The organism is Pseudomonas sp. GW821-FHT10C09, assembly GCF_059415465.1.
Genome location: NZ_JBWKNG010000033.1, coordinates 1 through 57,671, shown reverse-complemented (window position 1 = coordinate 57,671; position 57,671 = coordinate 1). Strand labels below are relative to the sequence as shown.

45 protein-coding genes and 1 pseudogene (1 of these 46 running past the window's edge) are annotated in these 57,671 nt (G+C 59.3%); 27 read left to right on the top strand and 19 right to left on the bottom strand.

Annotated elements, in window-relative coordinates; translation table 11 throughout:
- The 5 genes from recB to yfiB all read left to right on the top strand — a co-directional run.
- On the top strand, positions 1-242 hold the final stretch of the coding sequence (recB, locus tag AC07N8_RS26925; protein WP_493146683.1) for an exodeoxyribonuclease V subunit beta. It extends 3,448 nt beyond the left edge of the window; 242 of the gene's 3,690 nt are visible here — the last part of the coding sequence; its start codon lies off the left edge, out of view; it ends in the stop codon at positions 240-242.
- Positions 239-2,347, top strand: coding sequence for an exodeoxyribonuclease V subunit alpha (gene recD, locus AC07N8_RS26920; protein WP_493146681.1), 2,109 nt, complete (start codon positions 239-241; stop codon positions 2,345-2,347). The genes recB and recD overlap by 4 nt, the downstream gene beginning before the upstream one ends.
- Before the next feature lie 119 nt (positions 2,348-2,466).
- Positions 2,467-3,042: a regulatory sequestration protein YfiR gene (gene yfiR / locus AC07N8_RS26915; protein ID WP_483844103.1), complete on the top strand. Its 576-nt coding sequence runs from the start codon at positions 2,467-2,469 to the stop codon at positions 3,040-3,042.
- The gene (gene dgcN, locus AC07N8_RS26910; protein ID WP_483844104.1) at positions 3,039-4,307 is read left to right on the top strand and encodes a diguanylate cyclase DgcN/YfiN; all 1,269 of its coding nucleotides are present in this window, start codon (positions 3,039-3,041) and stop codon (positions 4,305-4,307) included. Before yfiR ends, dgcN begins: the two co-directional genes overlap by 4 nt.
- Positions 4,308-4,321: 14 nt before the next feature.
- Positions 4,322-4,816, top strand: a complete 495-nt coding sequence (gene yfiB / locus AC07N8_RS26905) for an outer membrane lipoprotein YfiB (RefSeq protein WP_493146686.1) — start codon at positions 4,322-4,324, stop codon at positions 4,814-4,816.
- Here the strand turns inward: yfiB and AC07N8_RS26900 are convergent.
- Positions 4,813-5,760: a LysR family transcriptional regulator gene (locus AC07N8_RS26900; RefSeq protein ID WP_483844105.1), complete on the bottom strand. Its 948-nt coding sequence runs from the start codon at positions 5,758-5,760 to the stop codon at positions 4,813-4,815. The two genes, yfiB and AC07N8_RS26900, sit on opposite strands and share 4 nt — an antisense overlap.
- 163 nt (positions 5,761-5,923) lie before the next feature.
- Between AC07N8_RS26900 and AC07N8_RS26895 the strand changes: the two genes are divergently transcribed.
- Positions 5,924-7,450 (top strand): CoA-acylating methylmalonate-semialdehyde dehydrogenase, encoded by a 1,527-nt coding sequence (locus AC07N8_RS26895; RefSeq protein ID WP_483844106.1) that lies wholly within the window; start codon positions 5,924-5,926, stop codon positions 7,448-7,450.
- 10 nt (positions 7,451-7,460) lie between these two features.
- Positions 7,461-8,348, top strand: a complete 888-nt coding sequence (gene mmsB, locus AC07N8_RS26890; protein WP_483844107.1) for a 3-hydroxyisobutyrate dehydrogenase — start codon at positions 7,461-7,463, stop codon at positions 8,346-8,348.
- Positions 8,349-8,586: 238 nt separating this feature from the next.
- On the opposite strand, the gene AC07N8_RS26885 is transcribed toward mmsB, so the two are convergent.
- The 4 genes from AC07N8_RS26885 to AC07N8_RS26870 form a co-directional block, all read right to left on the bottom strand.
- Positions 8,587-8,931 carry a cupin domain-containing protein gene (locus tag AC07N8_RS26885; protein WP_007946320.1) on the bottom strand — a complete coding sequence of 115 codons (345 nt, stop codon included), beginning with the start codon at positions 8,929-8,931 and terminating at the stop codon, positions 8,587-8,589.
- A 107-nt stretch (positions 8,932-9,038) separates the two neighbouring features.
- Positions 9,039-9,410, bottom strand: coding sequence for a MerR family transcriptional regulator (locus AC07N8_RS26880; protein ID WP_483844108.1), 372 nt, complete (start codon positions 9,408-9,410; stop codon positions 9,039-9,041).
- A gap of 48 nt (positions 9,411-9,458) precedes the next feature.
- The gene (locus AC07N8_RS26875) at positions 9,459-10,034 is read right to left on the bottom strand and encodes an NAD(P)H-dependent oxidoreductase (RefSeq protein ID WP_483844109.1); all 576 of its coding nucleotides are present in this window, start codon (positions 10,032-10,034) and stop codon (positions 9,459-9,461) included.
- A gap of 45 nt (positions 10,035-10,079) precedes the next feature.
- Entirely contained in the window at positions 10,080-10,964 is an 885-nt protein-coding gene (locus tag AC07N8_RS26870) for a LysR substrate-binding domain-containing protein (RefSeq protein ID WP_493146677.1), read from the bottom strand.
- 223 nt (positions 10,965-11,187) lie between these two features.
- On the opposite strand from AC07N8_RS26870, the gene AC07N8_RS26865 reads away from it, so the two are divergent.
- Entirely contained in the window at positions 11,188-11,952 is a 765-nt protein-coding gene (locus AC07N8_RS26865) for a sulfite exporter TauE/SafE family protein (protein ID WP_493146676.1), read from the top strand.
- On the opposite strand, the gene AC07N8_RS26860 is transcribed toward AC07N8_RS26865, so the two are convergent.
- The gene (locus AC07N8_RS26860; RefSeq protein WP_483844112.1) at positions 11,942-12,256 is read right to left on the bottom strand and encodes a putative quinol monooxygenase; all 315 of its coding nucleotides are present in this window, start codon (positions 12,254-12,256) and stop codon (positions 11,942-11,944) included. The genes AC07N8_RS26865 and AC07N8_RS26860 overlap by 11 nt on opposite strands.
- 161 nt (positions 12,257-12,417) lie before the next feature.
- Here AC07N8_RS26860 and mdaB point away from each other — a divergent pair, with 161 nt between their 5' ends.
- The 8 genes from mdaB (at position 12,418) to AC07N8_RS26820 (ending at position 20,991) form a co-directional block, all read left to right on the top strand.
- The gene (gene mdaB / locus AC07N8_RS26855; protein WP_493146674.1) at positions 12,418-13,008 is read left to right on the top strand and encodes an NADPH:quinone oxidoreductase MdaB; all 591 of its coding nucleotides are present in this window, start codon (positions 12,418-12,420) and stop codon (positions 13,006-13,008) included.
- Positions 13,009-13,065: 57 nt separating this feature from the next.
- Positions 13,066-13,977 (top strand): LysR substrate-binding domain-containing protein, encoded by a 912-nt coding sequence (locus AC07N8_RS26850; RefSeq protein ID WP_483844114.1) that lies wholly within the window; start codon positions 13,066-13,068, stop codon positions 13,975-13,977.
- A gap of 103 nt (positions 13,978-14,080) precedes the next feature.
- Positions 14,081-14,974, top strand: coding sequence for an NAD-dependent epimerase/dehydratase family protein (locus AC07N8_RS26845; protein ID WP_493146672.1), 894 nt, complete (start codon positions 14,081-14,083; stop codon positions 14,972-14,974).
- Positions 14,975-15,186: 212 nt separating this feature from the next.
- Positions 15,187-16,632, top strand: a complete 1,446-nt coding sequence (locus AC07N8_RS26840) for a SulP family inorganic anion transporter (protein WP_493146670.1) — start codon at positions 15,187-15,189, stop codon at positions 16,630-16,632.
- A gap of 185 nt (positions 16,633-16,817) precedes the next feature.
- The gene (locus tag AC07N8_RS26835; protein WP_493146668.1) at positions 16,818-18,167 is read left to right on the top strand and encodes a GntT/GntP/DsdX family permease; all 1,350 of its coding nucleotides are present in this window, start codon (positions 16,818-16,820) and stop codon (positions 18,165-18,167) included.
- Positions 18,168-18,182: 15 nt separating this feature from the next.
- Positions 18,183-19,043 (top strand): MurR/RpiR family transcriptional regulator, encoded by an 861-nt coding sequence (locus AC07N8_RS26830; protein WP_027924401.1) that lies wholly within the window; start codon positions 18,183-18,185, stop codon positions 19,041-19,043.
- A 1-nt stretch (position 19,044) separates the two neighbouring features.
- Positions 19,045-20,502 (top strand): N-acyl-D-amino-acid deacylase family protein, encoded by a 1,458-nt coding sequence (locus AC07N8_RS26825; protein ID WP_493146666.1) that lies wholly within the window; start codon positions 19,045-19,047, stop codon positions 20,500-20,502.
- A gap of 120 nt (positions 20,503-20,622) precedes the next feature.
- Positions 20,623-20,991 (top strand): glyoxalase superfamily protein, encoded by a 369-nt coding sequence (locus AC07N8_RS26820; protein WP_483844017.1) that lies wholly within the window; start codon positions 20,623-20,625, stop codon positions 20,989-20,991.
- A gap of 56 nt (positions 20,992-21,047) precedes the next feature.
- On the opposite strand, the gene AC07N8_RS26815 is transcribed toward AC07N8_RS26820, so the two are convergent.
- The 5 genes from AC07N8_RS26815 to gliR all read right to left on the bottom strand — a co-directional run bounded on the left by AC07N8_RS26815 (position 21,048) and on the right by gliR (position 36,862).
- Positions 21,048-23,891: an RHS repeat domain-containing protein gene (locus AC07N8_RS26815; protein WP_493146664.1), complete on the bottom strand. Its 2,844-nt coding sequence runs from the start codon at positions 23,889-23,891 to the stop codon at positions 21,048-21,050.
- Positions 23,888-28,528, bottom strand: coding sequence for a SpvB/TcaC N-terminal domain-containing protein (locus tag AC07N8_RS26810; RefSeq protein WP_493146662.1), 4,641 nt, complete (start codon positions 28,526-28,528; stop codon positions 23,888-23,890). The genes AC07N8_RS26815 and AC07N8_RS26810 overlap by 4 nt, the downstream gene beginning before the upstream one ends.
- Positions 28,417-32,253, bottom strand: a complete 3,837-nt coding sequence (locus AC07N8_RS26805; RefSeq protein ID WP_493146660.1) for a Tc toxin subunit A-related protein — start codon at positions 32,251-32,253, stop codon at positions 28,417-28,419. Before AC07N8_RS26805 ends, AC07N8_RS26810 begins: the two co-directional genes overlap by 112 nt.
- Positions 32,254-32,279: 26 nt before the next feature.
- Positions 32,280-35,657: a Tc toxin subunit A gene (locus tag AC07N8_RS26800; protein WP_493146658.1), complete on the bottom strand. Its 3,378-nt coding sequence runs from the start codon at positions 35,655-35,657 to the stop codon at positions 32,280-32,282.
- A gap of 176 nt (positions 35,658-35,833) precedes the next feature.
- Positions 35,834-36,862, bottom strand: a complete 1,029-nt coding sequence (gliR, locus tag AC07N8_RS26795) for an AraC family transcriptional regulator GliR (protein WP_483844022.1) — start codon at positions 36,860-36,862, stop codon at positions 35,834-35,836.
- A 210-nt stretch (positions 36,863-37,072) separates the two neighbouring features.
- Here gliR and AC07N8_RS26790 point away from each other — a divergent pair, with 210 nt between their 5' ends.
- The 8 genes from AC07N8_RS26790 to AC07N8_RS26755 all read left to right on the top strand — a co-directional run bounded on the left by AC07N8_RS26790 (position 37,073) and on the right by AC07N8_RS26755 (position 47,707).
- The gene (locus AC07N8_RS26790; RefSeq protein ID WP_483844023.1) at positions 37,073-38,668 is read left to right on the top strand and encodes an FAD-binding oxidoreductase; all 1,596 of its coding nucleotides are present in this window, start codon (positions 37,073-37,075) and stop codon (positions 38,666-38,668) included.
- 5 nt (positions 38,669-38,673) lie between these two features.
- Positions 38,674-40,269, top strand: coding sequence for a glycerol-3-phosphate dehydrogenase/oxidase (locus AC07N8_RS26785; RefSeq protein ID WP_493146656.1), 1,596 nt, complete (start codon positions 38,674-38,676; stop codon positions 40,267-40,269).
- Positions 40,270-40,289: 20 nt separating this feature from the next.
- Positions 40,290-41,858, top strand: a complete 1,569-nt coding sequence (locus AC07N8_RS26780) for an FGGY-family carbohydrate kinase (RefSeq protein WP_493146654.1) — start codon at positions 40,290-40,292, stop codon at positions 41,856-41,858.
- Positions 41,859-42,098: 240 nt separating this feature from the next.
- Positions 42,099-43,394, top strand: coding sequence for a phospholipase (locus AC07N8_RS26775; protein WP_493146651.1), 1,296 nt, complete (start codon positions 42,099-42,101; stop codon positions 43,392-43,394).
- A 70-nt stretch (positions 43,395-43,464) separates the two neighbouring features.
- Entirely contained in the window at positions 43,465-45,420 is a 1,956-nt protein-coding gene (locus tag AC07N8_RS26770) for a DUF1302 domain-containing protein (RefSeq protein WP_493146649.1), read from the top strand.
- A 157-nt stretch (positions 45,421-45,577) separates the two neighbouring features.
- Positions 45,578-46,951, top strand: a complete 1,374-nt coding sequence (locus tag AC07N8_RS26765) for a DUF1329 domain-containing protein (RefSeq protein ID WP_493146647.1) — start codon at positions 45,578-45,580, stop codon at positions 46,949-46,951.
- A gap of 94 nt (positions 46,952-47,045) precedes the next feature.
- Complete coding sequence (locus tag AC07N8_RS26760; protein ID WP_483844029.1) at positions 47,046-47,291, top strand: FitA-like ribbon-helix-helix domain-containing protein; 246 nt, start codon at positions 47,046-47,048, stop codon at positions 47,289-47,291.
- A complete protein-coding gene (locus AC07N8_RS26755; protein ID WP_493146643.1) occupies positions 47,288-47,707 on the top strand; it encodes a type II toxin-antitoxin system VapC family toxin in 420 nt (139 codons plus the stop codon). Before AC07N8_RS26760 ends, AC07N8_RS26755 begins: the two co-directional genes overlap by 4 nt.
- A 146-nt stretch (positions 47,708-47,853) precedes the next feature.
- On the opposite strand, the gene AC07N8_RS26750 is transcribed toward AC07N8_RS26755, so the two are convergent.
- Both AC07N8_RS26750 and AC07N8_RS26745 read right to left on the bottom strand, forming a co-directional pair.
- Positions 47,854-48,567, bottom strand: coding sequence for a methyl-accepting chemotaxis protein (locus AC07N8_RS26750; RefSeq protein WP_405046815.1), 714 nt, complete (start codon positions 48,565-48,567; stop codon positions 47,854-47,856).
- Between the two features lie 144 nt (positions 48,568-48,711).
- Positions 48,712-49,638, bottom strand: a pseudogene (locus AC07N8_RS26745) (methyl-accepting chemotaxis protein); the annotation flags it as partial.
- A 394-nt stretch (positions 49,639-50,032) separates the two neighbouring features.
- Here AC07N8_RS26745 and pmrG point away from each other — a divergent pair.
- Together pmrG and AC07N8_RS26735 are read left to right on the top strand one after the other, a co-directional pair.
- Positions 50,033-50,704: a lipopolysaccharide core heptose(II)-phosphate phosphatase PmrG gene (pmrG, locus tag AC07N8_RS26740; protein ID WP_483844031.1), complete on the top strand. Its 672-nt coding sequence runs from the start codon at positions 50,033-50,035 to the stop codon at positions 50,702-50,704.
- A 25-nt stretch (positions 50,705-50,729) separates the two neighbouring features.
- The gene (locus tag AC07N8_RS26735; protein WP_493146638.1) at positions 50,730-51,593 is read left to right on the top strand and encodes a phosphatase PAP2 family protein; all 864 of its coding nucleotides are present in this window, start codon (positions 50,730-50,732) and stop codon (positions 51,591-51,593) included.
- Here the strand turns inward: AC07N8_RS26735 and AC07N8_RS26730 are convergent.
- Both AC07N8_RS26730 and AC07N8_RS26725 read right to left on the bottom strand, forming a co-directional pair.
- On the bottom strand, positions 51,544-52,983 hold the full coding sequence (locus AC07N8_RS26730; protein WP_493146635.1) for an ArnT family glycosyltransferase: 1,440 nt from the start codon (positions 52,981-52,983) through the stop codon (positions 51,544-51,546). The genes AC07N8_RS26735 and AC07N8_RS26730 overlap by 50 nt on opposite strands.
- Positions 52,984-53,235: 252 nt before the next feature.
- On the bottom strand, positions 53,236-54,642 hold the full coding sequence (locus tag AC07N8_RS26725) for a DUF2252 domain-containing protein (RefSeq protein WP_493146632.1): 1,407 nt from the start codon (positions 54,640-54,642) through the stop codon (positions 53,236-53,238).
- Positions 54,643-54,844: 202 nt separating this feature from the next.
- On the opposite strand from AC07N8_RS26725, the gene AC07N8_RS26720 reads away from it, so the two are divergent.
- Positions 54,845-55,096, top strand: coding sequence for a helix-turn-helix transcriptional regulator (locus AC07N8_RS26720; RefSeq protein WP_493146630.1), 252 nt, complete (start codon positions 54,845-54,847; stop codon positions 55,094-55,096).
- 29 nt (positions 55,097-55,125) lie between these two features.
- On the opposite strand, the gene AC07N8_RS26715 is transcribed toward AC07N8_RS26720, so the two are convergent.
- From AC07N8_RS26715 to AC07N8_RS26700, 4 genes are all read right to left on the bottom strand, one after another.
- Positions 55,126-55,533: a PIN-like domain-containing protein gene (locus AC07N8_RS26715; protein ID WP_493146628.1), complete on the bottom strand. Its 408-nt coding sequence runs from the start codon at positions 55,531-55,533 to the stop codon at positions 55,126-55,128.
- Positions 55,530-56,222 (bottom strand): DUF433 domain-containing protein, encoded by a 693-nt coding sequence (locus AC07N8_RS26710; RefSeq protein ID WP_493146624.1) that lies wholly within the window; start codon positions 56,220-56,222, stop codon positions 55,530-55,532. Before AC07N8_RS26710 ends, AC07N8_RS26715 begins: the two co-directional genes overlap by 4 nt.
- A gap of 276 nt (positions 56,223-56,498) precedes the next feature.
- On the bottom strand, positions 56,499-56,756 hold the full coding sequence (locus tag AC07N8_RS26705; RefSeq protein WP_493146622.1) for a hypothetical protein: 258 nt from the start codon (positions 56,754-56,756) through the stop codon (positions 56,499-56,501).
- Positions 56,757-56,792: 36 nt separating this feature from the next.
- The gene (locus tag AC07N8_RS26700; RefSeq protein ID WP_493146620.1) at positions 56,793-57,173 is read right to left on the bottom strand and encodes a DUF6124 family protein; all 381 of its coding nucleotides are present in this window, start codon (positions 57,171-57,173) and stop codon (positions 56,793-56,795) included.
- Positions 57,174-57,671: the final 498 nt, after the last annotated feature.

Genomic DNA, 57,671 nt, shown 5'->3' with positions numbered 1-57,671 from the left:
TGCAATACGTGCTGTACCTGTTGGCCTTGCATCGACAGCTCAAGGCGCGGCTGGTCGATTACGATTACGACCGGCATGTCGGCGGTGCGCTGTACCTGTTTCTGCGCGGTACGCGTGCTGCCAGCCAAGGCGTGTACTTCGCCCGTCCACCCAAAGAACTGATCGAGCGACTGGACCGAATGTTCCAGGGCAAGCCAGAACCCAAGGCCGAACCCGCGTGGGAACAGGGAGTACTGCTATGAGCCGCACTTTTGCCGATTTGCTGCCGACCCCCTTGGCGGCGGAAAGCCTGGCGGATCTCGAGCCATTGAACCGTGCCGATGACTTGCTGCTGTTGCTGACGCGCTGGGTTGAACGGGGCTGGTTGCGTGCGCTGGACAAGGCCTTCGTTGCCTTCCTCCACGAACTCGCGCCTGACGATGATCCGTTGGTGCTGCTCGCGGCCGCGTTGACCAGTCACCAACTGGGCCACGGCCATGTGTGTCTGGACCTGTTCGAGACCCTGAAAGAACCGGATTTCGCCCTGTCGCTGCCCCCTGAAGGTGATGTCCACAGTGGCGCGATGTTATTGCCGTCGCAATTGCTTGAAGCACTGGACGGTGCTCATTGGTGCAAAGTTTTGGCCTCGAGCAGTCTGGTGGCGCTGGCTGCGGACGGGCGAGAAACGGCACAATCACGGCCCTTGGTTTTATCCGGCAAACGCCTGTACCTGCGTCGCTACTGGGCTTACGAACGACGCATCGACGATGCCCTGCGCCTGCGCTTGGCAGAACACGAATCGACGCCGGATGATTTATCCCAACGCCTGACCGGGTTGTTCGGTCCCGCCAAGACCGGTGAAGTAATCGACTGGCAGAAACTCGCCTGTGCCCTGGCGACCCGCAGTGCCTTCAGCATCGTCACCGGCGGCCCGGGCACCGGCAAGACCACCACGGTCGTGCGCTTGCTGGCATTGCTCCAGGCGCCTGCAGTCGAAGCCGGCAAACCGCTGCGCATCCGACTGGCCGCACCCACCGGCAAAGCGGCGGCCCGGCTCACGGAGTCGATCAGCCAACAAGTCCGCACCCTGCAAGTCGCCGAATCAGTTCGCGGCCAAATCCCGTCGGACGTCACCACCGTTCACCGCTTGCTGGGCAGTCGGCCCGGTACGCGACACTTCCGTCATCACGCCGGCAATCGCTTGCCGCTGGATGTGCTGGTGGTGGACGAAGCGTCGATGATCGACCTGGAAATGATGGCCAATCTGCTGGATGCAATGCCGGCCCACGCGCGACTGGTGTTGTTGGGGGACAAGGATCAACTGGCCTCGGTGGAGGCTGGTGCCGTGCTGGGCGATCTGTGTCGGGATGCCGAGGCGGGTTGGTACAGCCCGCAGACTCGCCAGTGGCTGGAAGCGGTCAGTGGTGAAAACCTCGAGGACAGTGGTTTGCAGGCCGACACCCAAGGCACTCATCCGCTAGCCCAACAAGTGGTGATGCTGCGCCACTCGCGCCGGTTCGGCGAGGGCAGCGGCATTGGTCAACTGGCGCGTTGGGTCAATCAGCAACACCCCGAACACGCCCGCAAACTGTTGGCCGCACGAAGTCACGACGATGTGTTTTCCCTGCCGCTAAAAGGGGAGCAGGACCGAGCTCTGGAGCGATTGTTGCTTGAAGGGCATGGCGAAGGACCGCAAGGCTATCGCCACTATTTGAGTCTTCTGCGCAGTCAGCGGCCAGCGCTCGACAGCCCGCTCGACGATCCACGCTGGACCGAATGGGCGCGTCAGGTGTTGCAAGCCTTCGACGCTTTCCAATTGTTGTGCGCCGTGCGCAAGGGACCCTGGGGTGTTGAAGGTTTGAACCAGCGAGTGACCGCCGCTTTGCTCAAGGCCCGATTGATCGACAGCGATCAGCAGTGGTACGAAGGTCGACCGGTGTTGATGACCCGTAACGACTATGGCCTGGGGTTGATGAACGGTGACATCGGCATCGCCCTCAAACTGCCGGAGTGTGATGGACCCGATGCAGGCAAGCAGGTGCTGCGCGTGGCGTTTCCACGAAATGATGGTCAGGGCGGCGTGCGGTTCGTGCTGCCGAGCCGGCTCAATGATGTCGAGACTGTCTACGCCATGACCGTGCACAAATCCCAAGGCTCGGAATTTGCCCATACCGCGCTGATCCTGCCGGACGCCCTCAACCCTGTGCTCACCAAGGAACTGATCTACACCGGGATCACTCGGGCCAAGCATTGGTTCACCTTGATCGAGCCTCGCGCCGGTGTATTTGAAGAAGCCGTGCGGCGCAAGGTCAAGCGCTTGAGCGGGTTGATGCTGGAGCTGGAAGAAAGGGTTACACCGAGCGATTGAGGCGCGAGTTTCCGGCGCCAAAAAACCGTCCGAAGCGCCGTAGTACGCGGCCTCGCGGGTGTTTCATCGCTATGCTATCGTGGCGAAATTATTTCGCTACGATCGAAGAGAATCACTGCATGAAGGTGGCTGCCTGGACGACAGGACGCGTCATTGGCGGCAAGCAAGTGTTGCTCGCTGGCGTGCTCTGCTGGCTGTCCGGCAGCGTTTTTGCGCAGTCGCAAACGCCGGCGAGCATGGCTGACCAGCGTGCCCAATCGGTCACTCAAGTGGTGCTCGGCATTCTCAGTTACGCCCGCTGGCCGGTTGAGCCCGCGCAACTGCGTTTGTGCGTGGTCGGCCCCACTGAATACACCGACGATCTGGTCAAAGGCACCACCCAGGCCACCGGCCGGCCTGTCACTGTACGGCGCCTGCTGGCTGACAACCCGTCGATTGTCGGTGAATGCGATGCGGTGTACATCGGCAAACTGACCGGTGATGAACGCAGTCGACTGTTCGCCTCATTGATGGGACGCCCGGTGCTGAGCATCAGTGAAAGCGATGATCAATGCACCGTCGGCAGCCTGTTCTGCCTGCGGGTCGGCGATGAGCAGGTATCCTTCGAGGTCAACCTCGACTCCGTCGCCCGCAGTGGCGTGCGCATTCACCCCAGTGTGTTGCAGTTGTCCCGCCGCAAGCCGGCGGCCTCATGAGTCTGTTCAAAACTGGTACTCGGCCGACCTTGCGGTCAGTTATCGGTCGTGGGCATCTGATCGTCGCGCTGGTCGCCGTGGCCATGGCCAGCGTGTCACTGACCTTGCTTGGCGTCCTCGCGTTGCGGGTCTACGCCGACCACAACCTGCACCTGATTGCGCGCTCGATCGATTACACCGTCGAAGCGGCGGTGGTGTTCAACGACAAAGCCGCCGCCACTGAAGCGCTGGCCATGATCGCGTCCACCGAGGAAGTCGCCGACGCCCAGGTGCTGGACGCCAAAGGGCGGTTACTGGCGCGCTGGCAGCGTTCGGAAAACGGTTTGTTCTCCGATCTTGAATTGCAGATCGCCAAGATCTTTCTGGAAAAACCCATCGACATGCCGATTGTTCATCAGGGCCAGGAGATCGGCAGCATTCAGCTCACCGGACACGGCGGCAGCCTGATGCGCTTTCTGCTTAGCGGTCTGGCGGGCATTATCCTGTGTACCGCGATCAGTGCTTGGGTCGCGCTCTATCTGGCGCGGCGCCAACTTCGCGGGATCACCGGTCCGCTGCAGAGCCTCGCCGCCGTGGCTCACGCCGCTCGCAGCGAGCGTGCGTTCGACCGTCGCGTGCCGCCCGCCGACATCGCCGAACTGGACAATCTGGGCAACGACTTCAATGCCTTGCTCGATGAGCTCGAATCCTGGCAGACCCACCTGCAAAGCGAAAACGAAACCCTGGCGCACCAGGCCAGCCATGACAGCCTGACCGGTTTGCCGAACCGCGCGTTTTTCGAAGGCCGGTTGATTCGTGCGTTGCGCAACGCCAATAAGCTCAACGAACGATTGGCTGTACTGTTTCTCGACAGTGACCGCTTCAAGGAGATCAACGACAACTTTGGTCATGCGGCCGGTGATGCGGTGCTTGTGGCGGTCGCGACCCGTGTGCGCGCACAACTTCGCGAAGAGGACCTGGTGGCGCGTCTGGGCGGTGACGAGTTTGCCGTGCTGCTGTCACCGCTGCACAAAACCGCAGATGCCGAGCGGATTGCCGACAAGATCCTCGCCAGCATGGAAGCGCCGATTCCGTTGCCGGGCGGTACTCATGTGTTGACCTCCCTCAGTATCGGCATCGCGGTGTACCCCGATCATGGCGTCACACCAGGCACTTTGCTCCACGCCGCCGACGCTGCCATGTACCAAGCCAAACGCGTCTCTCGCGGCGCGCAGCACACGGCAGGATCGGAACATCCTGTCATCCATGCTCAAACCAGGAGCTGATTGTTTTGTTCTCGATGACCCCGCGTTCCCTGCGATTTTTCGCGATCACCCTGTTCATGGCCTTGCTGGCATTGACCGGGTGCCAGACAGCACCGCAAAAGGGCCTGACTCCAGCGCAGATCGCCGTGCTTAAACAGCAAGGTTTCGAACTGACCGAAGAAGGCTGGGCGTTTGGCCTGTCCGGCAAAGTCCTGTTTGGCAGTGACGACGACAGCCTGAATCCGGCCAGTACCGAAATCGTCGAGCGCATCGGCAAATCATTACTCGGCGTTGGCATCGAGCGTGTGCGGGTCGATGGCCACACCGATGCCTCCGGCAAAGAGGCATACAACCAACAACTGTCCCTGCGCCGTGCGAAAAGTGTCGGCAAGGTGCTGACCACAGTCGGCATGCAAGAACAGAACATCCAGTTGCGCGGTTTAGGCAGCAGCGAGCCGGTGGCGCCCAACACCACTGCGACGGGGCGTACCGAAAACCGCCGGGTGTCGATCGTGGTGAGCGCCGATTAATCGGCGAACAGCATCTCGCGCGTTTCACCCATCAGCAGAGCCTGATTCTGTTCAGTGACCGAACGGATGTAATCCCACAACAGGGTGATCCGCTTGAGCTTCCTCAGGTCCTCGCGGCAGTACATCCAGAACTGTCGAGTGATGTTGATCTCTTGCGGCAACACCGGCAGCAGCCGTGGATCCTGAGCCGCCAGGAAGCACGGCAGAATCGCCAGCGACCGCCCCTGCTGCGCCGCCACGAATTGCGCGATCACGCTGGTGCTGCGCAAATTGGCACTGGCACCGGGCAATACGTTCGCCAGGTACAACAGCTCTGAGCTGAACGCCAGATCGTCGACATAACTGATGAATGAATGCTTGCCCAAGTCTGCCGGGCGGCGGATCGGTGGGTGTTTGTCCAGATAGTCCTGGGTCGCGTACAGCTGCAAGCGGTAGTCGCAGAGTTTGCAGCACACATACGGCCCGTGTTCCGGGCGCTCCAGGGCGATGACGATGTCCGCTTCGCGCTTGGACAGGCTGATGAAGTGCGGCAGCGGCAGGATGTCGACGGAGATCGCCGGGTAGGCGTCGACGAAGTGACTCAGTTGCGGCGTGATGAAAAAGCTGCCGAAGCCTTCGGTGCAGCCCATGCGCACATGCCCGGACAACGCCACCCCGGACCCTGAAACCTGCTCGCACGCCATGTGCAGCGTGCTTTCAATCGACTCGGCATAACCGAGCAATCGCTGACCCTCGGCGGTCAGGACAAAGCCGCTGGTCCGGGATTTCTCGAACAACAAGGTCCCTAATGCTGCTTCCAGCGAACTGATGCGCCGCGACACGGTGGTGTAGTCCACCGCCAGGCGCTTGGCCGCGGTGCTGGCCTTGCGGGTGCGGGCGACTTCGAGGAAAAACTTGAGGTCGTCCCAGTTCAGCGAGCCTAAAGACGTGATGTTTTTTTGCATGATGGACCGGCTTATATGTGCGTTCTTATTAGAAGTTTGCACATCTATACTCCAAAAACAGCTGCACAACCAATTCGCGGCACACGCCTCATCGCAAGGCGACTTTCTCGCCTTGGCTCCCAAGATAGCTCTAACTATAAAAAGCAAACATCCGGAGACCCACATGAACGCTTCGCTCACGCCAAACGAAACCACTGTCCAGACGGTAAAGCTGTTGATCGACGGCCAGTGGGTCGAATCCAAGACCACTGAATGGCACGACATCGTCAACCCGGCGACCCAGCAAGTGCTGGCCAAGGTGCCGTTTGCGACCACAGAAGAAGTCGACGCCGCGATCAGCGCGGCCCATCGCGCCTTCCAGACCTGGAAGCTGACGCCGATCGGCGCGCGGATGCGCATCATGCTCAAGCTCCAGGCGCTGATTCGTGAACACTCCAAACGCATCGCCGTGGTCCTGAGCGCCGAGCAAGGCAAAACCATCGCCGACGCTGAAGGTGACATTTTCCGTGGCCTGGAAGTGGTCGAGCACGCGTGCTCCATCGGCAGCCTGCAAATGGGTGAATTCGCCGAGAACGTCGCTGGCGGTGTCGACACCTACACTCTGCGTCAGCCAATCGGCGTGTGCGCCGGCATCACCCCGTTCAACTTCCCGGCAATGATTCCGCTGTGGATGTTCCCGATGGCCATCGCCTGCGGCAACACCTTCGTGCTCAAACCGTCCGAACAGGACCCGATGTCGACCATGCTCCTGGTGGAACTGGCGATCGAGGCCGGCGTTCCGGCGGGCGTGCTTAACGTCGTGCATGGCGGCAAGGACGTGGTGGACGCGCTCTGCACGCACAAAGACATCAAGGCTGTGTCCTTCGTCGGTTCGACCGCCGTCGGTACTCACGTCTACGACCTGGCCGGCAAGCACGGCAAGCGCGTGCAATCGATGATGGGCGCGAAGAACCACGCGGTGGTGCTGCCGGACGCCAATCGCGAGCAAGCGCTGAATGCCCTGGTCGGTGCCGGTTTCGGTGCGGCGGGTCAACGCTGCATGGCCACCTCCGTGGTGGTGTTGGTCGGCGCAGCCAAACAATGGTTGCCGGACCTGAAAGCGCTGGCGCAGAAACTGACCGTGAATGCCGGCAGCGAGCCGGGCACCGACGTCGGCCCGGTGATCTCGAAAAAAGCCAAGCAGCGCATTCTCGATCTGATCGAAAGCGGCATCAAGGAAGGCGCCAAACTGGAACTGGACGGTCGCGAGATCACGGTTCCAGGTTACGAGAAGGGCAACTTTGTCGGCCCGACCTTGTTCTCCGGCGTGACCACCGACATGCAGATCTACACCCAGGAAATCTTCGGCCCGGTGCTGGTGGTGCTGGAAGTGAATACGCTCGACGAGGCCATTGCCCTGGTCAACGCCAATCCGTTCGGCAACGGTACGGGCCTGTTCACCCAGAGCGGTGCGGCGGCACGTAAATTCCAGAACGAAATCGACGTCGGCCAGGTCGGCATCAACATTCCGATTCCGGTGCCGGTCCCGTTCTTCAGCTTCACCGGTTCGCGCGGTTCCAAGCTCGGCGACCTCGGTCCGTATGGCAAGCAAGTGGTGCAGTTCTACACTCAGACCAAGACCGTCACCAGCCGCTGGTTTGATGACGACAGTGTCAACGACGGTGTGAACACCACCATCAACTTGCGATAAGGAGCCGGACATGAAAATCGCTTTTATCGGTCTCGGCAACATGGGCGCCCCGATGGCGCGCAACCTGATCAAGGCCGGCCACGCGCTACGTCTGGTCGACCTGAACAAAACCGTGCTGGCGGAGCTGGAGCAACTGGGCGGCAGCATCAGCCCTACCGCCCGTGAAGCGGCGCAAGGTGCGGAGCTGGTGATCACCATGCTGCCGGCCGCTGTGCATGTGCGTAGCGTCTGGCTGGGTGAAGACGGCGTTCTCGCCGGCATCGGCCAAGGCGTGCCGGCCGTGGATTGCAGCACCATTGATCCACAGACCGCCCGCGATGTGGCAGCCGCAGCCGCCAAGCAAGGCGTGGCCATGGCCGATGCACCGGTTTCCGGCGGCACCGGTGGCGCCGCGGCCGGGACGCTGACCTTCATGGTCGGCGCCACCCCGGAACTGTTTGCCACCCTGCAACCTGTGTTGGCGCAGATGGGTCGCAACATCGTCCATTGCGGTGAAGTCGGCACCGGGCAAATCGCCAAGATCTGCAACAACCTGCTGCTGGCGATTTCCATGGTCGGCGTCAGCGAAGCCATGGCGCTGGGTGATGCCCTGGGGATCGACACCTGCGTGCTCGCCGGGATCATCAACAGTTCCACCGGGCGGTGCTGGAGTTCGGAGATGTACAACCCATGGCCGGGGATCGTCGAAACGGCGCCGGCCTCGCGCGGTTATACCGGTGGTTTCGGTGCTGAACTGATGCTCAAGGATTTGGGGCTGGCCACGGAAGCTGCCCGTCAGGCGCACCAACCGGTGGTGCTCGGCGCGGTGGCCCAGCAGTTGTATCAGGCGATGAGCCAGCGTGGGGAAGGTGGGAAAGACTTCTCGGCGATCATCAATAGCTACCGTAAACCCCAATAAGGTTTTCGCGGGGGCTGTGGCGAGGATGCTTTTGTGGTGAGCACGCTTTGTGGCGAGGGGGCTTGCCCCCGTTGGAGTGCGAAGCGCTCCCCTACATTCCTTCAGCCATAAAGAGTCGACTGAACATACGACGGCTTCGCCGCCGAACGGGGGCAAGCCCCCTCGCCACAGTGTTACGCATTTCAAGTCAGAATATTGACCGGGAGATCACGTCGGGTGATCCCCCGGTTTTTTTGCATCAGGCAAACACGAAATACTTGCGCACGGTTTCAACCACTTCCCACGTGCCTTTCATCCCCGGCTCAATGACGAAAATATCACCGGCGCGCAGATGGATCGGCTCTTTGCCTTCCGGGGTGATGATGCAGTAGCCCTCGCGGAAATCGCAGTATTCCCACTTCACGTATTCGACGTACCACTTGCCCGGCGTGCAGATCCAGGTGCCCATGATCTTGCTGCCGTCTTCGCTGGTGTAGGCGTTGAGGTTGACGGTGTGCGGGTCACCTTCGAGTTTTTCCCATTTGCAGGCGTCAAGCACCGGCAGTGGATGAGTATCGCGAAGGACGGTAATCGGTGCGGTCATGATGACTCCGGGCAGTGGCTTGAAGAACTGAAGTGGCACCCTATAGCCACCCTGCACCGGTCAGTTGTCTGAACTCGACATCCAGGTGTCCAGAAGCGCGCAACACCTCAAAGACTTTCCAATGGGCAATCGGCCCTGGACTGTTCGAGGCTGGCTTCGAACTCGATCAATTGGGCGTGCTGGCGCGACAGCACGGTCATTCGCTCGCTGATCTCGCGCTTCTTGGCATCAATGGCCTGATGCGCCAGTTCCCACGGCATTGCCTGACCCTGATGGCCGGCGAAGATCGCCTGCAATTCCTTGAGCCTGAAACCCAGTTGCTGGGCGCACTTTATGAAAATCAGCAGGTCGACACTTTGCTGGTCATAGACGCGGTATTTCCCCAGGCGCTTAGCCTCAGGCAGCAAGCCGATCGACTCGTAATGGCGGATGCTCTTGATCGTGGTGCCGGAGCGTTGCGCGGCTTGGCCGATGTACATGAAAAGTCCTTTTTTACCGGGGTACAGCCCCGCGCATTATCGGCAGACTCAGCGGCTGGCGATAGCCTGGGCTTGCAGCAGCCAGGCTGCACGCTGATCAGCGCTGGCGCCGAGAATCGGGCCGAACGTGAGCGTGCGCCTGGGTTTGATGCCGCAGAAGGCGAGGGTGGTTTTGCGGACCTGATGCAGCCCGGGCATGCGGTACACCCAACGGTAATACCAGGGCGGCGTGTCCATGGTCACCAATAAATGCGCGCTGCGACCGCGCAACAATTTGTCGGGAAAGGCTTTGCCCTCACGGTACTTGAAAGCGAAACCGGGCAGGAACACCCGATCAAAAAAGCCCTTGAGCAAGGCTGGAATCCCGCCCCACCAGATCGGATAAACCAGCGTCAGATGCTCGGCCCACAAGATGTCGGCCTGCGCCTGACGCAAGTCGGCCTCCAGAGGTTGAACCTGTTGATAGCCTTCGCGCAGCACCGGATCGAAGTCCATCCTGCCGAGAAACAATTGGCGGACTTCATGCCCGGCGCGCAACGCCGACTGTGCGTAGCGCTCGGCGAGTGCCGCGCAGAAGCTGTTGCTGGAAGGATGACCGAGAATCACCAGAATTCGCTTGCCCATCGCCTCTGTCCTTGAAGATCAAACCTCAAGGGTAAAGTCTGCCCCTCAGGGGAGAGTCAAGGCGTGCAGCAGGGCTCTGGCATAACCGGGCAGCGCGGCAAAGTCCCGGGCGCAGAGCAGGAGTTTGCGTTGGGCCCAGGGTTCTTGCAGCGCGATGCTCTTGAAAGGGGGCTCGCCGGTCCAGCGCTCAACGGCTGCGAGCGGCACGATTGCCAACCCTGCGCCGCGGGCGACCATGCGCATGACGCCATCAAAACCGTCGGCGCGGATGCGGATTTTCAGGCGAACACCTACGTGCAGCGCCTGTTCTTCGAGGTACACCGCCAAGGCGCTGCTGGCGTTCAGGCCGACATAATCGTGGTGCAAGGTGTCGCTGAAACTAAGGCATTCGGTGTCGGCCAGGAGGTGGTCGCGGGGCAGGATCAATACCAGCGGATCGTCGCGGAAAGCGCGGGTCTGCAGATCATCGGTGTCCACAGCGTCGGACACGATGCCCAGGTCTGCAGCACCTTGGCGCAAGGCGTGAGTGATGCGTGCGCTGGGCAATTCCTGAAGGTCGATGTCGAGGTTCGGATGCTCGTGCAGGAAGTCGGCGAGCAATTCCGGCAGGTACTCGGTGATCGCCGTGGTGTTGCTCAACAACCGGACCTGACCTTTGACGCCCTTGGCGTATTCCGCCAGGTCCTGTTGCATGCGTTCGGCTTGTTGCAGCAAGGATCGGGCGTGTTGTGCCAGGGCTTTGCCGGCCGGCGTGGGCGTGACGCCGCGACGGCCTCGCTGCAGAAACTCAATGCCCAGCGAAGCCTCCATGGCACGGATTCTCGCGCTCGCCGCCGCCAGGGACAAATGACTGCGCGCGGCGCCGGCGGTGATGTTGCCGCTGTCGAGGATGTTCAGATAGAGGCGCAGGTCGGTCAGGTCGAAGTGCATCGGCAACCTCTGGATGTGTGTTGTCTGGGCGGGCCTCTTCGCGAGCAGGCTCGCTCCCACAGGTGAGCGAGTTCTCATTGGAGAAATGCGATTCACTGTGGGAACGAGCCTGCTCGCGAAGGCGTCATTCGAAGCGACGAAACTTTCAGCCTCTTGCTCAGCAAAAGGCATCCTCAGTATATGGCAGATTTTCACGCGACTTATTCGGGCTCAGGATAGCCCCATGAATACACTCGCCGCGTTCTATCAAAACCTCGGCCTTGCCTTGTCTTTACTGGTCATCGCCACCTTCCTCCTGGCCGGCATGATCAAAGGCATCATCGGTCTCGGCTTGCCAACCATCGCCATGGGACTGCTCGGTCTGGCTATGGCACCGTCGCAGGCTGCCGCACTGCTGATCATTCCCGCAACGCTCACCAATGTCTGGCAACTGGCATTCGGCGGGCACCTGCGCGGGTTGATCAAGCGTCTATGGCCGATGCTGTTGGCGATCTTCATCGGCACAGGCGCCGGCACGTTGTGGATCGGCATGGCCGGCGGGCATTGGGTGGTGCGGGCATTGGGCGCGGCGTTGTTGCTCTATGCGCTGAGCGGTTTATTCCTGCCGACTCTGCGCGTTGGCAGTCGCAGCGAGCGCTGGCTCGGTCCGCTGTGCGGCATGCTGACAGGCGTCATCACCTCGGCCACCGGGGTCTTTGTGATTCCGGCGGTGCCTTATCTGCAAGCGCTCGGTTTGAGCAAGGACGAACTGGTGCAGGCGTTGGGCTTGTCGTTCACCGTTTCGACCTTGGCGCTGGCGGCCGGCCTGTGGTGGCGCGACGCCTTGGGCGGTGGCGAATTGAGCGCGTCGTTGCTGGTGCTGATCCCCGCAGTGCTCGGCATGTGGCTGGGCCAATGGCTGCGTCAGCGGATCAGCGCGGTGCTGTTCAAGCGAGTGTTCTTCATCGGCCTCGGCGTGCTCGGCGGCCATTTGCTGATCAGCGGGTAGCGGACGACGGGCTGAGCATGTCGATGGCGCGGATCTCGAAATCCCGTTCCAGGAATTCATCGCGCTGCTCGAGGAACTGCTTCATGTGCGGCAGGTTCGAGTGCACATCGAGGTGAGCCTGGGATTGCCAGATCTCGTAAAAGATAAACAGCGTCGGGTCCTGTTTGTCGCGAAGCATGTGGTACTCGATGCAGCCGGGCTCGGCGCGGCTGGCGTCTACATAACCGCTGAAAAACGCTTCGAAGGCGTCGGATTTTTCCGGGCGGGTCTTGGCGTGCAGGATGAAGCCTTGCATTTCACTCATCAGAAATCCCCTCAAGTTAAGAATCGGCGCAAGTCTATGGCAACAATCGCCTATAGATTCGTGCGTATTGGTCAAAAGGGTTTTGTGCATTCGAGGCTTATTCCGCGCGACCCGCGCCGCTAACCTGCCGCCATCCGATTTCTGACCTTCCGAGATTTCTCATGAAAAAAGTCCTGTTGCTCAATGGCGGCAAAAAATTCGCCCACTCCGATGGCCGCTACAACACCACCCTGCATGAAACGGCGCTGAGCGTGCTGGACCGTGGGGGTGTGGACGTGAAAGCCACCTTCATTGACGAGGGCTACGACGTCGCCGAAGAAGTCGCCAAATTCCTCTGGGCCGACGTGATCATTTATCAAATGCCGGGCTGGTGGATGGGCGCGCCGTGGACCGTGAAAAAGTACATCGACGAAGTCTTCACCGAAGGCCATGGCAGCCTCTACGCCAGTGATGGCCGCACCCGTTCCGATGCATCTCAGAAATACGGCAGCGGCGGTTTGGTGCAGGGCAAGCAGTACATGCTGTCGTTGACCTGGAACGCGCCTCAACAAGCGTTCGATGACCCGAGCGATTTCTTTGAAGGCAAAGGCGTGGACGCGGTGTACTTCCCGTTCCACAAGGCCAATGAGTTCCTCGGCATGACCGGCTTGCCAACCTTCCTGAGCGTCGACGTGATGAAACGCCCGAACATCGAAGCCGATGTCGCGCGCTATGAGCAGCATTTGACCGAGGTGTTTGGCCTCAAGGCTTGAGGTTCCTTTTGCCCCGCATCCAGCTACTATCAAGCCAGTTTTGAATGAGGGGCCTTTGTGAAAGCCAGATCCGATGAATTGCAGATTTTCGTCTGCGTGATTGAATGCGGGTCGATTTCCGCTGCCGCCGAACAGGTCGGGCAAACGCCCTCGGCGGTCAGCCGCACACTGTCGCGGCTGGAGGCCAAACTCGATACCACGCTGATCAATCGCACCACACGGCGCATGGACCTGACCGAAGAGGGCAAGTACTTCTTCGAGCACGCCAAGCGGATTCTCGATCAGATGGACGAACTCGAAGAGCGCCTCAATTCCCGCCAGCAAACCCCGTCCGGGCGGCTGCGGATCAATGCCGCGTCACCGTTCATGCTGCATGCCATCGTGCCGTACATCGACGAATTCCGCAGGCTTTACCCGGACATCCAGTTGGAACTCAACAGCAACGATCTGATTATCGATTTGCTGGAGCAAAGCACCGACATCGCCATCCGCATCGGCACGCTCGCGGACTCGACCTTGCACGCCCGCTCGCTGGGGTGCAGTCCGCTGCACATCGTCGCCAGCCCGGCCTATATCGAGCAACACGGTGCGCCGCAGGCAGTGGCGGATTTAAGTGAGCACGCGTTGCTGGGGTTTACCCAGAACGAAGGGCTCAACCAGTGGCCGTTGCGTTATGTACACGGTGATCGCTGGCCGATCGAGGCGTCGATCAGTGCCTCCAGCGGCGAGACGATCCGGCACCTCGCGCTGGAAGGGCAGGGCATTGCCTGCCTGTCGCATTACATGACGATCGAGGACATTCGCGCCGGCCGTTTGCAGGTGCTGCTGGCGGACTTCAACAGCGGCTATCGCCAGCCGATCAACGCGGTGTACTACCGCAACTCGCAACTGGCCCTGCGCATTCAGTGCTTCCTGGACTTCATTCAGGGCAAGTTGGCGGTGTATGCAAACTCGGATTTCAAAGGCTGATTCGTGATCTCTGCGCAAGAGTGAATTGGGTCAGAGGGGATTTTTCGTCAGTGATCACTCCTCGATACTCGTCGCATCACTTATTCACGCAGGGAGTTTCTCCATGAACGTATTCGTCACTGGCGCAGCAGGTTTCATCGGCGGCTCCATCGCCTCCGGACTGATCCGCGCGGGCCACAAGGTCACCGGCCTGGTGCGCAGCGAAGCCCAAGCCAATGAACTGAGCGCGCTGGGCATCACCCCGGTGATCGGCACGCTGGACGACAGCGCATTGCTTGCCGAACAGGCGCGTGCGGCCGACGCTGTGATCAATGCCGCCAGCAGCGACCATCGCGGCGCGGTGCACGCCTTGCTCGACGCCTTGCGCGGCTCCCACAAAGTATTCCTGCACACCAGCGGTTCGAGCATCGTCGGCGATGCATCCGGTGGTAAGTCCAGCGACGTCATCTACTTCGAAGACACACTGCCGGAACCGACCGTCGACAAGGCCGCCCGCGTGGCCATCGACAACCTGATCCTCGCCGCCGCTAACGATGGCGTGAACTCGGCGGTGATCTGCAACACCCTGATCTACGGGCACAGCCTGGGTGTCAATCGCGACAGCGTGCAATTGCCGCGCTTGCTCAAACAGGCGCGTAAAAGTGGCGTGGTCCGGCATGTCGGCCCGGGTCAGAACATCTGGTCCAACGTGCACATCGAAGACGTGGTGTCCCTGTACCTGCTGGCACTGACCAAAAATGTACCGGGCACGTTCTATTTCGTTGAAAGCGGTGAGGCGTCGTTCATCGACATGACCACTGCGATTGCCCAAGCGCTGGAACTGGGCGCGCCGCAAGACTGGCCGCTGAAAGACGCCGAAGCCGAGTGGGGGTATGAAATGGCCAACTATGGTTTGGGGTCAAACAGCCGGGTGCGTGGGAAAAAGGCGCGCGAACTGCTGGGCTGGGTGCCGAAGCGGGTGTCGGTGATTGAGTGGATTCGGGACGAGATGGTGTGAGTCCGCTTTAGACCGCGTCGCTGCCTTCGCGAGCAGGCTCGCTCCCACAAGGGATCTGCACAGGACACAGATTTTGTGTTCGACGCAGCCCCCCTGTGGGAGCGAGCCTGCTCGCGAAGGCATTTCTGAAGCCGCATAAACTGGCCGGGCCATCCGCAATTCCGTAACATCCGCGCACTTTCTTCTCGTCACTCCCCGCGTGCGATCCTCCCATGAAACCAAAACGTCTACGCGCCGATGTCCTGGCCGGGCTCACGACCTCTTTCGCCTTGCTGCCCGAATGCATCGCCTTCGCGCTGGTGGCCCACCTCAATCCGCTGATGGGGCTTTACGGGGCGTTCATCATTTGCACCCTCACCGCGCTGTTCGGCGGCCGGCCGGGCATGGTGTCGGGTGCGGCCGGTTCGATGGCGGTGGTGATCGTCGCGCTGGTGGTGCAGCACGGTGTGCAGTATCTGCTCGCGACCGTGCTGCTCGGCGGGTTGATCATGCTGGCGTTCGGCTTGCTGAAACTGGGCAAACTGGTGCGCATGGTCCCGCACCCGGTGATGCTCGGTTTCGTCAACGGCCTGGCGATCATCATTGCCCTGGCGCAGTTGGAACATTTCAAAAGCGGTGACACCTGGCTCAGTGGTACGCCGCTGTACATGATGGCGGGGCTGGTAGCCGTGACCATGGCCATCGTTTACCTGCTGCCGCGCCTCACGCGCACCGTGCCGCCGGCATTGGTGGCGATTCTGGGCGTGGGGCTGGCGGTGTATCTGCTGGGCTTGCCGACCCGGACGCTGGGCGACATGGCGCACATCGCCGGTGGCTTGCCGACCTTTGCGCTGCCAGACATTCCCTGGACGCTGGACACCCTGCGCATCATCGCGCCCTACGCGATTTTGATGGCGCTGGTCGGCCTGCTGGAAACCCTGTTGACCTTGAACCTGACCGACGAAATCACCGAAAGCCGTGGCTTCCCGGATCGCGAGTGCGTGGCGTTGGGCGCGGCCAACATGGTCTCTGGCGTATTCGGTGGCATGGGCGGTTGCGCGATGATCGGCCAGACCGTGATCAACCTCAGTTCCGGCGGTCGCGGTCGACTGTCCGGGGTGGTCGCCGGGATGCTGATCCTGCTGTTCATTCTGTTTCTATCGCCACTGATCGAGCGCATTCCGCTGGCGGCGCTGGTCGGGGTGATGTTTGTGGTGTCACAGCAAACGTTCGCCTGGGCCTCGTTGCGGGTGGTAAACAAAGTACCGTTGAACGACGTGTTGGTGATCATCGCGGTGACGGTGATTACCGTGTTCACCGATCTGGCCACCGCCGTGTTGTGCGGGATCATCATCGCCGCGCTCAACTTTGCCTGGCAGCAGGCCCGGCAGCTTTACGCCGACAGTCATCTGGAAAACGACGGCAGCAAACTCTACCGGGTGCATGGCACGCTGTTCTTTGCCTCGACCACACCCTTCCTCAATCAATTCGACCCGGCCAATGATCCTGCCCACGTCACGCTGGATTGCCGGCATTTGAGCTTCGTCGATTACTCGGCCATCTCAGCGCTGGATACGTTGCGCGAGCGCTACACCAAGGCCGGCAAGCACCTGCGCGTGCTGCACCTGTCGGAGCGCTGCAAGAAACTGCTGAAACGCGCCCGCGTCAGTCACGACTGAGATTGTCCCGGCAGGCGTGATGTAAATCCGCCTGCCTCATTTTCATAATCCACGACCGTGCATATCTGTTAGCGACATCTCGTACCCCTATACGAAAATAACTTTCACCTCGTTTGAAAATCACCTCTCGAAATGTTTTAAGAGTTTCACAATCCATTCGACGTGACCCTTTCGAGGAGTACCGCATGACCCTGTCCTTCGGCTATTGGCTGCTGGTGTATGCCGCCATCGCCATCATTGCGCTGATCGTGCTGATCGCCCGTTACCGACTCAATCCCTTCATTGTCATCACCCTGGTGTCCATCGGCCTGGCCTTGCTGGCCGGGATGCCCGCGTCGGGCGTGGTCGGTGCCTACGAGGCCGGGGTCGGTAAAACCCTGGGCCACATCGCGCTGGTCGTGGCGCTGGGCACCATGCTTGGCAAGATGATGGCCGAGTCCGGCGGTGCCGAGCAGGTGGCGCGGACGCTGATCGACCGTTTCGGTGAGAAGAACGCGCACTGGGCGATGGTCTGCATCGCGTTCCTGGTCGGGTTGCCGCTGTTCTTCGAAGTCGGTTTTGTGTTGCTGGTGCCGATTGCCTTTACCGTGGCGCGGCGTGTCGGTGTGTCGATTTTGATGGTCGGTTTGCCGATGGTCGCCGGTCTCTCCGTGGTTCACGCCTTGGTGCCGCCGCACCCGGCGGCGATGCTGGCGGTGCAGGTGTATGGGGCGTCGGTCGGGCAGACGTTGATGTACGCGATTTTGATCGGCATTCCGACGGCGATCATTGCCGGGCCGCTGTATGCCAAGTTCATCGTGCCGCGCATTCAGTTGCCGGCCGAGAACCCGCTGGAGCGTCAGTTCCTCGACCGTGAACCGCGTGACAGCTTGCCGGGCTTCGGCATCACCATGGCGACCATCCTGTTGCCGGTGGTGCTGATGCTGATCGGTGGCTGGGCCAACCTGATTTCCACGCCGGGCAGCGGCCTCAACCAGTTCCTGCTGTTCATCGGCAACTCGGTGATCGCCCTGTTACTGGCGACCTTGCTGAGCTTCTGGACCCTCGGCATCGCCCAGGGCTTCAGCCGTGAATCGATCCTGAAATTCACCAACGAATGCCTGGCACCGACCGCCAGCATCACCTTGCTGGTCGGCGCCGGCGGCGGTCTGAACCGGATTCTGGTGGACGCCGGCGTCACCGATCAGATCGTCAGCCTGGCCCACGAATTTCATTTGTCGCCGCTGATCATGGGCTGGCTGTTCGCCGCGTTGATGCGCATTGCCACCGGTTCCGCGACGGTTGCGATGACCACGGCGTCAGGGATTGTCGCGCCGGTGGCGATTGGACTGGGTTATCCACACCCGGAATTGCTGGTGTTGGCGACCGGCGCCGGCTCGGTGATTTTTTCCCACGTCAACGACGGCGGCTTCTGGTTGATCAAGGAATACTTCAACATGACCGTGGCCCAGACCTTCAAGACCTGGACCGTGTTGGAGACCATCATTTCCGTGGTCGCTTTCGGCCTGACCGTTGGCCTTTCTTACCTGATCTAACCGGAGTCGCCAGCCATGGACATCCTTTATCAGATCCGCGCCCGCCAGGATTCCTTCAGCGCCGGTGAAGGGCGCATCGCGCGCCTGATGCTCGACGACGTAGGTTTTGCCTCCGCTGCCAGCCTTGATGAGCTGGCGCTGAGAGCGGAAGTCAGCACCGCCACGCTGTCGCGGTTCGCCCGCACGGTGGGCTGCCGTGACTTGCGTGACTTGCGTTTGCAACTGGCCCAGGCCAGCGGCGTCGGCAGCCGTTTTCTCGACCCGGCAGGCACCCCCGACCAGTCGGCGTTTTACGGGCAGATCGTCGGTGATATCGAGTCGACCTTGCGCCAGCATTTGTCGGCGTTCGACGAGTCGCGCTTCGCCGATGCGGTGAAGCTGCTGGGCAAGGCGCGGATGATTCACGCGTTCGGCATGGGTGGCTGCTCGACCTTGTGCAGCGATGAACTGCAAGTGCGGCTGGTGCGCTTCGGCTACCCGATTGCGGTGTGCCACGACCCGGTGATGATGCGCGTCACCGCCGCCAGCCTCGATGCCGGCCGGGCCGTGATTGCCTGCTCGTTGACCGGCATTACTCCCGAACTTATCGAAGCCGTTGAACTGGCACGCAGTTACGGCGCCCGCATTGTCGCCATCACCCGGGCCGATTCGCCGCTGGCGCAATTGGCGGACGTGCTGTTGCCGCTGCAAGGCGTCGAAACCTCGTTTATCTATAAACCCACGGCGGCGCGCTACGGCATGCTGCTGGCCATCGACGTGCTTGCGACCGAGCTGGCATTGGCTAATCCTGAAGACAATCAAGAACGTCTGCGGCGGATCAAACTCGCCCTCGACGATTACCGCGGCGGCGACGATCACTTGCCGCTGGGAGACTGACATGAAGTACGACACGCTGATTCGCAACGCCCTGATCATCGACGGCAGCAACACTCCCGGTTATCCCGCCGACGTGGCGATCCTCAACGGCCGCATCGAGCGCATCGGCGACTTGCACGACGCCACTGCCAGCGAAGAAATCGACGCCGCCGGTCGCGTGCTGGCGCCGGGTTTCATCGACGTCCACACCCATGACGACACGGTGGTGATCCGCCAGCCAGCGATGCTGCCCAAACTCAGCCAGGGCGTGACCACGGTGATTGTCGGCAACTGCGGAATCAGCGCTTCGCCGGTGAGCTTGAAAGGCAATCCGCCGGACCCGATGAACCTGCTCGGCACGGCCGCAGCGTTTGTTTATCCGACCTTCCGCGACTACCGCACGTCGGTCGAAGCGGCGAACACCACGCTGAACGTCGCCGCACTGGTCGGCCACACGGCGCTGCGCAGCAATCACCTCGACGACCTGTTTCGCACCGCCACGCCAGAGGAAATCAGCGCGATGCGCGAGCAACTGCGCGAAAGCCTTGAGGCCGGCGCGCTGGGATTATCCACAGGCCTGGCGTACGCCAGCGCGTTCTCGGCCTCCACCGATGAAGTGATGCAACTGACCGAAGAGCTGACGGCATTCGGCGCGGTGTACACCACCCATTTGCGCAGCGAGTTCGAACCGGTGCTGGAGGCCATGGCCGAGGCGTTCCAGATCGGCCGTCACGCGAAATCCCCGGTGATCATTTCCCACCTCAAGTGCGCGGGCGCCGGTAACTGGGGACGCAGTCCGCAATTGCTGGCCTCTCTCGAACACGCGGCGAAAACCCACCCGGTAGGCTGCGATTGTTACCCCTACGCGGCGAGTTCTTCGACGCTGGACCTCAAGCAAGTCACCGATGCCCATCGCATTACCATCACCTGGTCCACCCCGCATCCTGAAATGGGCGGTCGCGACCTGATGGACATCGCCGCGCAGTGGAACCTGTCATTGCTCGATGCCGCCCGCCAATTGCAACCGGCGGGCGCTGTGTACTACGGCATGGATGAATCCGACGTACGAAGAATCCTCGCGCACCCGCTATCGATGGTCGGCTCTGACGGATTGCCGGAAGACCCGTTCCCGCATCCACGCTTGTGGGGCGCATTCCCACGTGTTCTCGGCCATTTCAGTCGCGATGTCGGGTTGTTTCCGCTACACACCGCGGTACACAAAATGACCGGGCTGTCGGCGGCACGGTTTGGCTTGAAGGCGCGCGGTGAAATCCGTGAAGGGCATTGGGCTGATCTGGTGTTGTTCAATCCAGTGACCATTCGCGACGTGGCGGACTTCAACGATCCGCAACGGGCAGCAGAAGGGATCGACGGCGTGTGGGTCAACGGCGTGTTGAGTTACAGCGAAGGGCAGGCGAACGGTAAAAGGGAAGGGCGGTTCCTGGCGCGGGAAGGGGATTTGCGGGATGGGTTTCAGTGAGCATTCTTTGTGGTTTGTCACACTAGTGGCACATTGCAATTAAAGAAAGCCGCCACTGAGCCGAAGCGCTGACAATCGGCCCAGCTACACTGGGTGTCTTTTCAGTCAGGGAGTAACTGCATGAGCTTCGGTAAAACCACCCCGATCCTGCGGATTTTCGATGAAGCCAAGGCGTTGGAATTCTACGTCGACTTCCTGGGTTTCAAGATCGACTGGCAACATCGCTTCGAAGCGAATTTCCCGTTGTACCTGCAGATCTCCCGTGGCGAATGCGTGCTGCACCTGTCCGAACACCACGGCGACAGCACACCGGGTTCGGCATTGCGCATCGAGACCGATGAACTGGAATCGTTTCAGCAGCAGTTGCTGGCCAAGGAGTATCAGTTCGCGCATCCACAGATTCAGGCCATGCCCTGGGGGAGCCAGGACATGACCATTGCAGACCCGTTCGGGAACCGGTTGGTGTTTACCAATGCGATCAGTGCTTGATTGAGCGAGGTCAAGCGAGGCACTGTTTATTTCTTGACAGGCCTCGCTGGTCAACTTCAAACAAAAAATCTGCCTTGCGATTTGTTGTGTTCATTAAGTTTGAACAGCAACTCCCTTCCCCTTTGTATCGTTGCTCGTGTGGAGTTCACATCACGTTGCATAGAGGCGCGGCTTATGAGGTTTGAGCTTTCTACACCCATATGATCGGCCATGCGATCAGTGGTTTGACCCAGTCTGCCTTTCACACCCGCGGCATAAAACTCTTCCACTCCCAAATCGTCAAATGCTGCGTTGATGGCGTGAGTGTCGTGCTCCAGATGATTGTCGAGTTCTGCCAGGGCATTGTTCAAACGCTCGATTTTCTGTCCCGGCAGACCTTCGAGGGCATTGGTCGCCTGGGTTGACGATTCAAAGCTTCGAACCCACGGCCCTTGGACTTCAAGTACCGTTGACAGAATGAAGCCGGTTGCCATCACCGACAGGTTTTTCTGTCCCGTCTTGTTCCGTAGATTGAGGTCCTCTTTTTTTGCGTGCTCAGCCTTTGCTTTCAAGTTATAGAAAGCCGTCCGGCCGCTATATTCTATTTCGTCAGGCTTCAGTCGGCTGGTCTGGGGATACGTGGCGACGGGCAGATGGCGTGTTGCATTGAATTTGCTGGCAATCGTGTCAGTCGTTGAAGAAGTGGCGATTTTCGTCCCCAACATGCCAACCGGCCCGGTTGGTGCGGCCAACAGGCCGGCCCCCCACGACAGCATGAACCGCATTGCGGCATAGGCGTAACTCTGAAACATTCGTTTTACGATGTCTCTTTTTCTCATGCTGTTGTAGAGCTGATGGTTCAGCGTGCCAACCCTATTGTTCACTTCCTTCAAAATGCCGGGATAGGCACCTAATTCTTCCTTGATGGCAGCCTCGTCTTTTTGATTGCCGTGATGATCGACGTAGCGCACCGGGTTATTTCCGACCATGCAATACAGGTTCAGCCCGTCAACCGCCCCTGCCGGATCGGGGCTGATCCAGCGCTGTAACCACGGTGCGTAATATCGCTGGCCGTAGTAATACAATCCACTGGCATCACGTTCCTTGCCCGAGTAACGGACGGTTCTGTATTTCGCTTCCTGCACGTTACGAGCGGCTCTCCACGCCGTTCCACCAAAGGGGTAGTAACCTTCCTCACTGATCAGGCTGCCGTTGGCATCCAACTCCATTGTGTTGGACCCAAAGTGATTGTCGAAGCTGAAGCGCATCGCGTCATTGCTGATGCCGGAGGGTGTTCCCAGGCTCCAGTGCAAACACCGGACGTTGCAGTTTCCTGCCTGAACACTGATGACCTCGAGTTTTTCCGTCGTGCTTTCCCGGATTTCCAGACTGGGCAAATAGAGGACGTCGCGGGCCTGAGTGACGGCATGAGCCTTTTGGGTTTGCCGTTTGCGAACGCGCTGGCCGCTGCCATCGTAGAGGTAACTTTCCGTATCCGCTGCTTGTCCTGCGCGCTCCACCAAGGTCACGCTTTGCAATTGGTTGCGCGCGTTCCATAGCAGCGGTTGCCCGTTTTGCAGGGCTTGCAGATTGCCGTTGGCATCGAAGCCGGTTGCAAAGTCGGGGGGCGAATCACCGGTTTTCCATGACAGCCCCCGATTACTGTCGGGGGCAATGCGCATCTCGCGGGTGTAGTTATTACCCTCGCGCTGATGCTGCAACCTGGTCAGGTTGCCACGTTGATCATAGGTATAACGCTGAGTGAAATTGAGCAGTCGGCTTTGGTCGGCCGGGCTGGATAGCCACTCGGGAAGCGCTGCATGGATGCTTGCTGTCTGTGTTTCCCGGCCCGTCGCCTTGATCAGCTGATACAGGCTGTCGTAGGCGTAAGTGCTGCCAGGTTTTATGCATTGATTGGCGTTGTATTGTTCGGGTTTGCTGTGGTCTTCGACACTCAGCACATTGCCGACAGCGTCGTAGGCGTAGTGCAGTTTCTGAAGCACGCCGGGGTTGGTCGTTGTGCGCGAAAGGGTCCGCTGGCTCATACGACCATTTTCAGGTGCGAACACCGCCGCCTGGGTGATATTGCCTCCCAGCACCTGCGATTCAATCTGACCCTGCGCGTTGTAACTGACCTGATCGACTATCAGCTTCTGTTCGGTAGCGCCGTTGAGTTGCAGGGTGACTTTCTGCAACTGTCCGGCGACATCGAACCAGAAACGTTGCCTATGCCCTTTGGCGTCTTGTTGCTCAAGGGTTTCGCCGGTGGGTGCGTACCGCCAGGTGGTGGTATGGCCTGTACCGCTTTCGACAAGATCCTCGCGCTTATCGAGCTCTTCCGGCCAGTGCGCTGCCTGTAAATCTTTCAGAACATGTCGCGTTTGGCTGAGTGGCTTACCCGTCAGGTCATAGGCGGTGAACAGCAGTGTGCCTGCCGGATCATCATGCCGAATCAATCGACCACACTGGTTCATGCCGGCAGCTTCGTCCGAGGTAGCTGCGTAGGTGAAGCGCTCGATGGCCCGTCGGGCCTGTTGCTCGAATGCTTCGAAGATCACCCGTGGGCGTAACTGACTGTCATATTCCGTTTGCCAATGGCTGCCGCGTGAGTCCCACGTCTCCAGCGTCTGCCCTGCTTCTCCAAAGACCGTAAGACGCCACCCGGCGTCGAGACTGTCGGTAAAAACCTGGGCACCCGACAGGCTGGTGATGTGTGTTGAGTCCGCCACCTTCAGCTGTAGGTCATCGGCGTGCGAGTAACGCTCGACGGTCTGGTTGCCGATGTCGTAGCGGTAACGCGTCGTGCGGGCTTCAGGCTCCTTGATGGACTCGTTGCACAGGTAGCGGACTTCGCTGACCTGCAAGCCACGGCTGTCGACAACGTTCAGGGTCGGGGTATGACGATGAGTGTTGCTGCTCATTTCACACCTCCCGAGGCCGGGGTGTCGGGTTGTGTGTCGTTCTCGTCTTCGGTGATGGAATACCAGGGGTGAAAGGTGTGGCGACGCTCGTCACCCTTGGCATTGATAACGCGAATGAGTCGGCCCATCGGGTCATGGAAATACTGGTCGCACAGGCCCGATCGGCGCAGGGACACATCATTGATGTAGTGGTAACGGTCACTGAAAAAGGGCCGATACGTATGCGTCACCAGACCCTTGTTGTTGTATTCGTTACGCTCGCTGACACGCCAGCGCAGGCTGACTTCGTGTTCTTGCGGTTTGTCGTTCACCCACGTCAACGTTCCGTCAGCTTTGACTGCCAGGGCTGTTCCTTGGCCGACTTGCTGTTTGCTTTGCAACAACCGGCCGAAGCCGTCATGGCAAGTGACAACAACGCGAATCTGCGTGTTTTCACCATCGTTGGGGAATCGGTCTGCTTGCAGTTCGGCGCAGTAAACCGGTTCGCGCGGCGCGCTTTCAATCTTGGTTCGGAGCGCTTGTTCGTAGGTTGTTTTCTTGATATCGCGGCGGGCCAGGCGAGCGCGAGTGCTGGCGCGGATGTGTCCGTCGGGCAACACATCGCCCGAGGCGACCGCCTCTTTGCACAAATCCCGTTCAAGCGGTGTGGCCGGCACGATATGTCCCATCCAGCTGAATGCGTTATAGAACCAGGCGCTAGCGACTTGCTGCAGTGCCTGCTGCGGATTTTCGATTGCCAGGTCCGGTCGGCCTGCATAGCGAAGGGCATAGTTGGAGACTGGTTTGAACCCGATGTCCGCGTCGATACCGCTCTTGTAATGGCTGATGGCTTGAACGTGTCCAAAAGCGTCGTATGACGCTTCCTGGACAATGTTGTTGGCGTCGGTAATGCGGCAGGGCTGGAGCAGTCGGTAGTCAACGTTGGAGGCTGTGGTGGCGCAGCCGTCCGCCAGTTGCGTGCGGGCAGTCAGGCAGTAATAAGGATCATGGGTGAATGTTGTCGAGCCCTGTTGCGAGGTTTCTTTGAAGCTTGATGGTTTGAAAAAACCATCCTTGGTCTCGTAAGTGAAGAAATGGCGCCGTACTGACCACAAGCCGTGCTGTGTATCCCACGCTGTGTCCGCCGGTAAGGCGACGGGCATCTGTCTGTAGCCGTTCTCCTTGAGTCGTTGAGTCACATCAAAGGACGACGCGTCGGGTTGTCGCCGGAGTTTGTCGTAAGCCTTCAACGCCAACGGATTGAGTTCAGCCGTTTCCGTGTGATCGACCAATGCTTCAACACTGGCCTGTCCGTCCGCGAAGGTGCCGCTGGCGTCCGGTTTTCTGTAGCGCTGCACAGACAGGCTCGTCAAGACTTGTCCGGTTTTCCAGTGGTCTGACGTGCTCAGCGCAAGTAAGGTCTCGTGGTTGATGTCTGAGGGTGACAGGCCGCCAGCAGCAGGCGCCTTGGGCAATCTCAATGCATTGACGCGTTGCAGATAGGGCAGCCCCAGTCGTCTGGTTTGCGCTGTTCCTATATGAATGAATTGAGCTTTGTGTTCGCTCAGGTAGAAGTGCTGCTGGGTTTCGTCATGGGCATCGCCCCACCATTTTTTTCCCCACTTGTCGGTGAACGGCGGGGGGTCGGCAGCCGTTGTGCGTCGGGCATAACTGATCTCCACAGAGTGAGTCACGAAGCCATAGGTGTCCCATTTCAAATTGATCGAATGGGTGCAACGAGGATCTTGCGGGACACGCTCGTACTGGTAATTGATCGACTCCAGCAGGACGACGCGCAGGATCGAATGTGGGCTGTGTTTGCCCATGCCCCTGAGCTCGTTGACTTTGTAGCGATGCTGTTGCACCGAATACGGGAGTTTTGATTTGCCATCCTGCTCCTGGCCGTACACCTCGATCCGCAAGATGCGTCCGTTCAGCGCCCGGGCAATTTCGCGCTCGCGGGGTTTGGAATACGTCTTGGCCAGGGCGTGTCCCTCGCTTTGCGGGGTCCAGCTTGTTCCAAGGTTCTGCAGAGTTTTTTTAAGAAGAACCGCTTTTTCATCGCTGAAGTCACGGTCATGGAGGATCAGATCGACCGCGTTGCCGATGTGGAACCATGTCTTTGTAACTGTCGGTGCGCTCAGGCGCCTGTTTTCTGTGTCACCGCGACCAGTGGGGCTGTCGGACTGGACGAGCAGGCCGAAACCTCGGAACTCACGTTCCGCGCTGTCGTAGAAACCGCGTCGATACTTGAAATGACGGGTCAATCGATTGCCGGTGACTTCATCCTCCTGAGTCTGTTGCTTGACCAGAAAGAGAGGAAACGGCAGGTGTGGAGCCACCGGTTTATGGTTCTTGATCAGCTGTTTTTTTTCGTCCAGCCACTCTTGTGCCGAGCTGCGGTAGCGCAGGCTTGCGGCAGCGCCCATGTTGTTGTTGGTTGTCTGGAGCAAATAGGGTTTGGTGCTGACGAAATCATAACGCCAATGTCGCGGCGTTTTACCGGAGGGGCTGAACACCAGGCTGGAGCAGCCAAGCCCTTGCAGGTCTGTGACGTGCACCTGGCAAAAGCGGTCATGGCGAAACCCTTCGGGCCAGGGCAAATCGATCGCCGGGCCCAGGCCGTTGCCGCTACGGTTCATGAAAATGCGCGCGCACTTGGGCAGGAGATAAACAAGATCCGCGCTTCCCGAACCATCCAGATCGGCCAGCAACACACGGGAGGCTTCAAATTCCTCATAGGAAAAATCCAGAGTGGCAATTACCCGACCTTTTCCGAAGCGCCCCCGGCCCAGGTTGGGCCAGCATTTCACTTCGTTATGACGGATTCGAACAAGATGTTGTTGCCCACTGCCCAGCACATCGCTGAAGGCCACCAATTCGCTGCGTGAGTTGCCGGGCAGTGGCAGATCGTCCTCATCCGCCCTTCGTCCCACTTCGGTTGCGGTTGAAAAACGATTGCCATTGAGGTTGGCGTGCAGGCGAACACTACGGGGGCCGAGCATGATCAGGTCGCTGAGCCCGGCACCCATCAGGTTGGCCAGTTGCCCTTGAGGATGGAAGAACTCGGTCGGGACGGCCCCAAGCGGGGTGAAACCGGACCATTTCCCGTCGGGTTTCAACGTGAAGAATCCACTGAAGCCGGGCTGCGCCACAATCCAGTCGGGGCGACCGCTGGCGCTAAGATTACCGAGAAACTGGCGAGTCGACTTTCGGCTGTCGGTCAACGGTATCTGTGGCAGATCGTTCAACGCCTGGTAGGTGACCTGATCCCCTCCTGAGTCATCGCGCAATGGCTGGCTATAGCGCCAGCTTTTGTCGGTACGGTGCAGCACACCGGGCAGACCTTCCCCCAACAGATCGACGAATTGAAAATGCTGTTGATGGTTGAGCCTCGCCAACACCTCGAAAGGTTTGTAGCGATGAACGTCAGGTTCAAGGGCGAAGCTGGAGTAGGTGAATTCGAGGGGGGGAAGGTAACTGTCGGCGCTTTCGCCGTAGGCCTGGGTCATCGCTGCGCTCAGGCAGCTGTAGGACAAGGGGCTGGTCTGGTATTCGATTACAGTGCGGCGAACCAGCACCGGCATCGCTCCCATCGATGCCTCATCGGGAAAGTAATGAAACATGAGCAGCTGTTGGCACCGGCGTTGGGTGCGCAACTCGAACCCATAGGAAAAATCCGAAAACGGGTCGCTGCGTACGGGTGACAATTTTGTCGCCAGATACGCGGGTTTTTTATCCAGTGCGGGGCTGCGTTCGCCGTAGTCGAAATGCAACTCGAAATGCCAACGAACGTCTTTGAATCCGTCGGTTTTACACGAGTACAACTGTGAGTCGGCTTTGAAATTCCCATAGCGTACGCGGCAGGGATAACGCTGGGCCCGGCTGTCGACAGGGCCTGCCTGGGAGGCTGGATCCGCGTTGTACTCATAATTGATGTGCTCGCCTTGAGCATTCATGCTTTCTTCAAGCAACCACTCGGCTACGCGGGATTGTTCGTCGGGATCTGCTCGACGTGCCAATGGCGTTTTTCCAAACAGATGCTGGCTGCCGTCGGCGTTATGTATCAGCCAGAACCCGGGTTTGTCCTCGGCGCTGGACCAATGCTCGATCAGGTCAAACGCGGCTTCGATGCGCGGGCGATAGCACACGACCGTGTGTTCCACCTGCTGCTTACCGTCACTGCAGCGCTTTCGGGTGGAGACGATTGCGCCGGTTTCCCGGTTCCGCTCAGGCATCAGAACCTCACCACCAGGGCCGAGGAATACATCATCGTCGGTGTAGGCTGGAACCCCCAGGTGTGTACGTCGTGAGACTGTCGCCAAGGACAATTGCCAACCCAGGCCGAACACGCCGTTGCCTTGGCTGCTGTTGTAGTTCAAGGCAAGGCTCGGGGCATATCCGCGACCGGGAGATACAGGCAGTGGAATCTGACAGGAAGCACTACCGCTGGAGCCGATGGCACCCAGGCTGCCGCCGATGCCCTGAATCGCTCCCCCTCCCTTGGGCAGGACAGGTGAATGCACAGGAATAACGGCTTGTTTACTCATTGCGCACCCCCGCTGACTTTGGCGGTGTACTGCAGGTGCACGATGATATCGGTGAGTGATTCGAGCATGGCTTTCTGTGCCGCAGGGTTGGGGAATGACAGCTGCCATTTCGAAATCGCGCCGGTGTACTCAAACGGCAGGTAGCGTTCATCCTGAAAGTTCAGAGTGAACAGGCCGTTGTCGTCGATACCCGTCGACAGGGCAATGTGCTGATTGGCGCGCAGGCTGTTCATGACCGTCCTGCTACCGGGCATGACGACTTCACTGCTGGTCTGGGTCAGCGTGGCGCGGACATCTTCATAAGGCCCGAGGACTGCCGGCAGGGAAATACTGATGCTTTTGATCCTGCGCAAACAATGTCCTGGGTAATCGTTTTCAAAAAGCGCAGACGTCAATTCGAATTCGCACCTTCCAGTCTCTACAAGGGTGGACCTGATTCCTTTGGTGATGGATTTGTCAGTCGCGGTCGCATCGTCCCAGGGTTTGTTGAGGGCGGGGGCCGGCAGGTCCAGGGTGTTTTCCTTCGCATGAAGCAGGCGAAGTGACACGGTTTTGCGGATTTCCAGTTCGCGCTCGTTGCCCAGCAAATGGGCATTGTTCATCTTCACCAAACCCAGCTTCATGCGTTCGCCGGGGCCTAGACCTCGGTAAGTGCTGTTCCAGGTCAGGTTCTGGAAGAACGGTTGAGTGGTGCTGTCGGCCATCTCGTATCGCCAACTCCGCTCGGTGAATTGGCACAGCGAAAAGGTCGAGTCATACACCTGGTAGTAGAAGCTGGAGAGCTGATGGGTGAACCATTGGTAAAGTTGTGCGTTGGTAAAACGCTGGCTCAGAAAGGTGTAGCGGGTCCGGGCTTGATCCAAAGCGGTTTGAGTCTGTTTCAGCAGCAGTCTGGAGGCCGTCTCTCGTTCGGCTTCCAGCGCCAACTGAGCATCAATCTGGGCAATTTCGAGCGTTGCCTGGTCGTGGGCGAGCGTCCAGTCCTGATGCCTGCGTCGATACTGTGCGGCACGTTCCAGGGCTTCGCCGGCGCCATAGGCCGCGGTTGTCAGCCCTTGAGCCATTGCCATCGACGCGAAGGGGCCGCCCTCCAGGCGGGCGCCGCCGTCTGAGGTGCCAAAGATATTGGGGACGACCTTCAACCCCTGGCCCATGGCATGAGCCGCATGGGCGCTTGCTTCAGCGATACGTCCCTCCAGATGAAAAGCGGCAGCGGTCACCTCCTCCAGGTTGACGACTTCGTTAACCCGCTGACTGTAATAATCGCGGCGGCATTCGACGATCGCTTTGCTGGCCAGTAACGCTTCCCGGTTTTTCTGGTCGATGTTCAGGGTCTGGGTCTGCAGGTCTACCGCAACGCTGGCGATGTCCCAGACATGTTGCTGCGAAAGCTCCTGATAGCTGGCCTGTTCGCTGCGCTCGATGAACGACATCAGCGTCGCGCCGAACTGAATCACCGTGTCTACCGCAATCATGGCGTGGGCATGCAGAGCATTAAAACGGTAAGGCGGAATCTCTGCGCCCAGGCGTTGGGCCAGGCCGGGCTCCGCAGCCCGTTGTGGATTGGCACCGAGCCGGTTGTCTATCGCGGCCGGGGTGGCGAAGAGTGCAAGTTGCAAGGGGCGGCCGACGATGTCGAGGTTATGCCTGAGGTTGTGCAGACGACTTTCGAGTTTCTCCCAGCGTGGCAACAGCACGGGATTGAAGGGTAAGCGCGAATGCGGCGTGTCGATCAGGCTCGTGAAGTGTGAATGGACATAAGGGCGGACACACACCTCTGGCGCCAGTACAGGGGCGCTGGTCATCAGCTGGTGTGTATCGTCTCTGACTACTTTTACCTCGCATTCACGCAGTTTTTTATCATGTTCCTCACTGAATGTTTTTAACGTCAGGGCCGCCCATAAATCGGTTTGCCTGAGATCCGGCCTGGGCCCCAACAAGCGCTGGGCGCGCAGGTACCAGAGCTTCGCATCGGTCAGGCTGTCGGGGCTCAACTCGCGATAAGCGGCATCGCCGCGATTGACCAGAATGTCGATGTAGAGCACGTACAAGGCTTTGCGAAAGTGCACCGGATGACTCAGTGCAATCTGGTGCGGATCCTTTGGCCCCTGGAGGGCATAACTGGGCTGCCCCGGCTTTGGAGGGCCGGAGATCAGTGGCACCGCGTTCCAGTAATCCGGGTTGCCGCCGCTGGCTGCTTTTCGGGCGGGGTTGAATAGATAAAGCAGCCAACGTTCGGCTTCGCTGAATTGACGCTCCTGGTTAAAACGGTGAGCCACCAGCCAGGGAAGGTACAGAAACAGTTCGACGAAGTAGCGACCGTAGGCGCCGTAGAAATCCAGTTGCTCAGTTGGTTTGTCTGCCCCCAGTGGCGGCTCTTGCAAGTGCTGAGAGGACCAGCTCAGCAAGGTATCCATGCTGTCTTCTGCGCGTTCGATCAGGTGCCTGGCGAAAGTGATGTTCATTCGGATGGGATGGCGAGGCTGGCCATCCTGGCCATCCTGGCCATCGCTGTAGTTTATTGTTGATTCTTTAAAGTCGATGAAGTCGGTCCTGCCGATCTTGCTATCCAGATGGGTTTCGATACTGGGAGCTGTTGGCGGGTGTGGGTGATAGCTGAACTGAAGCATTTTTTTACTGGAAAATGGCCAGCAATCGAGAACAGCAATAAGGGACTTGTCTGTCGCGATATCCAACTCGGTACGAGCAGCCATTTTCGACGTGATCCGAGCGTCCTTGTCGATAGAAAACGACAGGCTGAAATTAACATGTGGAATCCCCTTGCCCGTGTCTTCAAACTCACCAATATGCAGGGCGACACACAACGATGAGGATGATTGGTCAAAGGTGGCAATGGTCCGTATGTCTCCCTTCAACGTTGTGAGGTTCATGCTTTTTAGAGTGTTGGATGAACAGTAACCCTGTGCGCAAGTCTGCTGCGGGCTCCAGCTCCCGTCGTATTTTTTGAAACACATGTTCAGACGAAACAGTGGATAGGAATTGTCGTGGTTATCCTCTTTGCTCGCCTGATCCTGACAGACACATTCAGCCCAGACCACATACAAGCGATTGTTGAACATGACCGGGCGAATGGTGTGTTCGATGGCACTTTCGGAGACTGGCAGATTGATGCGATGCCAGTCGGACCATGCCTGTGGTTCCGGTGCATCAAATTTGTCAGTCCGGGAGCCGGGCATGAAGGGACGACACGCCATGTCCAGCGAGCGCCAGTACCACGTGTTTGCCGCGCGGGATTTGGCAACAAAGTAATAGGTGCTGTTGGCGAAGTCGCTACCGTCGATGTAACCGTTTACGATCTCCAGATTGGCCACTTCCTCTAATCTGGTCAGATAGGCCAGTACCGCCGTTTGCACGGACTCCGCCGTGAGCTGATTGCGGTTGAGGTCGTTTTCCAGCTGCTCAAAACTAGCGGTCCTGCTGTTGCGAAGCGTTGGATCGAGGTAGGCAGCGGGGAAGTAGTGAAGACGTTGATTGGTGGCCCAGTCCTGGTAGTGATGCATGACGGTGCGCCAGGCTTCGACTTGATCCGAGGGAATACGGGCGGTGTGATATCCGGGCTCCATATTGGCCAGAATACTGTTGATGTATTGCTGCAGGCTGGCAATGGCGCAGGCGACCGGGCTGGTCGGCACGTCCTGGCTGACCAGAACGTCAAGCAGCCAATAGTGATAAAGGTCATCGGGCGTTTTGAGGTGCTCTGCCAGTTTCAGTGCCTTGAGCGTCTTGTCTTGCGGAGCAATCACCGACAGATAGAGCCCGAGCTGCGCATCACGAAGGCTTTCGTTGAGTTGTTTTTCAATAGCAATAGACATGTTCATTCCTTGAGCATGCAGGGGGATCAGTGGCTGGCCGCCATGACGGCCTCACCGACCGTTTTCCAGTGGTCGGGCGAACTCTTGTTGTCGAGGGTCGCGGCGCTGAGCAGGGCGGTTGCACTGAGTCCGGTGGCCTTGCAGGTTTGGTGGCAGCGCATGATCCAATCGATGTCCTTCATCGATTGGGCGTGCTTGAACATCAGTTTCGAGGTGAGCACGGTCACCTCAGCCGCTTCCCAATTCAACAATTGGGCCAGTCGGCCGTTGACGGCATGGCTCTCGCGACCGAAGAAGTTGGCGAACTCCAGATAGCTCAGCAGGCTTTCTTCCGTCTGCTGGTAAGTCTTCAGGCAATGGTTGAAGCGATCGAACAGGTACAGGCTTTTGAATGACAGCCTCAACTGTCCATCCGCTGTGTCCAGCCAACGGGCAGTGCTCAGGAGCGCACGCAGGGCCTTGTTGCTCAACTGCAACCGGACGGCAGTTTCGGTGTGACGCAGGAGCGGATGCAGTGTCTGCACCAAGGCATGTGAGTCCTTTGAATTCAGGACTTCGGTGAGAATCTGATGGACCGAGGTGTTGGCCCATAGCACCACATCCTTCGCACAATTCATGGGCAGCAGGAATGCTTCCTGTAGAAACGCTTCGATGAGGTGCAACTGCCGGTCATGCGCCAACAAGAGAAGGTTTTTCAGTTTTTGCCGGGCGTCATTTTTAAGCTTCAGGTCTTTTTCGGGATCGCCGTCCAGCTTGAATGTTTCGTCTTCGATGACGGTGTTCAGCACCGAGGTCAACTGTTGCACCACATCGTCCTGAATCGATGGGGCGAAGTTTTTCACTAAACCGTTGTCATCGAGCAGGGTGCCGGCCAGCTTCTCACGCCAGTTGACGTCGCCTGGCAATGCCAACGTTGCCAGTTCTTGTGCGGTAACCGCGCTATGACGCGTTTCGGCACCCAGTTTGATGAGGTGTTGCTGCAGCCCTCCCAACGGATAGTCATCGCGGCCTTGCAGTTCAAGTACGCGTTGCAGCATCGGAATGTCGTAGGCGGATTGTTTGATCCAGCAGGTTACCCAGTCCATTTGCATCAGGATGCCAAGAATGTTTTGTGCAGAATCTTCCTGGGGGGCTTCATTGACCAGGGTGATTTGATCTATATCGCCTGTGTGAGAGCCAATCGAGTCTATTTCCCTTGTGGAATGTATTGATTGCAACACCACGGCCGGATTTTGAAGGAGGGACAGTTCATCAAGGCTCCCGCCACTCCAGTGCATGGATAGTCCCTCTAGCGATGTAACGGTTGATGGCTGTGTGGTTGGGATCTGGGTGATGAAGATAAGCCGCGCAGGGTTTGCACCCGGTTGGGAGAATCGCAGAGCAATCCTTTTAGCGGCTGTCTGGTCAACGAACCATGACGAGTTGGTCTCCAGAGTCGATCCGGGAAGCAGGGGCGCCTTACCGGAGTTCCCCTGTGTCGAGAGCTGAAAAATGGCGACCAGTTCGAAATACTGCTCCCCCTTTTGGCCCCTGATTCGCAGTGTGCGTTTGCCCGTGTCGCCGGTTGCCAGGCACCTGGCAACATGTTCCCCCCCGAGCAGGTTCGCCAGTGTTGAACTTTCGGCGATCGAAAGGCCGAACATTCTCGCTACCCGGGCCTGTCGATAAATGGATGACAGGGTGGGCAAATCGCACTTGAGCGTTCCCTGGTATTTCAGTGTGTTCTTGACCACCTGCATCAGTGAGTCCTCGGTCAAAGGCAGGCCGAGGCTGATACTCAGGTGTTGGAGAGTAGTGTGGGAGGCAGGATTCGTATCATCCGCCACGAAGACGCGACCATCGAGCTTCAGCGCAGTTGCGAATACCCGGGTCTGATTGAATACCTTATCGAACAGCGACGTCTCATCGCCGGACGCAAAAGGTGAAACGTGATGCAGCAGCGCCGCGAACTCTTCAGCCGTGATGGAATACCGGCGACTCATATACCGATAAACGCCCAAGGCCTTGATGGCATAACTGTCCAGTAGCCGCTGGGCATTGAGCGACAGCTGTGATTCAAATGCGCTGCATATCAGGGTGTCCAGATCGGCAAACGGGATGCCGAGCCAGCGTTGGAGGCGGATCATTCGATGCAAGCGTTCAAGTCGGTCCTCGGTCGCGTTTGCGATTTCCCCGGTTTTTTTCTCGTTGTCCAGCGCCATGCTGTCATCGACCAAGCGAGGTCCGTTTACGTAACGGGCTCCAAAAGGATGGGAATGAGGTGCCGGCAACAGGTAATGAGGAGACAGGCATGGCGCGTATTTACCTTGCGCCAGCAATACTTCCAATTGTTCGGCTTTAAGTTCGGTCCGCTCCAGGAAGATGTTGATTTTCTTCAAATCGGAAATTGACGTGCCGCCGTAGATTTTTTCCCAATAGTGTTTTTTCCGTTTGTCCTGTTCCGTGCCCGGGAGGCGGGAGTACGCAAGGTTATTCAGAATCTTTGCAGCCCATGGCCGTTCTGTCAGCAATGCCTGCTGTTTGGGGCCAAGCCCGGACATCCGCCTCTGCGCTTGATCAGAACCCGCGTTCAACACCTTGCCGTACTGAGCGATGTCATGGGCCGTGAGAGGCAGGAATTCGCTCACGAGGTAACCCAGTTCTCCCAGCGTGGGCTTGTTACCAGTCAGTCCCAGCAGGCACTGGTGATGGTAAAACTCATAGGGGAGCGCAAAGGGATAATATTTTTGTGCGAGCACTTCATAAGTCGACTTACCCTCGTCTTCGGTGTTCTTCAGCGCGTTCTGAATATTGTTGTCCAGCGTCTCATTGACGATCCCGAGCATCGGTTGCGCAGTGAAGGTGCTTTGCTGATCAATCGACAGGGCGGCGAGATCCGGACGGCGTTTTTCCAATGTGATTCGATTGTCTTTTTCACCCGCTAACGACGAGACACTGGTTTCCAGTTGCAAGGCAAACCGGTACAGCGCTCTGAGGTAGGCAACCGGCGAGTCGATGGCAGCAATCGAATCGTTTTTGCACGCCTCGTCCCAATTCTCTTTGAACAGATGGGTGTAGGTGGGGCCTTGTTTCTCGATCGCACGAATGCCCAAGGGATGCCAATGATCCTGTGCCGTTTCGACCGAAGTTCGCTGTTCCCGATACAGATGACTGATCTGGGTGGCCAGGCATTTGACGTCGTCGTAGAGCTTTGCGGTGTCAATGCTGGTCGCTTGGTCTTTGACCGTGTTGTCAGCCTTGATAGCGTCATCGAATTGTTTTTTGAATTCGGTTTCGGTGAGGCAGGCGATATCGAACACCGAGGTGAATTTCAGTGTGTCTTTAAAGAACTTGACCAGTGCATCGTTGGTTTGCCCGGTGCCATAGGCCCTGACCAGAGAAGTCAGTAACGTGTTGTCGTCCATGCCGGTGAGTCTCCTTGGGTGGAGCTGACGACATTACGACGTGGCATGCAGGTGCGCTGTCAGCCTCGTCATTGACCGAGGACTGGATCTTTCACCGCAGGGACAGGGAAGAAGGACGGGAGTCTGTAGGAATTTGAAACACCGGCATGGCCGGAGCCCGATGCACCTCTGAACCTTCAGCTTTCGTCCTGCACCCGGTGAGTTTGGCGAAACTCGCCGGGCGGCATCCCGCGCCGACTCTTGAACGTACGGTGAAACGAGCGCGGTTCGGTGAAGCCCAGGTACTGGGCGATGTCCTGGATCGGCAAGGTGCTGTTGAGCAGGTAATGCTCGGCCAGTTCCTGGCGCAGGTCGTCGAGGATTTGCTGGTACGACGTGCCGGCCTGATGCAACTGGCGTTGTAGCGTGCGCACCGACACGGCGAGATGCTCGGCCACTTGCTCCTTGCGTGGCAGGCCTTCCTTGAGCAACTGGCGCAGGATGCTTTTGACCCGCTGCTCCAGCGAGGCGTCCTCCAGCGTCGCCATCAACCCCTGCGCATGTTCTTCGAGGGTGCGCAGCAATTGCGCATCGGCCTGGCGCAACGGCAACTGCAAATACGGCAACGGCACAATCAGCGCCGAATAAGGCTGGTCGAACAGCACCGGGCAATCGAAGAACTGCTCGTATTGCGCCTGCGTCGTGTCGGCCGGGCGTGGATGTTCCAGCCAGACGGCGGCCGGCGACATCTGTGTATCGGCGATCCAGCGCGCGTATTGCAGCCAGGAGCCGAGCACGTTTTCCACCAGGTGCCGGCGGATTCGCGGGCGTTGATAGCGGCAGGTCCAGATCAGGTGCACGTTGCTGTCCTGAACTTCTGCGCGGCTGACGCCCATGTCGCCCACCAGTTTCTCGAACGGCATGATGCGGCTCATGGCATCGCCCAGGGTCGCGCAGTTCATGGTGATGTAACCCAGCACGCTCCAGGAGTTGGGCAACACAAAATGCGCGGCATTGAGACCGAATAACGGATCGCCCGAGTGTTCGCAGAAATAATCGAGCAAGCGTTCATGGGCTTCACCCGGCAATCGCAGGCTGTTGTCACTCAACTGCTGCGCCTGCAACCCGGCCGCCGCCAACGCAGGCTCGATGGCCATGCCCAGCTGTTCGGCATGACGCAGGTATTTGAGCAGCGGCGGAACGGAAGTGAAGCCCAGGGATTGCATGATCGTATTCCTTTGATCAAGGCCCGCGTGCGCGGATGAATGCGCTGAAAGGTAATTTGAAACCACGGCTAAAGTAAATGGCTGGCATCTGTGCGACGTTTGACTCAATTGGCTACTCGAACTGGCCGGATGCGACCGTGACACTTTCGGGCAGCTGACTAGTATGGGGGCCTGAAATATCACCAATAAGAACCGCAAAAGGACACACGCATGCGACGCTGGAACGGCTGGGGAGATGCAACCACGGTGGTCGAACTGCCGGCCCAGGGCGCGAGTTTTCTCGCCCAGCGGCTGGGTGACGGTCGAGCGCTGCCCGATGCCTCGCTCGAGACGGCATTGGCCCGCGTGCCGGCCTCGCGGTTGCAGGAACACGCCTTGTACAGCGTGGTTGCGCAGGATCGTCTGCTGCATGCCCGGGGGCAGAGCCTGCCGGACTGGCTGGCGTTGCGCGAAGGCGCGCTGGGGAATTATCCCGACGCCGTGGCCTTTCCCGAGACGGCAGAACAGATCCGCCAATTGCTGGCGCTGGCTCATGAACAGGACTTGTGCCTGATTCCTTATGGCGGCGGCACTTCGGTGGCCGGGCACATCAATCCGCCGGATTCCGCGCGGCCCGTGGTCACGGTTTCCCTGGCCCGGATGAATCGTCTGCTGGACCTCGACGAACAAAGCCTGCTGGCCACTTTCGGCCCCGGCGCCAGTGGGCCGCAGGTGGAAAGCCAGTTGCGCGCCCGGGGCTATACGCTGGGGCATTTTCCGCAGTCGTGGGAGCTGTCGACCCTCGGTGGTTGGGTCGCCAGTCGCTCCAGTGGTCAGCAATCGTTGCGCTACGGGCGCATCGAGCAACTGTTTGCCGGCGGGACTCTGGAAACCTTTGCCGGGCCGTTGGAAATCCCCACGTTCCCGGCCTCGGCCGCCGGGCCCGACCTGCGCGAAGTGGTGTTGGGCTGCGAGGGCCGTTTCGGGATTATTTCCGAGGTCAAGGTTCGGGTCAGCGCATTGCCTGCCGATGAACGTTTCTACGGCGTGTTTCTGCCCAGTTGGACCCAGGCGCTGCAAGCCATCCGCCAGTTGGCCCAGGCGCGGGTGCCGCTGTCGATGCTGCGCTTGTCCAACGCGGTGGAAACCGAAACCCAGCTGGCGTTGGCCGGTCATCCGCAGCAGATCGCCTGGCTGGAAAAGTACCTGTCGCTGCGCGGTGCTGCTGAAGGCAAATGCCTGCTGACGTTCGGCGTGACTGGCAATCGCCGGCAAAATGCGCTGTCCCTGAGTCAGGCGCGGCAGCACCTCAAGGCGTTCGGCGGGGTGTTTACCGGCACCTTGCTCGGCAAGAAGTGGGCGCAGAACCGCTTCCGTTTTCCCTACCTGCGCGAGAACTTGTGGAACGCCGGTTATGTGGTCGACACCCTGGAAACGGCCACCGACTGGAGCAACGTCGATAACCTCCTGACCCTGATCGAAAACAGCCTGCGTGATGCCTTGGCGGCTGAGGGCGAGCGAGTGCACGTGTTCACTCACCTGTCCCACGTCTACGGCGAAGGCTCGAGCATCTACACCACTTATGTGTTTCGCCCGGCGGCGGACTATCCCGCCACGCTGGCTCGCTGGCAGGCACTCAAGCACGCGGCCAGCCAGACCATCGTCGATAACCACGGCACCATCAGTCATCAGCACGGCGTGGGCAAGGACCACGCGCCGTACCTGCTGCGCGAGAAGGGCGTGCTGGCGATGGACACCCTGCAGGCGCTGAGCCGGCATTTTGATCCGGCCGGGCGCCTCAACCCCGGCACGTTGTTGCCGGAGTGACGGCCGTGAGCCCGAACTGGAACGCCGCGTGGCGCCAGCAAGTGCTGCCGACGCTGGCGGAGGAAACCTGGGACCTGATCGTCATCGGCGGCGGCATCAGTGGCGCCGGTATCCTGCGCGAAGCCGCGCGCCGTGGCTGGCGTTGCCTGCTGCTGGAACAGCGCGATTTCGCCTGGGGCACCTCCAGTCGATCCTCGAAAATGGTCCATGGCGGCTTGCGGTACATCGCCAAGGGCCAGTGGCGCCTGACCCGCGACTCCGTCCGCGAACGCCAGCGCCTGCTCGACGAAGCGCCGGGGCTGGTGGAGCCGATGAGTTTCATGATGCCGCATTACCGTGGCGGCTTTCCCGGACCGCGAGTGCTGGGTGGTTTGTTATCCATCTACGACGCGCTGGCCGGACGGCGTAGCCATCGCTTCCATGACGCGCAACAACTGCGGTATCTGGCGCCGGGGGTGAGAGAACATGACCTGCTGGGCGGCACCTGTTTTGTCGATGCGCTGACCGACGATGCGCGTCTGGTGATGCGCGTATTGGGCGAGGCCCGGGCCGACGGCGCGGTGGTGCTCAACGGCGTGCGCGTGGAGCAATTGCTGCGTGAGGAGGGACGCGTTTGCGGGGTCCAGGTCGAAGACTGCGAAGGTGACGCGTCATTGCAATTGCGTTGTGGTGTGCTGGCCGTGGCCACCGGTGCCTGGGCCGAGCGTTTGCGCCTGCCCGATGCCCCGCGTCAGTTGCGCCCGTTGCGTGGCAGCCATTTGTTGCTGCCGGGCTGGCGCCTGCCGGTGGCGCAAGCCTTCACTTTCCTGCATGAGAGCGACCGTCGACCGGTGTTCGTTTTTCCTTGGGAGGGCGCGACGGTGGTAGGCACCACGGACCTCGATCATCAGGGCGATCTGGACCAGAGCGCGAGCATCAGCTTTGATGAACTCGACTATTTGCTGGCAGCCTGCACCCAACAATTTCCCCACGCCGAAGTAGTCGCTGACGACGTGCTGTCGACCTGGTCGGGAGTGCGCCCGGTGGTGGGCCATGCGGCGGGTGAACATCAAGGCAAACCGTCGAATGAAACCCGTGAGCATGTGCTGTGGCTGGAGCCGGGTTGCGTGACTCTGGCCGGCGGCAAACTGACCACCTTTCGCCCGCAGGCCATCGAAGTGCTCAAGGCCTGCGCGGCAATGCTCGAACGTCCCTTCAGTGATGACGCCGCGCCGGTGTTTGCCGTCGTGCCGCCGCTGACGATTCCAGGGCTCAGTGGCAACCAGTGGCGGCGCCTGGCCGGGCGACATGGCCGTGACCTGCCGAGGCTGGCGACACTGATCGCGGACCTGGGCCATGACAGCGTTGGCGCCACGAACACCTTGTGGGCGGAACTGGCCTTTGCCTGTGAGGCTGAGATGGTCCTGCACCTGGATGACTTGCTGTTGCGTCGCACCCGTCTGGGCCTGTTGCTGCCGCGTGGTGGCGAGGAATACTTTGCCGCCATCCGCCAACTCTGCCAGCCACGACTGGGCTGGGATGATGAGCGTTGGCAGCAGGAATTACAGCGTTACCGGGCGTTGTGGCAACGCCATCACGGTTTGCCGGATGCCGCGCCTTGATGCCCATTGAAGAGAGCTCCATGGATAACCACCCGAACAAGCGTTACGTGCTGGCCATCGACAATGGCACCCAGAGCGTGCGCGCGCTGCTCTTCGACCTGCAGGGCAATCTGCTGGGCAAAGGCAAGGTCGAGTTGCAGGCCTATTACTCGACTCAACCCGGCTGGGCCGAGCAGGACCCGGAATATTACTGGGCGAAACTGGGCGAGGCGTGCCAGCAGGTGTGGCAGCAAACCGGTATCGATCGCTCACAGATTGCCGGCGTCTCCCTGACCACCCAGCGCGGCACCGTGATCAATGTCGATGCCCAAGGCAAGCCGCTGCGCCCGGCGATTCTGTGGCTCGATCAACGCCAGAGCGAAGTCGAAGGCGGGATCAAGGGGCCGTGGGGCTGGCTGTTCAAACTGGTCGGCGCGCAAGCCACCGTGGATTACTTTCGCGCCCAGGCCGAGGCCAACTGGATCGCCCGCCATCAGCCTGACGTCTGGGCGGCGACCGACAAGTTTTTGCTGCTTTCGGGGTTTCTGACTCATCGCCTGTGCGGGCGCTTTGTCGATTCCGTGGGTTGTTGCGTCGGCTACCTGCCATTCGATTTCAAACGCCTGAAATGGGCCGCGCCCAGCGATTGGAAATGGCAGGCGCTGGCGGTGCGTCCCGAGCAATTGCCGAGCCTGCACAAACCCGGTGAAACCCTGGGTTTCATCACCGCTGAAGCCAGTCGCCACACCGGCATTCCCGAAGGAATTCCGCTGATCGCTGCAGGTGCCGACAAGGCCTGCGAAGTCGTCGGTTCCGGTGTCGTCGACGCGGACACGGTGTGCCTGTCCTACGGCACCACCGCGACGATCACCAGCACCCGGTCGCGCTACCTGGAAATCGTCCCGCTGATTCCGCCTTACCCGTCTGCATTGCCGGATCAATACAACTGCGAGGTAATGATTTATCGCGGTTACTGGATGGTCAGCTGGTTCAAGAACGAGTTCGGCCTGCGGGAAATGCAGCAGGCCAAAGCGCAGGGCATCGAACCTGAGCAACTCTTCGATGCACTGGTCGACGCCGTGCCGCCGGGGTCCATGGGGCTGATGCTGCAACCCTACTGGTCACCGGGTATCCGCGAGCCGGGAGTGGAAGCCAAGGGCGCGATGATCGGCTTCGGCGACGTGCATACCCGCGCGCACATTTATCGGGCGATCCTCGAGGGTTTGGCGTATGCCTTGCGCCAGGGCATGGAGAAGATCGAGAAACGTTCGAAAATCTCCGTCAAGCGTTTGCGCGTTGCCGGTGGCGGCTCCCAGAGTGATGCGGCGATGCAGCTCACGGCGAACATTTTCGGGCTGCCGGCCGAGCGTCCGCATGTGTACGAAGCGTCCGGTCTGGGCGCGGCGATTTGCTGCGCGGTGGGGCTGGGTTTGCACGCGGATTTTCCCACGGCGATCGCGGCCATGACTCGGGTGGGCGAGGTGTTCATGCCGCAACCCGAGGCGCAGCAGATCTATGAGCGACTGTACAAAGAGGTTTACCTGCGCATGTACCGCCAGCTCAAGCCGTTGTACCAAAGCATCCGCAACATCACTGGTTACCCCGCCTGAAACAACACCAAAAAATCCCCTGTGGGAGCGAGCCTGCTCGCGAAAGCGGAGTGTCAGTCACCGATGATTTCACTGACATACCGCTTTCGCGAGCAGGCTCGCTCCCACAATGGTTGACGGTGTTTCCTTCAACTTCACGTGGCGCTATCGGAGAACTTTTCTGGTGAGATTGGACAGTGTCAGGGGCAGGGGCGGTTGTTAGGCTCAACCCCACTGCTCATCCAATAAGAACCAAAAGCAATGAAGCTGACATTCCTCCTGTTGCTGCTTTGTGGAACGGCACCGATGGCATGGGGCTGGTCCAACCATACGGTCGGCAGCTACCTGGCGTTGCAGGATCTGCCGGCCTTGCGCGATGCGCCGCAGGTCGAGGTCGAGGTCGAGCCGCTGGAACAGTTTCTCGCGCAACAATACCCCGCCGTGACTGCGCTGCTGGACGAACAGGAACGCTTCGCTCGCGAGCACTTCGCCCAGTACCCGCCGCGCCCCGACAACCTGAAATTGCCCGCCGTGCCTGGGGACAATTTGCGCCACGACTTCCTCACCGCGCTGCGGATCAATCCGCAGATTCATCTGGCGATGGTTATCCAGCCGATGCCGGGCAAGGATCTGCCCGAGCGTGAACACCTGAGGGCCGAGCAGGTCATGGTTGAGCAGACCCTCTCGCCGTGGAATCGCCAGCGTTTCATCCGCGTGGCTGACGGTGAAAAAGTCGCGCCCCTGGCCGTGTTGGCCAGCGCCGCTGACGAGCCTGATTACGGCCATGACATCAACCTGTTCAGCGACAACCCAGGCGAGGTGGGCGCCTTGTACGGCTTCGGCCTGCAGCCCTTTGGCGATCCCCGGTTTCAGTACAGTTCCCAGGCGCCGTTCCATATGGGCTTCTTCCATGAAAGTGCGGTGGTGTATGCCGCGGCCGGATTTCTTCAGCGCAGCTGGCCGGACTGGCGCGCCTACCAATACATGGGGTTGGCGCGACTGGCGTTTGCCAGCGGCCATCCTTACTGGGGCTATCGTTTTCTCGGTTGGGGGCTGCACCACGTTCAGGACCTGACCCAGCCTTATCACGCCAAGCCATTGCCCGGCGTCGAGCTGGCGAGCCTGCTGCTACTGGAAAGCAAGGCGTTGGCCGGCTTCGATGCCGACAAGCATGCCGCCATTGAACGGGTCGCCACCCGGCACATGGAAGTGGAGAAGTATCAGTCGACCTGGCTGCGTCGCCTGCTGCGTGCCGGCCGGGCACATCCGATGCTCGACGCTTATGCCGACGCTGCTCAGGACGCCAGTTACCCACCGTACTCGGTCGACTACCTGCGCGAAGTGGTGAGCGCCGAGTCCGCCGATGAATCCGCAGCGTTTGATGAAGCCATCGGACAGTGGCTGGACACGGCCCCGATCACCAGCGATTTCAGCGCCGGTAACCAGGTGCAGCGCGAAGACTTCGACCATCCGGCACTGAACCAACAGCTGTTCAAACTGCTGGGGCATTTCGGCGCGCACAGCCGGATTTATGTCGATGCGGGGCTTGCGCCATAGCCTTCGCGGCAACGTTGACCGCGCACACAGACACCATAAAAACAATAAAACCAGGGAAGAGGAACAGATCATGAGAACCCGATTTCGCCTGTCCGGCGCGGCGCTCCCCGGCGTCGGGCTGGCAGGGCTGCTGCAACTGTGCGCGGTCGACGGCGTGCAGGCCGAGGAGTTCAGTGTGCTGGACAATCAGGTCACTGGCTCTTTCGACAGCACGTTGTCCTATGGCCGCTTGTGGCGGGTCCAGGGCCGCGACAAGAACAACGACGACGTCAACACCAACGACGGCAATCGCAACTTCGACACCGGGCTGGTTTCCGAGGTGTACAAGATCACTTCGGAGCTTGAGGCCAACTATCAGAACTACGGGATGTTCATGCGCGGCACCGCGTTCTATGACACCCAACTGATGGACAAGCGCAACGATTACTACAGCAACAACAACCCCTCGCAACCGAGCCAGAGTTACCCGCAGGACGACCACTTCACCGGCCAGACCCGCGACATCGCCGGCAGTCGGGTGGAGATGCTCGACGCTTATCTCTATGGCAACTGGGACGTCGCGCAGATGCCGGTCACGGCCCGTATCGGGCGTCAGGTGTTCAACTGGGGCGAGGGGATTTTCTACCGGGGCGGGATTAACACCACCAACCCGGTGGACGCGGCCAAGTACCGTTTGCCTGGCGCCGAAGTCAAGGAAGTGCTGGTGCCGGTGGAGGCGCTCAGCTTCAACATCGGCCTGACCGACACCCTGACCATGGAAAGCTTTTACCAGACCAACTGGAAGGAAACCCGCATCGACCCAGTCGGTACGTTCTACTCGCAAACGGACCTGTTCGCCGACGGCGGCAACACCGGCTACAACAATTTTACCGATACTGCGCTGGACACTCCGGTGCCCGGTTTCGGCAACGTGATCGGCCTGTACAGCGCGCTGGGCAACAACCCGTTGCTCAACCAGGCCCTGAGCACTACCGGTCTTTACGCCAACGGGGTTACCCCGACTTTCGGCAATACCGTCAAGGTCGCTTCGGTCGGCAAGGATTACAACGCGCGCAACGACGGCCAGTTCGGATTTGCCTTTCGCTACATCGCCGAACAACTCAACAGCACCGAGTTCGGCGTGTACATGGTCAATTACCACGCCAAGGAGCCGACCATTTCCGCCGATCTGGGCGGGTACAAAGGGGTCGACATCAATGCGCTGACCAACCTGTTGTCCGGGGTGGCGGGCAGTCAGGCGGGGCAACTGGCCAACGGCCTGACGACTATTGATGTGCTGGGCAATATTCAGGCGCATCGCCGTTACGCCGAAGACATCCGCATGTACGGCTTCAGTTTCAACACCACCCTGGGCCAGGCATCGGTGTTCGGTGAAGTGGCGTATCGGCCGAACCTGCCCATCGGCGTTGCGGCCACCAACGACCTGATCGGCGACCTGGCCAACGGCGCTGCCGCAGCGGCGGGCGGCCAGACCATCAACATTGGCGGGCAGCAGGTCACGCTCGCCAGCCAGATCAATAACGCCGAGCGAGTGGAAGCGTTCAACACGTCGCTGGGCACCATTTACAACTTTGGCCCGAGCCTGTCGTTCGACTCGATGTTCGGCGTGTTCGAACTGGCGTCCGAGCACCTGCGCGGCAGCAGTCTGCACTACACCGCTTATGACGGCAGTACGCGTTACTACGCGGGCACCGGTAACTTTTCCTATGTGTCCGGCGGCGATCGCGCCGACCAGGTCAACCGCGATTCCTACAGCTACACCGCGATGGTCAATGGCACCTGGAACGACGTGTATGCCGGGGTCAACGTTTCGCCTTACGTCGTCTACAAGGACGACTTCCAGGGCAACAGTTATCAGGCCGGCAACACCATCGAGGGCCGCAAGGCCTACACCCTGGGGATCAAGGCCAACTACCAGAACAAGCTGGAGGCCGAGCTGCAATACACCGAGTTCTACGGCGGCGGGCAGGACAACGGCCTTCGCGACCGCGACAACGTCGGCTTCAACCTCAAGTATTTCCTTTAAGTGCTACACGCAAACCCCCTGTGGGAGCGAGCCTGCTCGCGAAGACGGCCGCACAGCCAATAAAGATGTCGCCTGACACACCGCTTTCGCGAGCAGGCTCGCTCCCACGGGGATCTGCTGTGTTTTGCGAACCTGCTGGATTTTTCGGAGAACGATCATGTTTCACACCTCACGACTGACCAAAACCACGCTGGCGCTGGTCCTGACCCTGGCCGCCGGCAGCACGCTGGCCGCCATCTCGCCCCAGCAAGCCGAGCAATTGAAAACCACCCTGACACCGCTGGGCGCCGAGCGTGCCGGCAATGCCGCCGGGACGATTCCGGCGTGGGCCGGCGGTATCACCCAGGCGCCGGCCGGCTACAAACCCGGTCAACACCACCCGGACCCGTACGCGTCGGACAAGCCGCTGTTCACCATCACCAAGGCCAACCTTGATCAGTACAAGGCCCACCTCAGCCCGGGTCAGGTCGCCCTGTTCAACAGCTACCCCGACACCTTCCAGATGCCGGTCTATCCCTCTCGCCGGTCGGGCTCGGCACCGCAGTGGCTGTATGACAACACCTTCAAGAATGCGACCTCGGCCAAGCTGCTCGAAGGCGGCAGCGGGTTTTCCGATGCCTATGGCGGCGTGCCGTTCCCGGTGCCCAAGGACGGGATCGAAGTGCTGTGGAACCACATCACCCGTTATCGCGGCATCTATGTGGTACGTCGCGCCTCCGAAGCGCCGGTACAGCGCAACGGCAGCTTCGCGCTCGTGACCTCGCAGCAGGAAGGTCTCTTCAACTATTACCGTCCGGGCGGGCAGTTTGCCGACCTGAAAAACATCCTGTTTTACTACCTGGCGTTCGTGAAGAGCCCGGCCCGGCTGGCCGGCGGTGCGGCGTTGATTCACGAGACCCTGGACCAGCTCAAGGACCCGCGTCAGGCCTGGGTCTACGACGCCGGCCAACGCCGTGTGCGCCGCGCGCCGAACCTGGCGTATGACACGCCAATCGCCTCATCCGATGGCCTGCGCACGGCGGACGATACCGACCTGTTCAACGGCTCGCCGGACCGCTACGACTGGAAGCTCAAGGGCAAGCAAGAGGTCTACATTCCGTACAACAACTACAAAGTCGGCAGCCCTGACGTGAAGTACGCGCAGTTGCTCACACCGGGCCACCTCAACCCGCAATACACCCGTTATGAGCTGCATCGAGTCTGGGTGGTCGAAGGCACGCTCAAGCCGGGCTCGCGGCATATCTATTCCAAGCGTGTGCTGTTTCTCGACGAGGACAGCTGGGGCGCCGCACTGGTGGATCAATATGACGGGCGAGGGGAGTTGTGGCGGGTGTCGATGGCCTACCTGAAAAACTTCTACGACCTGCCTACCACCTGGAGTGCGCTGGACGTTTTCCATGACTTGCAGGCGCGTCGTTACTACGTGCAGAACCTGGACAACGAAGAACCGGCCACCGTGGACTTCGCCCAACCGGTGCCGGAAGACGCGTACTTCATGCCGTCGGCCTTGCGTCAGCGCGGGACGCGGTGAGTGGTGCCATTGGCCGTTCGGAAGATTGCCGGGTTTTGGCTAGGTAGGATGTGCTAGCATGCAATCAATGATTTCATTGATTGCAGGAGGCGATATGGCCAGCATCACAATTCGAAACCTCGATGAGAAACTCAAGGAGCAGTTGCGTATCACCGCGGCTCATAACGGACATTCGATGGAAGAAGAGGCTCGCCAGATTCTAGGACGGGCCTTGGAGACTGTTGATCGGGCGGGTGGGCTTGGTAGCCGGATTCGCAGCAGATTCAGTGCAAGCGATGGGGTTGAGCTCGATCTGCCTGCACGTCAGGAAAAAGCGACTGCGGTGGATTTCTCTGAATGATAGTGCTCGATACCAATGTGCTTTCTGAATTTATGCGTATCGAGCCGGAGCCAGCCGTATTGGATTGGGTCGATGCGGTGCCCGCGATGGATCTGGCGATCAGTGCAATAACTGTGGCGGAAATTCTTCACGGCATCGCGCGACTTCCGTTTGGCAAACGTAAGCAGAAACTGGAATCTCATGCGATGGCCATGTTCGAAGAGGACTTTGCCGGGCGTATTTTGCCGTTTGATGCCCATGCCGCTGTCGAGTACGCGACGCTGGTCGCAGGTGCTGAAGCAAAGGGGAGAGCGGTTTCCATGGCAGATGCGCAAATTGCCGCCATTTGCCGAAGTCACGGGGCTTCGATAGCCACCCGCAATGTACGGGACTTCGAGTTTTCAGGGGTTGAGGTAATCAATCCGTGGGAGGCATGAACATCTTCGCCGGCAGGTAGACCGCATTCGCGAGCAGGCTCGCTCCCACAGGGGACTTGGGTCGTTCACAAATTCTGTGTTCGACCCCGTACCTGTGGGAGCGAGCCTGCTCGCGAATCGATTTTTCATTCACCGCAAGGCGAATGTCAGACTCGGAAGTGGCTGACCATCTGCTGCAATTGACCACCCAACCGTGCCAGCTCAACGCTCGACGCAGCGGTTTCATCGCTGGCAGCGGCGGTTTGTTCCGATACATCGCGCACATTGATGATGCTGCGGCTGATCTCTTCGGCCACGGCGCTTTGCTGTTCGGCAGCGGCGGCAATCTGCTGGTTCATCGACTGGATGTTGGACACCGTGCGGGTGATGTTTTCCAGCGACACACCGGCCTTGCGGGTCAGCGCGACGCTGCTGTCGGTCAGGGCGCGGCTGTTGTTCATGACCGCTGACACTTGTTGCGTGCCATTTTGCAGAGCAGCCACCAGGCCTTCGATTTCTTCGGTGGATTTCTGCGTACGCTGGGCCAGGCCCCGCACTTCATCGGCCACTACCGCAAAACCACGACCGGCTTCACCGGCGCGCGCGGCTTCAATCGCGGCGTTGAGTGCCAGCAAGTTAGTTTGTTCGGCGACGGCCTTGATCACGTCCATCACGCTGCCGATCTTGTCGCTTTCCTGTTGCAACACGCTCATGGCTTCGGTGGAACGCACCACTTCACTGGCCAGACGCTCGATCTGGGCGATGGCTTCGTTGACCACTTTGTCGCCTTCGCGGGCTTCGCCGTCTGCCGCGGCGGCGGCTTGCGACGCTTCTTCGGCATTGCGCGCGACTTCCTGCACAGTGGCAGTCATCTCGTGCATGGCGGTGGCGACCTGATCGGTCTCGATCTTCTGGCTGTTCACCCCGGCGCTGGTTTGTTCGGTCACGGCCGACAGTTCTTCGGCGGCGCTGGCGATTTGCGTGACGCCGTCGCGGATGCCGCTGATCAGGTCGCGCAGGGTCACGCCCATGCGCGCGATGCCTTGCTGCAACACACCGAGTTCGTCACGGCGAGTGACGTTGACGTCCTGGGACAGGTCGCCGCTGGCGATGCGTTCAACCACGGCCAGGGTGTCACGAATCGGGCCAGTGATTTGACGGGTGATGATCACAGCGGCAATTACGCCGACCAGCAGCGCGAGCAAGGTGCTGATCAATTGCAAGGTACGGGCCTGGGCGCTTTCGGCGTCGCGGCGGTCGAGCTGGATCTGATACAGCTGATCGCTCAGGGTCACGATGGCGGCGCCCTGGTCGGTCATTTCCTTGCGCGCCTGCACCGCATCGGTGTTGGCCGCTTTATAGGAATGCAAGGCGTTGCGGTAGTTGACCAGCGCGGTTTCCAGCTGACGCAAGGCGTCTTGCTGAGTCTCGGCGAACTGCGCGTTCAGTGGTTTGAGGCTGGCAATCGCTGCGTCCAGTTGGCCGACGGCTGTTTGCTCGGTCTCGGCGTTGGTGGTGGCGGTGTAGCCGCGCACTTCGTAGCGGGCCAGGATGAACGCTTCCTTGGCGGCAGTGATGGCCTGGAACTGCTCGAAGCGCTGATCGCTCAGCGGCATTTGCTGCACGCGGGTGCTGATGGAGTCGATCAGCGAGCTGGCGGTTTCAGCATTGGCGCCCATGGTGTCGCGGGCACTGTTGCCGGTGCGGTAGGCGCTGCGCATTTTGTTCAGCGAGGTCTGGTACGCCGCAATGACGGTGCCTTGCTCTTTGAGCAGCTTGAGGTTTTCCGGGCTCTTGAATTTCGACAGCAACGCTTGTTGCTGAGCCGAGAAGGCGTCGAGGGTGGTCTGTACGTTCTGCGCGGCGGTTTCGTCGCCGTTGGTCAGCATGTATTGCAGGCGCACCACACGCAGCTTGGTCAGGCCGGCGTTGAGCTGGGTGATGTCGCTCATCCAGTTGCTGCGGTCAATCAGGCTGCCCAGGCTGGTCCAGCCGGTCAGGGCCAGGACGCAGGTCAATGCCAGGACCAGGCCGAATCCCAGGCCCAGTTTCATGTTCACGCTGATATTGCCGAACCAGCTATTCATCAATTCCTCCAGGAACGTTGTGTTTCTTGATCGTCGGTTGGCTGGAAGATTGTTGTTTTTGGGAGCCAGCAAGGTAGGTCGCAGGTGTGTATCGGCCGCATTCGCGAGAGCTGAAAGGATTTTGTAGGGCGCAACCTGTAACAAGGCTTTGCGTGCCTTTTAAGCTTTTTTTCACATGAGTTTCACTCGCTGCCGACGCTTGCCTCTTTAGGCTCAGCGGATTTGATGAGCGCAGTACGTGCCGGCGAGGCGGCTTGATGTGGAATTGAGACTGAATCTACTCGGGATAAAACGCTCGATCGACTTGAGGCGCTTAGCCCGCTACCGCAATGCGGCGGTGGTGCTGGCGTCGGCGCTGCTGGTGATCCCGTTGACGGTCTGGCTGTTGCAACCCGCCGCGGTGCCGGACCTGGCCCATGGCAATGTCGCGGGTGCCAAGGCACTGACGGACGGTTGGACCAAGGGTGACATGATCGTGTTGGTGCGCCATGTTGAACGCTGCGATCACTCCCCGGCTGCTTGTCTGGCGGGCGATGATGGCATCACCGAGCGTTCCCGCAGCGTGGCGGTCAGTGTCGGCGAGCAGTTCCAGCGCCTCGGGATGAGCAAGGCGGACGTTTACAGCAGTCCGATGGTCCGCACGGCGCAGACCGCCAGTTTCATGTTCAGCAAGGCAGGCGTCGGTGAAGACTGGCTAATCAGTTGCAAGGGCACTATGTTGCGTGATGCTCTGGCGCACAAAGTGGCGGGTCGAAATCTGGTGCTGGTGACGCACAGCGAGTGCATGGCGCAACTTGAAAAAGACCTCAAGTTGCCGACCTCGACCCCGGGTTACGGCGCTTCATTGTTTATCTCCGCTCCAACACCGCAATCGACACACATGCTGGGTTTCATTGAAGCCTCCGACTGGCACACGGTAACCACCGAATGAATTTTTCTCTGGATCAGGACACACCATGCTGAATTTTTCCCGCCACCGCTTTTACTGGGTGAACTTCGGTATTGCGCTAGCCTGCGCGGCCGTGGTTTTCCTGATGTTCGACATGACCAAAATCGACATCTGGTTCAGCAACCTTCTTTTTGACCCGGTCACCCAGACCTTCCCGCTCGACAAGGTTCACTTCTTCGAGAAACTCACGCACAAGTGGGCGCGGATCATTCCCAACTGGACCGCTGAAATCGCCTTGATCGGCATGTTGCTGTCGTTTGTCTGGCCATTGGTCAACCCGCAAAAACGTCCGCGTATCGGTCACTTCCTGGAGCGGATCAAAGCCGCCCCGGTGCTGCGGTTTACCGCCGACCATCGCCGTGACTTTATCTTTGTGGTGGTGGCGTTTGCCGTGTGCACCGGCGTGATCCACTTCCTCAAGGCGCACACCAGCGTGTACTGCCCGATTGAAACGACCCTCTACGGCGGCAAGATTGCCCACATGGAGTGGTACAACAACTTCCAGCTGTTCCGCGAAGCCGGTGACGGTCGCTGCTGGCCGGGTGGGCATGCGTCGGGCGGTTTCACCATGCTCGCGCTGTACTTCGTTGCCCGCCGTTACCAGTGGCGCTTTTCCAAAGCGGTGTTGTGGTTCTCGCTGGTGCTGGGTTTCGTCTACGGCACCACGCGGGTCCTGCAAGGCTGGCACTACATGTCCCACACCTTCTGGGCCGGGATCTTTGTCTGGCTGGCGTGCCTGCTGACAGCCCTGGCGTTTTACGGTCGGGCCAGGCTGGACGTGCCGGTGCTGAAAAAGGCCGAGCGCTCCAGTGTGGATGTAGTTACAGGCTCACAAAGTAGTAAACCTGTCGCCCCACCGTCATTGTCTTGAGCACTTTCAACGGCGCGGCCGGTTCGGTATCACCGGACATGACCGCGACGTTGGACGCTGATGCCGCGAGAAACTCATGCAGTTGCGCGTCAGTGTCCAGGCCTTTGAGCAGGCGCTGGCTGTAGAACACACTGGCGCCGCCCACCCGCTCATTGGCCTGGAACAGGGCGACTTGCTGCCCGTTGGCCTGCATCGTTTGAATCTGCGCGGTCAGCGGCACGAAGGACAAGGTGCGATCCGCCAGCGGCATCGCCCATTGTGCGGCGCCAAGGTAGCCGCCAATCACCACGGCGAACACGCCGATCACCCCACCCCGTCGATACCGTGCGATGCGACCCAACAGGGTTGCAGCGGTTTCACGCGCCTTCAGTTTTGCGTACAGCACGCTCGCGTATTCCGCCGCAATCACCGCTGCCGCCGGTGTCATCGACATCAGGTACACAGTGCGTTTGCTCGAGGCCAGCGTCAGCATGGCGAACTGTGCCAGCAGCCACAGCGTGAAAAACAGCAAGTAACGATTGGCCACCAGGCTTTTACGAAAGTGCCACAGCCCCAGGTACACCAGAATATTCCACGGCAAAAACGCTTGTGGCAGCTTGGCCAGGTAGTAGTAGAACGGTTCGTAATGCCCGGCCTCGACGAACGAGCCGCTGAAGCGTCCGACACTGTTGGTCAGCAGCACATCCGTCACGGCCTGCGCTCCACCGCGCTGATAGAGCATGACGAGCCAGATCAGCAGCGGCACCAACCCCAGCAGCGTCAACAGTGCGGGGCGCAGCCAGGCAGCAAGGTTCAGGCGCTTGTCGATCAGTGTGTCGGCCAGCAGGTACGCGAAGATCACCACCCCCGGCATGGCCAGGCCCAGCACGCCTTTACTCAAGGTCGCGATAGCAATCCCTGAAGCAAACAGCAGCGCATTGCCGAGCGTCGACTGCCGCTGCCCTTCAAAGAACGCGAGCAACGCCATGCTCACGCCCAACGCCAGCAAGGCGTCTTCGCCGACGCCACGCACGTTGCTCCAGTAACTGGCCATGGTGGCGAGCAGGATGCCCGCCGTCCACGCTATTTCCTTGGGGCGGCCGAACCGGCGGAGCATCGCGTAAAGAATCATCACGCTGAACAACCCGGCAAAGGCCGACGCCAGTCGCACGGCCCACGGTGTGCCGCCGAACACGCGGATCGCGGTGGCATCGAGCCACAAACTTAAGGGAGGTTTTTCAAGAAACGGTTCGCCAAACAAACGGGGGGTCACCCAGTCGTTATCCAGGTGCATTTCCATGGCGATTCCGGCCACCCGAGCCTCAGTGGAACCTTGCAGTTGGTAATTGCCCAGCGCGTAAAAGAACAGCAACGCGGCAAGCAGAAACAGTGAAGCGGCGGGGCGGGACATGGACGTCGAAGACCGGACAGAGAGCTGAGAGGCCGATCATAGGAAATGAGAGCTGAACGAAATGTGAACGGCGCGTAGTAATCGAGTAATAGAAAACCCAACCCAATGGCGACCCTTATTTCAGGCAAAAAAAAGCCCGCGGGAGGGCGGGCAAACCGTAGTTTCTTGAATGAGCGAGGGCAATGTACCGATTGTTGAGGCGCGATGGGGTGAAGAAAAGTTCATGTAGATGAACGCCCGCGCGCGGTGCGTCTACGGCAAATGATCCGCCGCAAAATCCGCCTCTGAACGCGCGCGCAACTGGCCCTTGCGGCAGGCTTGCTGGAATCGTTCATAGTCGCGGCCGTTCTGGTCGGTGTAGTTCTTCGCGTACTTGACCAGCGCCTCGGCCAGCGCATCGCTCTTGCCGATGTAGCCGCTGATCTGCGAGGCGTGCCCGGATGATTTGGCATGCGCGCGGGCGAGGGCGCGACCACACAAGCGCCCGTAGGCCTCAAAGGCTTCGGCATCGAAGTTTTCCAGTTCCGCTGAAATCTTCATATCGCGCAGCTGGCGCACATAAAAGTGTCGACCGCTGGGGCCGCGGGCCCAGCCGAGGAACAGGTCACTGGCCGACTGCATCAAGCGCTGACCATCGACCACCCGCTGACCCTCATGCCGGACACGTGACTTGACCTTCACGTAATCAGCGAGCACCGAACGCCGCGCTTCCTTGAATTGCAGGAACAACGGGAACTCCTGTTCATCCGTCAGCAACGCCACCAGGCAACGGGTGCCGACACTGCCCACGCCCACGACTTTGAAGGCCATGTCGTGAACGTGAAACCGTGACAGCAACTCACGACGGTCGGCTTGCAGCGTGCTTCGGTAATCGCTCATGAATGTTTTGTACAGCGGGCGCCAGTCCGAGAGGCGCAGCCAGTCATCGTCGGCGTCCAGCAGCGTGGTGTCTTTATGCAGATGGAAAATTTCCGGCAGGTCATCGCGAATCACCAAATGGCCTTTCGCGTCACGCTCGCTGATCTTTGGCAGCAGCTCGGCATGCGTCCGCCGTTCGGCTTTTTCGATGGCGCGCTCCACATGCTCCAGCGTGCTTTTGCTCGCCTGCTTGAGCAAATCATCGTAGCTGATGGACTCATACCAGTTCTCCAGCGAGCTTTGTTGGGCGCACTCCAGCATGGTGTCCTGATAGGCGCGGACCACCTGGAGGCAGACGTTTTCTTCTACCGTCTCACCGTGGCGCAGGTCGCGAGCCGCCACCATGAAACTCGCCACCAGACGTTTCAGATCCCACTCCCACGGGCCGGGGTGAACCTCGTCGAAATCATTGACGCTGAACAACAGATTGCGCTCGGGCGTGGCGAATCCACCGAAATTCATCAGGTGGCAATCGCCGCAGATCGTCGAGACCAGGCCCATGTTGGACGTGGTGGCCAGGTCGTGAGCCTGCAGCAGGGCGTTGCCGCGATAGAAGGTGAACGGCGACACCAGCATGCGGCCATACCGTAACTCGACCAGCGACTTGATCCGGCCTTCGCTGGACTGTTTGATCAGCGGGATTGGGTCACGGGTTACTTTTCCCATGGACGCTTGAGCACTGCGCGAGCAGTTTTTGCGAGCAGCCTTGCCTTGCTTCAAACGGTCGTTGAGGGTGGTCATGGGGGCTCTTTTTGGGGTGGAGTTCTGAGTTGAGTTGGAGCTGAGTGTAGAAGGGGGTTAGAGGGTTATGCGAGGTGGTGGGGGTGCAAATAAAAAGGTCTAGGGAAGCAAACAAGCAGGAAATCCGGGAATCCATCAGTTCTGATTAGCGCGAATGTCATGTATACGATACATTAAGGTATAAATGTTACGATAACGGCACATGGACTATTCACTGATCAGCTCCCGCCTGGGTAAGCAAATACGCGAAAAGCGTATTAATCGTGGCTTGACGCAAGTTCAGCTCGCAGAACTCGCGGGGCTGACACGGCAAAAAGTCATCGCGGTAGAAAAGGGCACTCTTACGGTTGGGATGATCGCTTTTGCTCGAGTTTTGGCTGCGCTGGATTGTGAGCTATCGGTCATTCCGGCGGCGATGCCGACACTTGAAGAGCTAGAGGGGCTTTTCGAGTAAAAATGCTCTCTCTCAGAGAATGGCGAACGTTAAATCTTTATCTGATCAAATTTCCCGTGGGCAGGAAATTTCCACGGCACGCGGAACGCGGCACCGCCTCTAATCAGATGGGCTTGAGCCGTGATCGCAGGCCACCAACGCACCAGGTTATGCGCTTTGTTCCAATAGGACTCATTTCCCCAATGCCTGGCCAGGCAGAAAACGGGTAGGCCGGATTCGCGAAACGCCCGTTTTTCTAGATCGCCTTTTGTAAATTTATCTTGTGAAATTACCGCCCAGCCACCTTCATTGCTCAGCACTGAAATCCAGTCCACGTCGGTGGTGTTTTGCGGGAATTTATCTCTCAGTGGCAATACCGAATGGCCTTCCGCTTTAGTCAGCTCATTTAACGCACGGGCCAAAGCGGGAGGAAGGTTGTTATCCAGTAAGAAATTCAAGCAGCATTCCTTTGCTCAAAGTGCACCGCCGCTTCAACGGCTGCCGTAGGAATCTCATAAAGCAGCGCCACGCGTTTGGTGTCTTGCCCCTCTGTCTGATAAGCGCTGAAAATTGTCGCCGTATCAATTCCAGCAGTTGTGAGAACGGGTTTTCCGAAGTTTCGCGAAGGGTCCAGAACGATGGCTTTGCTGCGCTTGACGGGATACCAACGCTGAGCGGCCTCTGATTCCGTGTAGTCAATTCCCTCATACAGAGAAGGCTTGATGACTTGCTCAAAAGCGTATTGGCGCTTTATCAAATCCAGAAGGGATTCATCCCCTGTTTCACTCAACACGGTGGCGAAAATACTTCGGCCGTCGGTTTGAAAGCGTTTGCAGGTAAATGGATAGGCTTGGTTAAACAACTCTTTTGCTTGCTGTGAAGCGCTGCGGATGGCCTGCAGGCTGATACCGTGCTGCCGGAAGGCATGGACGAAGCGAATTTCCAGGAGGTCATGAAAGCCTAGAACGGCCTCATCCAGGTCAGCCAGTTCTGAGTTCCAGATCCCCGGATACTGAACACCCTGCGCGGTATATCCGAATAGCCATCGGCGAATATCGGCAGCTGGAATCCCTGTGTAAAGGGAGGCTTCAGCCGGTGTGTATAAGCCAATACCGACAAGGCGGCCAGGCAGTTTGATGGTTTGCAATGTGGCCTCCTTGTCATCAGGTTATTCGGCGAGGTGATTCTGGTGGGAAGGGTGATCCCAGGCAACCGGTCATGGACGAGTAGCCGTTTTGTGGGTTCCAGCGTAGGTCTAAAGGCTGAACGGCACAATCAGCTCCGAGTCGTTAAGGGTTGAAGGAAATTTCCGAGGAGTCTGTCCTTTAATTCGTTCGCAGGAAGACCAGGAGTTGAAGCCAAAAAAAGCACCTGCGATGTTCTCGTCAGGTGCTTTCTTTATTGATGGGCTATGGCCACTTCGTTAGATCGTCGAAACCTGCGCCTGCAATCGCCGGCCTACGACATCGAGCAAATCGCAGCCATCGCGTAGCGACGTCACCAGTACCCGCGCCAGTTCACTGTGAATACCCTCGCCAAACGCGATGCTCTCCAGCAACTGAGTCGCGGTGCGGATACGGTAAGCCGCGGTTTCGTGCAGCACGTCCAGCGGTGCTGCGGTGTCGATCAGCAACGACGCGATGGTGCAGTCGATGCCGGTGATAGGCATGTATCTATCCATGACAAAACTCTCCATTTGGTAAAAGAAAGCGACTACTCAGGCTGCTGCTGAACGAACCTCAGGCAGCCCGTCAGGCGGATCAAGGTTGTCCAGCGCGCGGTTGACCAACAGCTCCGCCAGTACGCTCAACTGCTGAATGGCCAGTGCCACGTTCCGCCGCGAGCCTTCGAGTTTGCAGGCGAGGTCGGTGGTCATGACGTTTAGCGATGCGAGGGTTTCGCAGGCATGAGCGAGCAGGGTGGGTGTGTCGATATCGGGGAGGAGGGTGAAGACGTGGCTGATGGGGTCGGGGTGTTGTGGGTTGCGTAGGCGAGCGCTGACGGTGCGTTCGGTGGTATCCGAGAGTTGAGTCAAATCGGAAGTGTCTGCATCTGAACGTGCCTCAGATGCAGGCGGATTTGGAGTGATCTTTTTCAATTGAATGCCCTCACACTATGGATAAGAGCTACCAATCCCCTGCTGTCAAACAGGATTGGGTGGCAGCTGTACGCGGGTTGACAGACCGGAAGTGTGAGAACCCGGTGCACCCGGAGATGCCCCGCGCACAGCCACCATAACGAGACTGCATGCGCGTGAGCATGCCGCCCGGTCGGGAGGGAGTGCAGATTACACTTTTCAGCCTGTCAAAGCCGATCGCTGTTTTGTAGCGACATCTGAAGGCTATCGACGCAGAACCGCTTCCGCCAGTTCATGAAAGTCGATACGAGTTGCGGGAAGTTTCCTAGGACGCGGACTACATCCACTGGGATAGCTTGCGCTTGCGAATCAGAGCAAGTGAGCGCCGGCAAGAACTAGTCCGATGGGAGGCGATGACTAGCCAAAAATTGGCGAAAAAAAAGGTTCTTCACGGAATCCCGGGAAACACAGAAACAAGAACGCCGATTTGATTGATGATGTTCGTGCGAGCAAACACAT

Bases quoted from the DNA above. Each gene is read 5' to 3' on its own strand.
- recD (WP_493146681.1), top strand. From the start codon at position 239: ATGAGCCGCACTTTTGCCGATTTGCTGCCGACCCCCTTGGCGGCGGAA.
- yfiR (WP_483844103.1), top strand. From the start codon at position 2,467: ATGAAGGTGGCTGCCTGGACGACAGGACGCGTCATTGGCGGCAAGCAA.
- dgcN (WP_483844104.1), top strand. From the start codon at position 3,039: ATGAGTCTGTTCAAAACTGGTACTCGGCCGACCTTGCGGTCAGTTATC.
- yfiB (WP_493146686.1), top strand. From the start codon at position 4,322: ATGACCCCGCGTTCCCTGCGATTTTTCGCGATCACCCTGTTCATGGCC.
- AC07N8_RS26900 (WP_483844105.1), bottom strand. From the start codon at position 5,760: ATGCAAAAAAACATCACGTCTTTAGGCTCGCTGAACTGGGACGACCTC.
- AC07N8_RS26895 (WP_483844106.1), top strand. From the start codon at position 5,924: ATGAACGCTTCGCTCACGCCAAACGAAACCACTGTCCAGACGGTAAAG.
- mmsB (WP_483844107.1), top strand. From the start codon at position 7,461: ATGAAAATCGCTTTTATCGGTCTCGGCAACATGGGCGCCCCGATGGCG.
- AC07N8_RS26885 (WP_007946320.1), bottom strand. From the start codon at position 8,931: ATGACCGCACCGATTACCGTCCTTCGCGATACTCATCCACTGCCGGTG.
- AC07N8_RS26880 (WP_483844108.1), bottom strand. From the start codon at position 9,410: ATGTACATCGGCCAAGCCGCGCAACGCTCCGGCACCACGATCAAGAGC.
- AC07N8_RS26875 (WP_483844109.1), bottom strand. From the start codon at position 10,034: ATGGGCAAGCGAATTCTGGTGATTCTCGGTCATCCTTCCAGCAACAGC.
- AC07N8_RS26870 (WP_493146677.1), bottom strand. From the start codon at position 10,964: ATGCACTTCGACCTGACCGACCTGCGCCTCTATCTGAACATCCTCGAC.
- AC07N8_RS26865 (WP_493146676.1), top strand. From the start codon at position 11,188: ATGAATACACTCGCCGCGTTCTATCAAAACCTCGGCCTTGCCTTGTCT.
- AC07N8_RS26860 (WP_483844112.1), bottom strand. From the start codon at position 12,256: ATGAGTGAAATGCAAGGCTTCATCCTGCACGCCAAGACCCGCCCGGAA.
- mdaB (WP_493146674.1), top strand. From the start codon at position 12,418: ATGAAAAAAGTCCTGTTGCTCAATGGCGGCAAAAAATTCGCCCACTCC.
- AC07N8_RS26845 (WP_493146672.1), top strand. From the start codon at position 14,081: ATGAACGTATTCGTCACTGGCGCAGCAGGTTTCATCGGCGGCTCCATC.
- AC07N8_RS26840 (WP_493146670.1), top strand. From the start codon at position 15,187: ATGAAACCAAAACGTCTACGCGCCGATGTCCTGGCCGGGCTCACGACC.
- AC07N8_RS26835 (WP_493146668.1), top strand. From the start codon at position 16,818: ATGACCCTGTCCTTCGGCTATTGGCTGCTGGTGTATGCCGCCATCGCC.
- AC07N8_RS26830 (WP_027924401.1), top strand. From the start codon at position 18,183: ATGGACATCCTTTATCAGATCCGCGCCCGCCAGGATTCCTTCAGCGCC.
- AC07N8_RS26825 (WP_493146666.1), top strand. From the start codon at position 19,045: ATGAAGTACGACACGCTGATTCGCAACGCCCTGATCATCGACGGCAGC.
- AC07N8_RS26820 (WP_483844017.1), top strand. From the start codon at position 20,623: ATGAGCTTCGGTAAAACCACCCCGATCCTGCGGATTTTCGATGAAGCC.
- AC07N8_RS26815 (WP_493146664.1), bottom strand. From the start codon at position 23,891: ATGAGCAGCAACACTCATCGTCATACCCCGACCCTGAACGTTGTCGAC.
- AC07N8_RS26810 (WP_493146662.1), bottom strand. From the start codon at position 28,528: ATGGCAGCTGTCATTCCCCAACCCTGCGGCACAGAAAGCCATGCTCGA.
- AC07N8_RS26805 (WP_493146660.1), bottom strand. From the start codon at position 32,253: ATGTCTATTGCTATTGAAAAACAACTCAACGAAAGCCTTCGTGATGCG.
- AC07N8_RS26800 (WP_493146658.1), bottom strand. From the start codon at position 35,657: ATGGACGACAACACGTTACTGACTTCTCTGGTCAGGGCCTATGGCACC.
- gliR (WP_483844022.1), bottom strand. From the start codon at position 36,862: ATGCAATCCCTGGGCTTCACTTCCGTTCCGCCGCTGCTCAAATACCTG.
- AC07N8_RS26790 (WP_483844023.1), top strand. From the start codon at position 37,073: ATGCGACGCTGGAACGGCTGGGGAGATGCAACCACGGTGGTCGAACTG.
- AC07N8_RS26780 (WP_493146654.1), top strand. From the start codon at position 40,290: ATGGATAACCACCCGAACAAGCGTTACGTGCTGGCCATCGACAATGGC.
- AC07N8_RS26775 (WP_493146651.1), top strand. From the start codon at position 42,099: ATGAAGCTGACATTCCTCCTGTTGCTGCTTTGTGGAACGGCACCGATG.
- AC07N8_RS26770 (WP_493146649.1), top strand. From the start codon at position 43,465: ATGAGAACCCGATTTCGCCTGTCCGGCGCGGCGCTCCCCGGCGTCGGG.
- AC07N8_RS26765 (WP_493146647.1), top strand. From the start codon at position 45,578: ATGTTTCACACCTCACGACTGACCAAAACCACGCTGGCGCTGGTCCTG.
- AC07N8_RS26760 (WP_483844029.1), top strand. From the start codon at position 47,046: ATGGCCAGCATCACAATTCGAAACCTCGATGAGAAACTCAAGGAGCAG.
- AC07N8_RS26755 (WP_493146643.1), top strand. From the start codon at position 47,288: ATGATAGTGCTCGATACCAATGTGCTTTCTGAATTTATGCGTATCGAG.
- AC07N8_RS26750 (WP_405046815.1), bottom strand. From the start codon at position 48,567: ATGCACGAGATGACTGCCACTGTGCAGGAAGTCGCGCGCAATGCCGAA.
- AC07N8_RS26735 (WP_493146638.1), top strand. From the start codon at position 50,730: ATGCTGAATTTTTCCCGCCACCGCTTTTACTGGGTGAACTTCGGTATT.
- AC07N8_RS26730 (WP_493146635.1), bottom strand. From the start codon at position 52,983: ATGTCCCGCCCCGCCGCTTCACTGTTTCTGCTTGCCGCGTTGCTGTTC.
- AC07N8_RS26725 (WP_493146632.1), bottom strand. From the start codon at position 54,642: ATGACCACCCTCAACGACCGTTTGAAGCAAGGCAAGGCTGCTCGCAAA.
- AC07N8_RS26720 (WP_493146630.1), top strand. From the start codon at position 54,845: ATGGACTATTCACTGATCAGCTCCCGCCTGGGTAAGCAAATACGCGAA.
- AC07N8_RS26705 (WP_493146622.1), bottom strand. From the start codon at position 56,756: ATGGATAGATACATGCCTATCACCGGCATCGACTGCACCATCGCGTCG.